The sequence below is a fragment of the Anaerofustis butyriciformans genome (assembly GCF_036289385.1).
Classification (GTDB): Bacteria; Bacillota; Clostridia; order Eubacteriales; family Anaerofustaceae; genus Anaerofustis; species Anaerofustis butyriciformans.
Genome location: NZ_JAYFFH010000004.1, coordinates 57,672 through 115,342, shown reverse-complemented (window position 1 = coordinate 115,342; position 57,671 = coordinate 57,672). Strand labels below are relative to the sequence as shown.

Annotated in this window: 51 protein-coding genes (2 of these 51 cut by a window edge); 31 read left to right on the top strand and 20 right to left on the bottom strand. The window is 28.7% G+C overall.

The annotated features are described in order from the left end of the window. Positions 1–336 carry the 5' end (the start) of an Hsp33 family molecular chaperone HslO gene (hslO, locus tag V2W16_RS06930; protein WP_329383537.1) on the bottom strand. It extends 540 nt beyond the left edge of the window, so only the first 336 of its 876 coding nucleotides appear in the window; the start codon lies at positions 334–336; its stop codon lies beyond the left edge, outside the window. Positions 337–498: 162 nt separating this feature from the next. On the opposite strand from hslO, the gene V2W16_RS06925 reads away from it, so the two are divergent. Beyond that, the gene (locus tag V2W16_RS06925) at positions 499–1,494 is read left to right on the top strand and encodes a dipeptidase (protein ID WP_329383534.1); all 996 of its coding nucleotides are present in this window, start codon (positions 499–501) and stop codon (positions 1,492–1,494) included. 28 nt (positions 1,495–1,522) lie between these two features. Here V2W16_RS06925 and V2W16_RS06920 read toward each other — a convergent pair whose 3' ends face one another. The 4 genes from V2W16_RS06920 to ftsE all read right to left on the bottom strand — a co-directional run bounded on the left by V2W16_RS06920 (position 1,523) and on the right by ftsE (position 5,590). After that, positions 1,523–2,761 carry a murein hydrolase activator EnvC family protein gene (locus tag V2W16_RS06920; protein WP_329383531.1) on the bottom strand — a complete coding sequence of 413 codons (1,239 nt, stop codon included), beginning with the start codon at positions 2,759–2,761 and terminating at the stop codon, positions 1,523–1,525. A 78-nt stretch (positions 2,762–2,839) separates the two neighbouring features. After that, positions 2,840–4,000 (bottom strand): murein hydrolase activator EnvC family protein, encoded by a 1,161-nt coding sequence (locus V2W16_RS06915; RefSeq protein ID WP_329383528.1) that lies wholly within the window; start codon positions 3,998–4,000, stop codon positions 2,840–2,842. A gap of 11 nt (positions 4,001–4,011) precedes the next feature. Further along, positions 4,012–4,941, bottom strand: coding sequence for a permease-like cell division protein FtsX (gene ftsX / locus V2W16_RS06910; protein WP_329383525.1), 930 nt, complete (start codon positions 4,939–4,941; stop codon positions 4,012–4,014). Then, entirely contained in the window at positions 4,910–5,590 is a 681-nt protein-coding gene (ftsE, locus tag V2W16_RS06905; protein WP_138268227.1) for a cell division ATP-binding protein FtsE, read from the bottom strand. Before ftsE ends, ftsX begins: the two co-directional genes overlap by 32 nt. Positions 5,591–5,907: 317 nt before the next feature. Between ftsE and V2W16_RS06900 the strand changes: the two genes are divergently transcribed. Continuing rightward, on the top strand, positions 5,908–6,609 hold the full coding sequence (locus V2W16_RS06900; protein ID WP_329383521.1) for a response regulator transcription factor: 702 nt from the start codon (positions 5,908–5,910) through the stop codon (positions 6,607–6,609). Then, positions 6,584–8,620 carry a sensor histidine kinase gene (locus V2W16_RS06895; RefSeq protein ID WP_329383518.1) on the top strand — a complete coding sequence of 679 codons (2,037 nt, stop codon included), beginning with the start codon at positions 6,584–6,586 and terminating at the stop codon, positions 8,618–8,620. The genes V2W16_RS06900 and V2W16_RS06895 overlap by 26 nt, the downstream gene beginning before the upstream one ends. A 27-nt stretch (positions 8,621–8,647) precedes the next feature. Here the strand turns inward: V2W16_RS06895 and V2W16_RS06890 are convergent, their stop codons facing one another. The 6 genes from V2W16_RS06890 to glmU form a co-directional block, all read right to left on the bottom strand. Next, positions 8,648–10,252, bottom strand: coding sequence for a CTP synthase (locus V2W16_RS06890; protein WP_329383515.1), 1,605 nt, complete (start codon positions 10,250–10,252; stop codon positions 8,648–8,650). Positions 10,253–10,262: 10 nt separating this feature from the next. Further along, positions 10,263–10,934 (bottom strand): TVP38/TMEM64 family protein, encoded by a 672-nt coding sequence (locus V2W16_RS06885; protein WP_329383513.1) that lies wholly within the window; start codon positions 10,932–10,934, stop codon positions 10,263–10,265. Continuing rightward, complete coding sequence (locus V2W16_RS06880; protein ID WP_253230191.1) at positions 10,934–11,869, bottom strand: transketolase family protein; 936 nt, start codon at positions 11,867–11,869, stop codon at positions 10,934–10,936. The genes V2W16_RS06885 and V2W16_RS06880 overlap by 1 nt, the downstream gene beginning before the upstream one ends. Further along, positions 11,869–12,690, bottom strand: a complete 822-nt coding sequence (locus tag V2W16_RS06875) for a transketolase (protein WP_425353956.1) — start codon at positions 12,688–12,690, stop codon at positions 11,869–11,871. Before V2W16_RS06875 ends, V2W16_RS06880 begins: the two co-directional genes overlap by 1 nt. Positions 12,691–12,710: 20 nt before the next feature. Beyond that, on the bottom strand, positions 12,711–13,664 hold the full coding sequence (locus tag V2W16_RS06870) for a ribose-phosphate diphosphokinase (RefSeq protein ID WP_329383508.1): 954 nt from the start codon (positions 13,662–13,664) through the stop codon (positions 12,711–12,713). Positions 13,665–13,768: 104 nt separating this feature from the next. Then, entirely contained in the window at positions 13,769–15,130 is a 1,362-nt protein-coding gene (gene glmU, locus V2W16_RS06865; RefSeq protein ID WP_329383505.1) for a bifunctional UDP-N-acetylglucosamine diphosphorylase/glucosamine-1-phosphate N-acetyltransferase GlmU, read from the bottom strand. A 122-nt stretch (positions 15,131–15,252) separates the two neighbouring features. On the opposite strand from glmU, the gene V2W16_RS06860 reads away from it, so the two are divergent. The 3 genes from V2W16_RS06860 (at position 15,253) to V2W16_RS06850 (ending at position 16,727) form a co-directional block, all read left to right on the top strand. Then, positions 15,253–15,735 (top strand): peptidylprolyl isomerase, encoded by a 483-nt coding sequence (locus V2W16_RS06860; protein WP_425353955.1) that lies wholly within the window; start codon positions 15,253–15,255, stop codon positions 15,733–15,735. 31 nt (positions 15,736–15,766) lie between these two features. Then, positions 15,767–16,456, top strand: a complete 690-nt coding sequence (locus V2W16_RS06855) for a formate/nitrite transporter family protein (RefSeq protein WP_329383499.1) — start codon at positions 15,767–15,769, stop codon at positions 16,454–16,456. A gap of 100 nt (positions 16,457–16,556) precedes the next feature. Further along, positions 16,557–16,727 carry a YjzC family protein gene (locus V2W16_RS06850; RefSeq protein WP_138268216.1) on the top strand — a complete coding sequence of 57 codons (171 nt, stop codon included), beginning with the start codon at positions 16,557–16,559 and terminating at the stop codon, positions 16,725–16,727. Positions 16,728–16,852: 125 nt separating this feature from the next. On the opposite strand, the gene prmC is transcribed toward V2W16_RS06850, so the two are convergent. Together prmC and V2W16_RS06840 are read right to left on the bottom strand one after the other, a co-directional pair. Then, on the bottom strand, positions 16,853–17,701 hold the full coding sequence (gene prmC, locus V2W16_RS06845) for a peptide chain release factor N(5)-glutamine methyltransferase (RefSeq protein WP_329383494.1): 849 nt from the start codon (positions 17,699–17,701) through the stop codon (positions 16,853–16,855). 1 nt (position 17,702) lies between these two features. Further along, the gene (locus V2W16_RS06840; RefSeq protein WP_329383491.1) at positions 17,703–18,836 is read right to left on the bottom strand and encodes a THUMP domain-containing class I SAM-dependent RNA methyltransferase; all 1,134 of its coding nucleotides are present in this window, start codon (positions 18,834–18,836) and stop codon (positions 17,703–17,705) included. Positions 18,837–19,020: 184 nt separating this feature from the next. On the opposite strand from V2W16_RS06840, the gene V2W16_RS06835 reads away from it, so the two are divergent. Genes V2W16_RS06835 through V2W16_RS06825 form a run of 3 tightly spaced genes read left to right on the top strand, consistent with a single transcriptional unit; the run spans position 19,021 to position 21,569 of the window. Beyond that, complete coding sequence (locus V2W16_RS06835) at positions 19,021–20,238, top strand: S41 family peptidase (RefSeq protein WP_329383488.1); 1,218 nt, start codon at positions 19,021–19,023, stop codon at positions 20,236–20,238. A gap of 16 nt (positions 20,239–20,254) precedes the next feature. Further along, positions 20,255–20,902: an HAD-IA family hydrolase gene (locus tag V2W16_RS06830; RefSeq protein ID WP_329383484.1), complete on the top strand. Its 648-nt coding sequence runs from the start codon at positions 20,255–20,257 to the stop codon at positions 20,900–20,902. Between the two features lie 19 nt (positions 20,903–20,921). After that, positions 20,922–21,569 (top strand): HAD-IA family hydrolase, encoded by a 648-nt coding sequence (locus tag V2W16_RS06825; RefSeq protein ID WP_329383481.1) that lies wholly within the window; start codon positions 20,922–20,924, stop codon positions 21,567–21,569. A gap of 100 nt (positions 21,570–21,669) precedes the next feature. Here V2W16_RS06825 and V2W16_RS06820 read toward each other — a convergent pair whose 3' ends face one another. From V2W16_RS06820 to lspA, 6 genes are all read right to left on the bottom strand, one after another. Further along, on the bottom strand, positions 21,670–22,446 hold the full coding sequence (locus V2W16_RS06820) for a TatD family hydrolase (protein ID WP_329383478.1): 777 nt from the start codon (positions 22,444–22,446) through the stop codon (positions 21,670–21,672). Next, on the bottom strand, positions 22,439–22,810 hold the full coding sequence (locus V2W16_RS06815; protein WP_329383475.1) for an FtsB family cell division protein: 372 nt from the start codon (positions 22,808–22,810) through the stop codon (positions 22,439–22,441). Before V2W16_RS06815 ends, V2W16_RS06820 begins: the two co-directional genes overlap by 8 nt. After that, positions 22,719–23,294, bottom strand: coding sequence for a spore cortex biosynthesis protein YabQ (gene yabQ / locus V2W16_RS06810; protein ID WP_329383472.1), 576 nt, complete (start codon positions 23,292–23,294; stop codon positions 22,719–22,721). Before yabQ ends, V2W16_RS06815 begins: the two co-directional genes overlap by 92 nt. Then, positions 23,294–23,575 carry a sporulation protein YabP gene (yabP, locus tag V2W16_RS06805; protein ID WP_138268206.1) on the bottom strand — a complete coding sequence of 94 codons (282 nt, stop codon included), beginning with the start codon at positions 23,573–23,575 and terminating at the stop codon, positions 23,294–23,296. The genes yabQ and yabP overlap by 1 nt, the downstream gene beginning before the upstream one ends. Positions 23,576–23,655: 80 nt before the next feature. After that, the gene (uvrB, locus tag V2W16_RS06800; protein ID WP_329383468.1) at positions 23,656–25,644 is read right to left on the bottom strand and encodes an excinuclease ABC subunit UvrB; all 1,989 of its coding nucleotides are present in this window, start codon (positions 25,642–25,644) and stop codon (positions 23,656–23,658) included. Positions 25,645–25,770: 126 nt separating this feature from the next. Next, positions 25,771–26,232: a signal peptidase II gene (gene lspA, locus V2W16_RS06795; RefSeq protein ID WP_329383465.1), complete on the bottom strand. Its 462-nt coding sequence runs from the start codon at positions 26,230–26,232 to the stop codon at positions 25,771–25,773. A gap of 133 nt (positions 26,233–26,365) precedes the next feature. Between lspA and V2W16_RS06790 the strand changes: the two genes are divergently transcribed. The 11 genes from V2W16_RS06790 to V2W16_RS06740 all read left to right on the top strand — a co-directional run bounded on the left by V2W16_RS06790 (position 26,366) and on the right by V2W16_RS06740 (position 43,619). Continuing rightward, positions 26,366–27,568 carry an AI-2E family transporter gene (locus V2W16_RS06790; RefSeq protein ID WP_329383462.1) on the top strand — a complete coding sequence of 401 codons (1,203 nt, stop codon included), beginning with the start codon at positions 26,366–26,368 and terminating at the stop codon, positions 27,566–27,568. A gap of 457 nt (positions 27,569–28,025) precedes the next feature. Further along, a complete protein-coding gene (locus V2W16_RS06785) occupies positions 28,026–28,754 on the top strand; it encodes a WecB/TagA/CpsF family glycosyltransferase (protein WP_329383459.1) in 729 nt (242 codons plus the stop codon). Positions 28,755–28,756: 2 nt separating this feature from the next. Beyond that, entirely contained in the window at positions 28,757–29,953 is a 1,197-nt protein-coding gene (locus V2W16_RS06780; protein ID WP_329383456.1) for a nucleotide sugar dehydrogenase, read from the top strand. A 2-nt stretch (positions 29,954–29,955) separates the two neighbouring features. Continuing rightward, the gene (locus V2W16_RS06775) at positions 29,956–32,517 is read left to right on the top strand and encodes a glycosyltransferase (RefSeq protein ID WP_329383453.1); all 2,562 of its coding nucleotides are present in this window, start codon (positions 29,956–29,958) and stop codon (positions 32,515–32,517) included. Next, on the top strand, positions 32,517–33,293 hold the full coding sequence (locus tag V2W16_RS06770) for an ABC transporter permease (RefSeq protein WP_329383450.1): 777 nt from the start codon (positions 32,517–32,519) through the stop codon (positions 33,291–33,293). The genes V2W16_RS06775 and V2W16_RS06770 overlap by 1 nt, the downstream gene beginning before the upstream one ends. Beyond that, the gene (locus V2W16_RS06765; RefSeq protein WP_329383449.1) at positions 33,294–34,058 is read left to right on the top strand and encodes an ABC transporter ATP-binding protein; all 765 of its coding nucleotides are present in this window, start codon (positions 33,294–33,296) and stop codon (positions 34,056–34,058) included. After that, complete coding sequence (gene wecB / locus V2W16_RS06760) at positions 34,055–35,152, top strand: non-hydrolyzing UDP-N-acetylglucosamine 2-epimerase (RefSeq protein WP_329383446.1); 1,098 nt, start codon at positions 34,055–34,057, stop codon at positions 35,150–35,152. The genes V2W16_RS06765 and wecB overlap by 4 nt, the downstream gene beginning before the upstream one ends. Before the next feature lie 5 nt (positions 35,153–35,157). After that, positions 35,158–38,580, top strand: coding sequence for a glycosyltransferase (locus tag V2W16_RS06755; protein WP_329383443.1), 3,423 nt, complete (start codon positions 35,158–35,160; stop codon positions 38,578–38,580). Between the two features lie 10 nt (positions 38,581–38,590). Then, positions 38,591–40,354: a hypothetical protein gene (locus V2W16_RS06750; RefSeq protein WP_329383441.1), complete on the top strand. Its 1,764-nt coding sequence runs from the start codon at positions 38,591–38,593 to the stop codon at positions 40,352–40,354. A 10-nt stretch (positions 40,355–40,364) separates the two neighbouring features. Beyond that, positions 40,365–42,749 carry a heparinase II/III family protein gene (locus V2W16_RS06745; RefSeq protein ID WP_329383438.1) on the top strand — a complete coding sequence of 795 codons (2,385 nt, stop codon included), beginning with the start codon at positions 40,365–40,367 and terminating at the stop codon, positions 42,747–42,749. Between the two features lie 42 nt (positions 42,750–42,791). Beyond that, a complete protein-coding gene (locus tag V2W16_RS06740; protein WP_329383435.1) occupies positions 42,792–43,619 on the top strand; it encodes a hypothetical protein in 828 nt (275 codons plus the stop codon). 24 nt (positions 43,620–43,643) lie between these two features. On the opposite strand, the gene V2W16_RS06735 is transcribed toward V2W16_RS06740, so the two are convergent. Then, positions 43,644–44,963 carry a CCA tRNA nucleotidyltransferase gene (locus V2W16_RS06735; protein ID WP_329383432.1) on the bottom strand — a complete coding sequence of 440 codons (1,320 nt, stop codon included), beginning with the start codon at positions 44,961–44,963 and terminating at the stop codon, positions 43,644–43,646. A gap of 157 nt (positions 44,964–45,120) precedes the next feature. On the opposite strand from V2W16_RS06735, the gene V2W16_RS06730 reads away from it, so the two are divergent. The 11 genes from V2W16_RS06730 to alr form a co-directional block, all read left to right on the top strand. Beyond that, positions 45,121–46,140 (top strand): alcohol dehydrogenase catalytic domain-containing protein, encoded by a 1,020-nt coding sequence (locus V2W16_RS06730; protein ID WP_329383732.1) that lies wholly within the window; start codon positions 45,121–45,123, stop codon positions 46,138–46,140. 165 nt (positions 46,141–46,305) lie between these two features. After that, entirely contained in the window at positions 46,306–46,614 is a 309-nt protein-coding gene (locus V2W16_RS06725) for a hypothetical protein (RefSeq protein WP_329383430.1), read from the top strand. Between the two features lie 45 nt (positions 46,615–46,659). After that, positions 46,660–47,445 (top strand): glutamate 5-kinase, encoded by a 786-nt coding sequence (gene proB / locus V2W16_RS06720; RefSeq protein ID WP_329383428.1) that lies wholly within the window; start codon positions 46,660–46,662, stop codon positions 47,443–47,445. A gap of 5 nt (positions 47,446–47,450) precedes the next feature. After that, complete coding sequence (locus V2W16_RS06715) at positions 47,451–48,704, top strand: glutamate-5-semialdehyde dehydrogenase (protein WP_329383425.1); 1,254 nt, start codon at positions 47,451–47,453, stop codon at positions 48,702–48,704. Positions 48,705–48,870: 166 nt separating this feature from the next. After that, the gene (locus V2W16_RS06710; protein WP_329383422.1) at positions 48,871–52,296 is read left to right on the top strand and encodes a pyruvate carboxylase; all 3,426 of its coding nucleotides are present in this window, start codon (positions 48,871–48,873) and stop codon (positions 52,294–52,296) included. A 124-nt stretch (positions 52,297–52,420) separates the two neighbouring features. Continuing rightward, entirely contained in the window at positions 52,421–52,888 is a 468-nt protein-coding gene (gene tsaE, locus V2W16_RS06705) for a tRNA (adenosine(37)-N6)-threonylcarbamoyltransferase complex ATPase subunit type 1 TsaE (RefSeq protein ID WP_329383417.1), read from the top strand. Then, entirely contained in the window at positions 52,881–53,591 is a 711-nt protein-coding gene (gene tsaB / locus V2W16_RS06700) for a tRNA (adenosine(37)-N6)-threonylcarbamoyltransferase complex dimerization subunit type 1 TsaB (RefSeq protein WP_329383414.1), read from the top strand. Before tsaE ends, tsaB begins: the two co-directional genes overlap by 8 nt. A gap of 2 nt (positions 53,592–53,593) precedes the next feature. Continuing rightward, positions 53,594–54,037, top strand: coding sequence for a ribosomal protein S18-alanine N-acetyltransferase (gene rimI, locus V2W16_RS06695; RefSeq protein ID WP_329383411.1), 444 nt, complete (start codon positions 53,594–53,596; stop codon positions 54,035–54,037). A gap of 15 nt (positions 54,038–54,052) precedes the next feature. Next, a complete protein-coding gene (locus V2W16_RS06690) occupies positions 54,053–55,453 on the top strand; it encodes a bactofilin family protein (protein WP_329383408.1) in 1,401 nt (466 codons plus the stop codon). Then, positions 55,446–56,450: a tRNA (adenosine(37)-N6)-threonylcarbamoyltransferase complex transferase subunit TsaD gene (tsaD, locus tag V2W16_RS06685; RefSeq protein ID WP_329383405.1), complete on the top strand. Its 1,005-nt coding sequence runs from the start codon at positions 55,446–55,448 to the stop codon at positions 56,448–56,450. The genes V2W16_RS06690 and tsaD overlap by 8 nt, the downstream gene beginning before the upstream one ends. A gap of 274 nt (positions 56,451–56,724) precedes the next feature. Then, positions 56,725–57,671, top strand: partial view of an alanine racemase gene (gene alr, locus V2W16_RS06680; RefSeq protein WP_329383402.1) — the 5' portion only. The gene runs 181 nt beyond the window's last position; only the first 947 of its 1,128 coding nucleotides appear in the window; the start codon lies at positions 56,725–56,727; the stop codon falls past the right edge of the window.

The following is a 57,671-nucleotide window of genomic DNA, read 5'->3' as shown; positions in this document are numbered from 1 at the left end:
ACCAACAACTTTTTTTACGTCTAATTTCCCAAGTTCGTTTAAATATATATTTGTTTTGGGATTTATTATGTCGCATTTAACTTGTCCTTTGTTGTTAGCTGTGCATGTTACTTTACCAATTTCTCCATCACAATTTAAAATTGTAGTAACTATGTCATCATCATTTTTCATTGTATATCCGATTAAAGCAGTTGCCATTAAACTTCTACCTGCGCAAGCGGAAGCATTAGGCATTGCCTCGTGTATTTGTCTCATTTTTTCGATTGTTTCTTTTGCGGAAATTACAAAAAATCTTATTGGTCTGTTTTTTAAATTTCCTCTTATCATGTAGTCCATATAATCACCTCGTTAAATTAGTATACTATTTTTAAGAATTTTTTTCAAATTATCTTATATTTTGATAATATAATTATTTGTGTTTTATATGAGATATAATGATATAATATATAGGTATATATTTCAATAAAAATATAAAATAGATTAAAAAAAGGTGGTTGTATGAAATTAATAGATTTACATTGTGATACTTTTTCTAAAATGTTTTATGAAAATATTTTGGATTTTGACAGTAATAATTTACATATTGATTTAAATAAGCTAAAAAAAGCGGATTCATTTATTCAAGTATTTGCATTATTTGATGAAAAAGATAAATCAGATTATAAAATTGATAATTATAAAAAGCTAATAAACTTTTCTCATAAAATGATAAAAGAAAATGAAGAAAAAATAAACTTTATAAAATCTATAAAAGATACAAAAGATAATAAGCAGAATATTATACTTTCAAATGAAGATATGGGAAGTGTGGATAATAGTTTTGATAATATTAAATATTATTATGACTGTGGGATTAGAATGGCTGCTCTTACTTGGAATTATGAAAACTGTATAGGTTATCCTAATACAATGGAGCAAAGCTTAGGGCTTAAAAAGTTTGGTAGGGAAGCAGTAGAATATATGAACGAACTAGGTATGATTGTAGATGTATCTCACTTAAATGACGGTGGATTTTATGATGTTTGTGATATAAGTAAATATCCTTTTATTGCTTCTCATTCTTGTGCCAGAAGTTTATGTAATAACTCACGAAATTTAACAGATGATATGATAAGAAAAATTGCAGATAAAGGGGGAATAATAGGAATAAATTTTTATAGTTTATTTTTAAGTGATATAGATGAAAATACTAAAAAAAGTTTATTTGCTCTTTTAAAGGCAAAAGATTATGATGCGTTGGATAAATTAATGTCAACTTTTGAAAGTAAAAACGAAGATATTGTAAGACATATTGAGTACATAAAAAATATCGGTGGAAGCGATGTTATTGCTCTTGGAAGTGATTTTGACGGTATAAGCTGTAAACTTGAAATGAAAGATTGTTCAGGAATGCCAATGCTTATTCCTATTCTTGAAAAAAGAGGTTTTAATATATATGAAATAGAAAAGTTATTTTATAGAAATGCACTTAGAGTTTTTAAAGATGTACTATAAAAAAAAAGAGGTTTTTTAAACCTCTTTTTTATAGCCAATTTCTTGGATTTTGCACAACACCATTTGCATGAACTTCAAAGTGACAATGTGGGCCTGTTGCCCATCCTGTTGCACCACCATATGCTACTACTTGTCCTTTCTTTACTGTTTGCCCAACAGATACCGCTGATCTTGAGTTGTGAGCCAATAAAATAGTAACATGTTTTCCGTTTATTTTACCGCAATCAATTGATATAGCGATGCCATATCCATCTCCATAATCAGAAGCTCTTGTTATTTTACCACTTGCCGGAGCAACTACTTTATCACCATAACTTAAACCTATATCCATTCCTGAATGATATTTTTCATATCCAAAAATTGGATGAATTCTCCAGCCTTGTTCACTTGTTACAGTATAATTCCCAGGTGTTGGCCATAAAAGCTTACTACTTGAGCCGCTTGATGAACCTCCTGAACTGCTTGAGCCTCCACTTGAAGAACCTCCTGATGAACTTGAACCATCATTTTTGTCGCTGTCATTTTCATCATAAACAGTATCTGTATCCTCAGCACTTTCTGCAGATAATTGGTTACTGTAAGATTCTTGTTTTGCTTCAAGGTTCTCAATTTCTTTTTTTAAACTGTTTATATCTCCATTTACATTTGTAAGTTCTGCATTTTTAGCAACTTTAACTATGTTCATTGTTTGTTTATTTTTTTCTAAATTTGAAACCAATGTATCAAGTTCTTCTTTATCAGATGCAACTTGCTTTGTCTTTGTATTGATTTCACTTTCAACTTTTTCAAGTTCAGAAATAATATTTTGGTCATAACTTACAAGAGATTGTACTGTTACAATTCTGCTAATTAAATCAGAAAAACTTGTTGAAGAAAATATTAATTCAAGATATCCTGTATTTCCGTACATATACATTGTTTCCATTCTTTCAGAAAACAAACCTTGATATTTTACTTTCTTTGCATTTGCTTCTTTTAAATCCTCTTGTAATGTTGCCAGTTGTTTTTCAAGACTTGTTTGTTTTTCTTCTTGTGCTTTGATTGTTGTTGTTAGTTCGCTTATAGCTGTTTCATAGTCGCTAATTTCTGTTATTAAGATATTTGCTGTATCTTCTTTTGAATTTAGCGTTCCTTTTTTGTCGTCGATTTGTTCTTCGACTTCATTTAGTTTTTCTTGTGTGGTTTTTGCACTTACATTATTTGGAAGAAATGTAACAGAAACCATCATTGATAAAATTAATACAAATGAAATAAATTTTTTTAACATTTTTCCCCTCCGCTTTTAAAAGGCGTTTTAAGGGGTAATGAATTTATTCAAAACCCCTTTTTATTTATATTTAAAATTTTAAATGTCTACGTAATTTAATGGATCAACTGCATAACCGTTGCAATATACTGCAAAATGTAGGTGTGGTCCTGTTGAAATTCCGGTACTGCCGCTGTATGCAACTACTTGTCCTCTTGATACTTTTTGACCTGTAGATACAGCAAGTGAGCTGTTATGGGCAAGCAGAACCGTAATATGATCTCCGCCTATATTACCACAGTCTATTGATACTGCATAACCATATCCGCCGTTCCATCCTGAGTATGTAACAACACCATTTCCAGGTGATAATACAGGAGTGCCTGTACTTACTCCAATATCAACTGCACCATGATTTGTACTGGCTCCGGCAGTAGGTTGATCTCTGTATCCAAAGTAACTTGTTATGTAATAATTTCCGGGAGTAGGCCATCCTAGAACTCCTTTTCCTGTTCCGGAGTTATAATTATTATTTGATGATGAACCGCTTTGTGCTGCTATTTTACTATCTAGTTCGGCTTTTTTTGCTTCAAGTTTTGCGATTTCAGCATTTAAATCATCAATATCTCCATTAACATTTGTAAGTTCTGCATTTTTTGCAACTCTTAATGTATCTAAGCTTTCTTTATTTTCTGTTAAGTCTGCAATAACTTTTTCTAATTCTTCTTTATTTTTTGCAATTTTTTCTGTTTTTGTGTTTATTTCATTTTCAACTTCTTGAAGTTCACTTACTATACTTTGATCATAGCTTACAAGTGATTTCACAGTTGATATTTTGCCTATTAAATCAGAAAAGCTCTTTGATGAAAATATTAAGTCAAGATAACCTGTATCTCCATACATATACATAACTTCCATTCTTTCTGAAAGTAAATCTTGATATTTCTTTCTTTTCTCTTTTGCTTCCCTAAGTTCTTTTTGTGATTTTTCTAATTCTTTTTCAATTTCTTCTTTGTTTTTTTCTTGTTCGTTAATTTTTTCTGTTAAATTAGAAATTTTTGTATCATAACTTTCAATTTGATTTTCCAAATCGCTTGCGGTATTTTCTTTGTCTTCTAAAGAATCTTTTTTTGTATCAAGTTGATCTTCAACTTCATTTAGTTGTTGCTTTGTAGTTTTTGCGTTTATTATATTGGGTGAAAATACAAAAGTAGTAATAAAAGCCATTACTAAAATTAAGGGGATTATCTTCTTTTTCATGTCTATCTCCTTTATACGTCTAAGAATTTTCTAATTGAGAATGCGCTTCCTGCAGCTCCGATGATAATTCCATATACTATGAAAAGAATTGTAACTTCCCCCATGATAAATCCAGGAGGTGCTATACTGCTTCCTATTGGAAGTCCTGTTCCTCCACCTTGAATAAATCCTACTACATAGTAATAAATATTTCTTATAATTAAAATTGATATACTTGAACCTAATAATCCAAGAATACTTCCTTCTATTAAGAATGGAAATCTTATAAACCAGTCTGTTGCACCAACATATTTCATAACGGTAATGTCATTTCTTCTTGCATAAACAGTTAATTTAATTGTGTTATAAATAATAAATATACTTACAATACTTAAAACTATAAAAATAACTATACATACAATACTCGCCATGTCATTGAATTTAAGTAAATTATCAACAACTTCTTCACCGTAAACAACGTCTTTTACACCTTCAATGTTTTTTGCATATTCATACATATCTTTTAGTCTTGTTGAATCTGTAACTTTAACTATATATGATGCAGGCAGAGGGTTGTTTTTTCCCTCATATCCATTTAACAGATATGATTTATCTCCAAAGTCTTGCTTGAAATTAGTTAGAGCATCATTTTTTGATTCATAAGTTACACTTTTGCAAAGTTTACTGCTTTCAAGCTGTGTTTTTATTTGACTTAATTGAGTATCATTTAAGTTGTCATTAAGATAAACTTTTATTTCAAGGTTATCTTCAATGCCTTGTGTCATATAATTTAAATTAAGTGCAAATACTAAAAATACACCGATTATTATAAGTGCGGCAACTACTGATAATATAGAAGCAACACTCATTAATGAATTTCTTTTTATATTTTGAAAGGAATCTCTTATAAAAACCTTTAAAGTTGATGGTTTAATGGCCGTATCCTCCTTTTCTGTCTCCAATTACTACTCCGTCTTTTAATGCTATAACTCTTCTTTGCATAGCATCAACGATGGTTTTATCATGTGTGGCAACAAGTAGAGTTGTACCTCTTTTATTAATATCATGAAGAAGTTTCATAATACCAATTGAGGTTTGTGGGTCTAAGTTCCCTGTAGGTTCATCACAAATAAGTATTTTAGGATTGTTTATAATACTTCTTGCAATTGCAACTCTTTGTTGCTCTCCACCTGATAATTGGTTGGGATATTTTCTAGCTTTATCTTTAAGTCCTACCATTCTAAGAACGTTTGGAACTCTTTTTTGTATTTTACTTTGTTTGTGTTGCATAACTTCCATTGCAAAAGCTACATTTTCATAAACTGTTCTGTTTTCAAGAAGTCTGTAATCTTGGAATACAACTCCAACATGACGTCTTAAAAATGGAACTTGTTTGCTTTTAAGTTTATTTAAATCGTAACCTGCAACTGTAATTTCACCTGTTGTAGGTGCAATTTCTTTTAAAATTAACTTTATTAATGAAGATTTTCCTGCACCACTCTTACCTATAACAAAAATAAATTCGCCTTTGTCAATGTTGATATTAACATCTTTAAGAGCAGGGTTCTCTCCGCCTTCATATATCAACGATACGTCTTTTAAAGTAATCATGTTTACTCCTGTCCTGTTTTTTTTGAATACCAAAAATACACATCTAATTTTTAAAGAAGTTTTATTAGACGTTTATTAAAATATTATAGCATAATTTGTTACATTATCAATTAAATTGTCGAATTTTAATAATTTTACAATGGTAATATATACCATAAATAATTCAAATTGAAATAAAGCTGAAAAGTAAAAAAAATTAAAGTGAATTAAAATTTAACTTAAAATTATAAAATATTAATAAAATATTAATATTTTCCATAATCAATATTAAAAATTTTGTTTTATAATCTTATTAAGATTTTATTAGGAGATAGAAAATGGACAGATATAATATTTTAGTTGTAGATGACGATAAAGAAATTGTAAAAGCAATAAACATATATCTTTCAAATGAAGGTTATAACATATTTGAAGCATATGATGGGTATTCTGCTTTGGAAATAGTAAAGAACGAAGAAATTCATTTGATTGTATTGGATATAATGATGCCAAAATTAGACGGAATATCAACACTTACTAAGATAAGAAAAGAAAAGAATGTTCCTGTTATTTTTCTTTCCGCAAAGTCAGAAGATACCGATAAAATAATTGGACTAAATATAGGTGCCGATGATTATGTTACAAAACCTTTTAATCCATTGGAGCTTATTGCAAGAGTTAAATCATTAATAAGAAGATATACTGTTTTAGGTAATATGACAAAAACTGAAACGAGCAATATTTTAACAACTGGTGGGTTAAGTTTAAATACAGAAACCGCACAGGTTTTTATTGATGGGGAAAAGGTTAAACTTACCAGTACAGAATATAAAATTTTAAAATTACTTATGAATAGACCTAATAAAGTTTTCTCAATTGAAGAAATTTATGAAAGTGTATGGGGTGAAATTTCTTATATGACAGACAATACCGTTGCAGTTCATATTAGGCATATAAGAGAAAAAATAGAAATAGATCCTAAAAATCCAAAATATTTAAAGGTGGTGTGGGGAATTGGATATAAAATTGAAAAATATTAGAAAAGATAAAACATTATTTAGCCAAGTTTCTATATGTTTATTAATGTTTTTATCGGTGCTGATAATGATTAATTCTTTTGCTGACATAATTAGTAATCGTTCTTATGAGGTTGTAAATTCAAATGGATATTTGAATTCTTCCGAATATGCTTCTCAGCTTGATAATCTTCATGCAAATTTAAATAATAGTATTTATTATCAGTATTATCAAGTATATGTTGATACTTCCGTTAAAGATAAAAATGCTGAAATAAAAAAATTATCTCCAACTCTAAGGTCTTCAATAAAGCTTAACACAATTGAAAACTATGGAGCAGAAGTTTTATATTTTATTGTAGATAATAATAACGGAGAAATTTATACAAATACTACTTTAGCATCACTTAAAACCTTTGAAAGTAATTATAAGAAAAAGGGATATACTTTCATAAATACTACCAATAATGCAACAGATGTTTATATAAATAATGTCCAAAAGTATATAAGTGTATCATATAATCTTTCAAATAATTTTGATATGAATAATGCAGATAATTATTTTCTAAGAGATGTTGTAAAACCTCCTACCGTTTATGTTGCCATAAGCCATGATTTTAGTGAAGACGGATACTTTGGTTCAAGTTTAAACGATTATAGAAAAAATGCCTATATGAACATATCTAATTTTATTTTCTTTTTGATACTTTCAATTGTTTTATTTAAAGTTATAAAAGATAAATTTGGGTTAAAGGAAACTTTTGAAGTTTTAGGTAAGTTATTTAATGATATATTTATTGAAATAAGAATATTAATTTTACTTTTTGTTTTAATGAATATAAATGCTTTTGAATTTAAAATAGTACTTATTATTTTTGCAATTCTTACACTTTGTGCTGTTAAATATGATTATACAAATATTATATCTTGTAGTTTATATAAATATATAACAAGTTCATATAAAACAACTAGGGTTAGAGCAAATTTCAGTAAAAAAGTACGTTCAAAAATGATAGGTTCTATAACACGATGTGTTATATCGGGAGGACTATCTTTTATAATATTAATTTTGCTTATTGCAGGAATGGGATATTATAGCGATTTAATGACAGGATTTTTCTTTGCCTGTTTAATATATTTATTATATTCCATTGTTAAGTTATATGTTTATTCTATAAAAAGCGTTAGAGATATAGATGAAGTTTATTATTATATAAAAAGCCTAGGGGATGGAAGTTTGTATAGTGATATACATTTGAATGATGAGAGTTATTATAAAGAAATTGAATATAGTTTAAATAGTCTTAAAGATCATATTAAAACTACTGTTGAGGAACAAGTTAAAAGCGAAAAAATGAAAAGTGAACTTGTTACAAATGTTTCTCATGATTTAAAAACTCCTTTAACATCTATAATAAACTATGTGGACTTAATGAAAAGAGAGGATATTAAGCCTGATAAAGCAAAAGAATATTTAGAAATTTTGGATAGTAAATCTCAAAAATTAAAAAAACTGGTAGAAGATATTTTTGAAATATCAAAAGCTTCCAGCGGAAACATTAAATTAAACAATAGTGATATAAATTTAAAAAGCATAATAAACCAAAGTATTGGAGAATTTAGTGATAAAATCGAAGAAAATGGATTAACAGTTAAAGTTGATTTTGAAGATGACTTTGTTGTTAATGCAGATGGTGAAAAACTTGGAAGAATTCTTGAAAATTTAATTCAAAATGCAGTTAAATATTCTCTAACAGGATCAAGAATATATATAGATCTTAAAAGGGAAGAGGATAAACCTTCTATAATCATAAGCAATATTTCAAATTATGAAATGAATTTTACAAGTGAAGAGATTTTAACAAGGTTTGCAAGAGCCGATAAAGCCAGAGATTTGGAAGGATTTGGACTTGGTTTATCAATCGTACAGAGCTTTACAGATTTAATGAATATTGATTTTTCTATATCCATTGATAAAGATTTATTTAAAGCAAAATTAGTATTTAATGATAAAAATATGAAAAAGACCGTTTAATGTTATATTAAACGGTCTTTGATTTTATTACTTTACACTATTGTTTAGTGCATGTTTGACAAATTCTCTGAATAAAGGATGAGGTCTGTTAGGTCTGCTTTTGAATTCAGGATGAGCTTGTGTTGCTACATACCAAGGATGATCTTTAAGTTCTACCATTTCAACTAATAGTCTGTTTGGTGATTGACCGGAAATAATCATTCCTGCTTCTTCCAATCTGTCTTTATATTCGTTATTTACTTCATATCTATGACGGTGTCTTTCTGAGATATGTTCTTCTCCATATGCTTCATAAGCTTTTGTACCTTCTTTTAAATCACAAGGATAAGAACCTAGTCTCATTGTGCCGCCTTTTTTATCAACATCTTTTTGTTCAGGCATTAAATCTATTACAGGATTTTTTGTGTTTTCATCAAATTCTGAACTTGTTGCATCTTCTATTCCAAGAACGTTTCTTGCAAATTCGATAACAGCAACTTGCATTCCAAGGCAAAGTCCAAGGAAAGGAACTTTATTTTCTCTTGCATATTTACATGCAAGCATTTTACCTTTTATTCCTCTTGTTCCAAATCCACCTGGAACGATAACTCCGTTTGCATCTTTAAGAATATCATTAACGTTTGATTCATTTATTTCTTCTGAATCTATCCAGTCTATTTCAACTTCTGTACCGTTTTCTATTCCACCATGGTATAAAGCTTCGGCAACAGATAAATAAGCATCTCTTAGGCTTACATATTTACCTACAAGAGCAATTTTAACTTTTTTATTCATAGATTTAACTTTATCTACTACTTTTTCCCATTCACTTAAATCAAGCTCTTTGGCAGGAATATTTAAACATTTTATAACATAATCTGCAAGACCTTCATCTTCAAGAGACATTGGTACTTCGTATAGAGTTTCTGCATCATAGTTAGGGATAACAGCTTCTTTTGGAACATCACAGAATAAAGCAATTTTTTCTTTAATTGATTCGCTTACAGGAAGTTCACTTCTTGGAACTATGATGTTTGGTTGAATACCTATACTTCTAAGCTCTTTTACAGAATGTTGTGTAGGCTTTGTTTTAAGTTCCATTGCTTTTCCAAGATATGGAAGAAGAGTAACATGAATATATAATACTCTTCCCGGGCAATCAATTTTCATTTGTCTGATTGCTTCAAGGAAAGGCTGGCTTTCTATATCTCCAACCGTACCACCGATTTCACTAATAACAACATCAGCACCTGATTCTTCACCTGCTGCTTTAATAAAATCTTTAATTTCATTTGTAATATGAGGTATAACTTGTACTGTTCCACCAAGGAAATCTCCTTTTCTTTCTTTAGAGATTATTGACCAGTATATTTTACCTGTAGTAATATTACTTTTATTTGAACAATTGATATCTATAAATCTTTCGTAATGTCCAAGGTCTAAGTCTGTTTCGGCACCATCTTCTGTTACAAATACTTCCCCATGTTGGAAAGGAGACATTGTACCAGGGTCAAAGTTCAAATATGGATCAAGTTTTTGAATAAAAACATTAATTCCCCTTGCTTTTAAAAGTCTTCCCAAACTTGCTGCTGTGATGCCTTTCCCTAGTGATGAAACTACTCCACCTGTTACAAAAATATAATACGGTTGCATACTTTACTCCTTACTCATCTTTTATATCATCTTTTATTATTTTGTTTCTAAAAATATATATTATAAATAATATAATACCATAAACAATACTTATTGCAACTAACAATTTATAATCTTTTCCCATTATTCCGGCTCCCAAGAATGAAGGATAGATTATTCCCGGAGTTCTGCCAAGAAATAAAAAAATAAGAAATTCTTTATATGTTAAATTACTGCTTCCGGCAATTAAACATAAAGCATCGTCTGGGAAAAAGGGTAATAAAAATGCAATAAATAATGTAAGTTTACCTTTTTTACCGGACACTATTTCCAAGTAGTGGTCATAGGTTTCTTGTTTTACAAACTTTAATGCAACTTTTTCACTAAAATGTTTTCCAAGCATAAACATTACAATGCTTCCCAAATAAATGGCACTTGAATTAAGTAAAAAGCTATTAAAATGACCAAACAACCCGCCTCCAACCACTCCAAGAACATTTCCCGGAATGAAGGCCATAATAACCTGTAAAAACTGCAAACTAAAAAAAACAAAAGGTGCCCATATGCCAAAGCCGGAAATGAACTCCTTTAGTTTTGTAGGGTCGGTAAAGAAACCGTACCCTACTTTGTCTATAACGAATATACATAAAGCGATAATAATCAAAGTTATTATGGATACTTTAGTAATCCGTTTTTTGTCCATTATTTTCTACCAACAGCTTTTTTAGCAGCTTCGATAATGTCTGGAGTATCGATGTGGTATTTAGCAAGTAATGCATCAGGTGTACCACTTTCTCCAAATGTATCTCTTACTGCAACGTATTCCATAGGAACTGGGCATTCACTACTTAAAGCTTGAGAAACAACGCTTCCAAGACCACCATAGATAGAGTGTTCTTCACATGTTACGATAGCACCTGTTTCTTTAGCAGCTTTAATTACAGCATCTTTATCAAGAGGTTTGATAGTAGCCATATTGATTACTCTTGCGTTGATTCCTTCTTTAGCAAGTTCATCAGCAGCTTCTAAAGCTTTTTGAACCATGATACCGCAAGCGATTAATGTAACATCGTTACCTTCTTTAATTGTTGCAGCTTTACCGATTTCAAATTTATAGTCATCGCCGAATACTACTGGAGTAGCAGCTCTTGCAAATCTCATGAATACAGGACCATTGATTTCAACAGCAGCTTTAACAACTTGTCTAGCTTCTGTATCATCAGCCGGAACGATAACTGTCATGTTTGGAAGAGCGTTCATTAAAGCGATATCTTCTAACATTTGGTGAGTAGCACCGTCTTCACCTACTGTTAAACCAGCATGAGTTAAAGCAAGTTTAACATTTAAGTTTGGATAACATACAGCGTTTCTTACAGCATCATAAGCTCTACCTGTACCGAATACAGCGAATGTAGAAACAAATGGGATTTTACCTGCAAGAGATAAACCTGCAGCTAAACAAACCATATCTGTTTCAGCAATACCAGCATTAAAATGTCTTTCTGGGAAAGCTTTTTTAAATACGCCTGATTTTGTAGCACCTGCTAAGTCAGCATCTAATACAACGATATTAGGATTTTCTTTACCAAGTTCTGTTACAGCGTTTCCGTAAGATTCTCTTGTAGCAATTTTACTCATTATTTCCAACCTCCTAATTCTTCAATAGCTTCTTTAGCTTGTTCTTCACTAGGAGCTTTTCCATGCCAACCTACTTGGTTTTCCATGAATGAAACACCTTTACCTTTTACTGTTTTACAAACAATTACGCTAGGTTTTCCTTTACAAGCTTTAGCTTTTTCGTTTGCTTCTCTAAGTTGATCAAAATCATGACCATCTTCTACATTGATTACATTGAAACCAAATGCAGCAAATTTTTCATCAATTGGGTATGGAGACATAACTTCTGTTATAGGTCCATCAATTTGTAAGTTGTTGTTATCTACATATAAGATTAAGTTATCTAATTTGTAGTGGCTTGCAGCCATAGCAGCTTCCCAAATTGAACCTTCTTGAATTTCACCATCACCGCATAAGCAGTAAACTGTTGAATCTTTTCCGTCAAGTTTGTTACCAAGAGCAAGACCAACAGCAACAGGGAAACCTAAACCTAAAGAACCTGCTGTCATATCAACGCCTGGGCATTTATGAATAGCTGGATGTCCTTGAAGTCTTGTGTTGATTTTTCTAAATGTTTTAAGTTCATCTCTTTCGATGATTCCTTTTTCTGCAAGAGCAGCATATAAAACAGGTGATGCATGTCCTTTACTTAAAATAAATTTGTCTCTGTTTGGATCGTCAAGATTATCTTTATTGATGTTCATAGCTTCAAAATAAAGATATGTAACGATGTCCGCACTTGATAAAGATCCACCCGGATGTCCACTTTGTGCAGCGGCTACTTCTGTAATAATGCCAACTCTGACATTACTAGCAATTGTTTTTAAATCCATAATTTTTATTTCCTTTCATTTTATATTTTTTATGAAAAAATTGAGCTAATAGATTTACCTGTATGTATAATCTTAATTGCTTTTGCTAGTAGCGGTGCAACAGATAATACGGTAATCTTGTCAATTTTCTTATCAGATGTTAATGGGATAGTATTTGTTGCTATTAATCTGTCAATAGCAGAATTTTCAATCCTTTCCACAGCTGGTCCTGATAAAACAGGATGTGTACAAGCACAAATTATTCTGCCTGCTCCAAGTTGTTCTAAAGCATTTGCAGCTCCAACTATAGTGCCTCCCGTATCTATCATGTCATCAATCATTATAACTTTTTTGCCTCTTACTTCACCGATAACATTCATTACTTCCGCAACATTGTCTTTAGGTCTTCTCTTATCGATGATTGCCAAAGGTACGTTTAAGTCTTCGGCTAATTTTCTTGAACGTTTTACGCTTCCTGCATCAGGAGATACAACAACTACATTTTCCATTGATTCATTTTGAGATTGAATGTAGTTTGCAATGATTGGTCTGCCGAATAATCTATCAAAAGGTATATTAAAGAATCCTTGAATTTGGTCGGCATGTAAATCAATTGAGATTACTCTGTCTGCTCCTGCTGTTGTAAGCATATCTGCAACAAGTCTTGCAGTAATAGGAACTCTTCCTTTTTCCTTTCTGTCTTGTCTTGCATAAGCATAGTATGGCATAACAACAGTTATTCTTCCTGCTGAAGCTCTTTTTAATGCATCAATGATAATTAATAATTCCATTAAATTATCATTTACCGGTGAACAAACCGATTGAATAACAAAAACGTCTCTTCCTCTTACAGATTCGTTAATTGTAACATTAATTTCTCCGTCAGAGAATTTTCCGATTTTTGCTGAACATAGAGGTAATGCTAAATTGTCTGCTATTTCTTGTGCTAAAGCCTTATTTGAATTACCTGCAAGTAAACAAATGTCTGAAAAAGATTCTATCATTTTCTACTCCCCATAAATTATATTTATTTAAAATAGTTTTAAACTATTTATAAACACATTATAACAAAATTTTATATGTTTTTAAATTGTAAATCTAAAATTTATTATTTTTTATAATCTTTTTTTATAGTCTGTCTGCTTCTTGCAATGGCAAGAGAGTTCTTTTCCACATCATCTGTTAAGGTAGAACCTGCAGCTATATATACATTATCTTCTATTGTTATAGGAGCAACAAGATTTACATTACATCCTACAAAACAGTTGTTTCCTACTTTTGTTTTATATTTATTTTTACCGTCATAATTTACAAATACGACACCGCATCCTACGTTAGTGTTTTCTCCGATTTCGCCATCTCCGACATAAGTTAAGTGGCTTACTTTTGTGCCATTTCCGATTGTTGAGTTTTTAACTTCGACAAAGTTGCCAAGTCTTGTACCGTCTTTTATATCGGCATTTGGTCTTAAATGTACATAAGGACCAATTTGGTTTTGGTTACTTACTTTTGCATCTGTTATTACACAGTTGTCTATTTTATTTTCGTCTCCAATACAGCTGTTTTCTATTCTTGAATCATATATTTCGTTTCTTTCACCGATGATACTTCCTTTTTTTATTATTGTATTTGGATAAATTACTGTATCAACACCGATTTTAACGTTTCTATCAATGTAAGTTGCTTTTGGATTTATAATTGTAACCCCTTCAAGCATATGTTGTTTATTTATTTCTTCTCTTAAAAGTTCCTCACATTTTGAAAGCTCATATCTGTTGTTTGCTGCTTCAACTATACTGCTTTCTTTTGCTGCAAATGCGTCAACGTTATAACCGTTATTTTTGAATATTTCAATCATATCTGTAATGTAATATTCTTTTTGAGCATTGTTTGTTGAAAGTTCATCCAAATGTTTTAATAGTTTTTCTACATCAAAAATGTAAGTACCTGAATTCACTTCCTTTATATTTGCTTGTTCTTCATTTGCATCTTTTAGTTCTACGATTTTTTCAAGTCTATCATCTTTTCTAACTATTCTTCCATAGCTTTTTGCATCATCTAATATTGCAGTTAGAACGCAAAGATCCAAGTTATTTTTATCTGTATAATTTATAAAATCGTTTATTACGTTTTTATTGATTAAAGGAGCATCCCCACAAAGAACAAGAATTTTCCCTTTCTTGTTTTTTAGGAATTCTTTTGCCATCATTACTGCATGACCTGTTCCAAGTTGTTCTTCTTGAAGATAATAACTGTATTTTTCTCCAGTAACTTCTTTAACCATATCGGCTTTGTATCCTACTACTACACCTATATCGTCAATATTTGCTTCTTCAACGTTTAAAATTACGTGTTTAAGTAAAGTTTCACCACATATTTCATGTAAAACTTTTGGTTTTTCTGATTTCATTCTTGTGCCTAATCCTCCTGCAAGGATTAAAGCAGATACATTATTATTTTTCTTTTCCATATAATCACCCAACCAACATTATAATAAAGAAGTTGAAAAAAGTACACAAAAATTTTAAATTTGTTTTATTTATTTAATATATATGGTAAAATACACCATACAATAAGAAAGGAATGATTATTATGACAAAAGCTAAAATAGAAATGGAAAACGGCGGAGTAATGGTTGTTGAATTATATGAAGATATTGCTCCTATAACATGCGAAAATTTTATTAATTTAGTAAAAGACGGATTTTATAATGGATTAATCTTTCATAGAGTAATTGAAGGCTTTATGATTCAAGGAGGATGTCCAAACGGTAATGGAATGGGTGGCCCTGGGCATACAATTAAAGGTGAATTTGCTTCAAACGGAGTTGAAAATAATTTAAAACATGAAAGAGGCGTTATATCTATGGCAAGAAGCATGGATAAAAACTCTGCAGGAAGTCAGTTCTTTATAATGCACCAAAATGCACCTCACTTAGATGGTGAATATGCTGCTTTTGGTAAACTTACTGAAGGTTTTGATGTTCTTGATGAAATTGCAAAAACTCCTACAGATTATATGGATAAACCTCTTGAAGAAAGAAAAATAAAGAAAATAGAAATAATAGAAGAATAATTAACAAAGTTCAGTGATATTTCACTGAACTTTGTTTTGCAAAAATAAAGAGGTAAAAATGAGTAAAAGTAGATTAGTTGTATTTATATATGCAGTTTTAGCAGGAATTATGATAGGAATTGGTGGATGTGCTTATTTATCTATGGAAAACCATGTAATAGGTGCGTTTCTCTTTTCCGTTGGACTTTTTAGTGTTTGTACTTTTGAGCTTAACTTATTTACTGGAAAAGTTTTGTATTTATTTGAAAATGATAAAAAGTATGCTTTTAATTTAATAATTGTTTGGATTGGCAATTTTATTGGAGCATTCTTGCTTGCTAATATGATTAAACTTACAAGATTTTTTAATACTCCTGGCTCAACTGTCAATCTTTATGAGAGTGCCGTAAATCTTTGTAATACAAAGTTAAGCGGGAATTTGCTTAGCTTATTTATTCTTGCAGTACTTTGTAATATTCTTATTTACATAGCAGTTGACGGTTATAAAAGTAATAAAACGGAAATAGGTAAATATTTAGGGCTTATATTTGGAGTTATGGGTTTTATACTATGTGGTTTTGAACATAGTATTGCCGATATGTTCTATTTTTCTGTTGCCGGAATATGGAATATTAATACTTTTATTTCAATTTTAGTAATAACTTTGGGTAACAGTATTGGCGGACTTATTTTTCCCGTTTGTAAAATAATAAAAGAAAAAAGTGAAAGGAAGATATCTTAAGGATATCTTTTTTTTGTAAATTTTAACATCATATTTTTTGAATAATTAACAAAAATTGATGAAAAATAATACCGAGAATAAATTATGAAAGGAAAAGATTATGAGTAATTTATATAAACCCGGTACTGATGATTTACCCGCAGGTGAATACAGAGAAGTAGAAAAAGACGGTTCTTATATTGAAAATGGAAGAATAGTTAATATTGAACAAGGGGATAGACTTCCACCGACAGGCAAAAAAGGCAGACGTTGGATGAAAGAAGAAAATTAATAATGTGTTTGTTTTATTATTTATATTTTTCTGAAAAGAATAAGATTAAAAATATCACTATAAATTTAAGAAAGTTTTTTATTAATATAAGTGTTATGTTTTGTGATATTTTAAAAAGACAGCGTTTAGCTGTCTTTTATTTTTTTTGCAATTATTGTTCTGTCAAAACCTGCAAGGTCTTTGATTATTTCTATTTCTTTGAATTGTTTTTTTTCTAAAAGTGTTTTTACATCTTCACCTTGGTCGTAACCTATTTCAAAAATAATGTATGAATTATCTTTTAAAAATTTATCTGCATCATTTATTATTTTTTTATAAAAGTAAAGCCCGTCGTTTCCTCCATCCAAAGCTAAAATCGGTTCGTATTTTTTTACGTCATCTTCAAGGGTTTCAATAACATCGCTTTTGATGTAAGGTGGATTTGAAATTATTATATCGAATTTTCCTTTTACATTTTCATATAAGTCGCTTTTTATAAAATTAACTTTATTTTCTACATTATTATATTTAATATTTTTGTTGGCAACTTCAATTGCTTTTTCATTTATATCTACGCCTAAAATATTTACATTACTTAAATATTTGGCTATGGATATGCTTATGCATCCGCTTCCAACACCAATTTCCAAAATATCAAGTTTTTTATCTTTAAAATTATTTATAACATATTCTGTTATAATTTCTGTTTCTGGACGAGGTATTAAAGTTTGATTATTTACAAAAAATTCAAGTCCCATGAATTCCTTTACTCCTGTAATATAGCTGAAAGGAACATGTTTACATCTTTTGTTAACCAGTTCTTTATATTTTTTTACCTCATCGTCATTTAAAGATTTATCTAAATTTGTAATAAAGTATATATCATCTTTTTTTAGTAGAAACTTTAAAAGATATTTTGCTTCGTTTAATGGATTTGGAATATTATTTTCTTCAAGATTTTTACTTGCTTTCATAAGAGCTTCTTTTATTATCATTTTATTTATTTCCTTTATTTGGATAATATTGATATAGGTAACAAAGCATGTTGCCATTAAACAGTTTTCTGTTTTTATCTGCTTTTTTACCAAAGTGCTTTTGGAAAAGAGGATGTGCACAAAGTACAAATAATTTCCAATCTTCCAAGTTTTCATATACTTTGCCGAAATCTTTATATAATTTTATTACTTCTTTTTCTTCTCCAATTCTTTCTGCATAAGGCGGATTTACAATCATTGTTCCGTTTTTCTTCTTTGATCTAAATTCTCTCATGTCCATTTTTTGAAATGCCACGGCATCATCAACACCTGCTTTTTTTGCATTTTCGTTTGCTACTTTTATTGCTTTGTAATCTATGTCGTTCCCAAGTAGCCTTATAGGCGCAGGGATAATATTTTCTTTTGCCTGTGTTTTAATTAAATCAAATTCTTTTTTATTAAATTCTTTCCAATTTTCAAATGCAAAATGTCTGTTAAGTCCCGGAGCAAGGTTTTTCGCTTTCATTGCTGCTTCTATTATTATTGTTCCGCTTCCACACATTATATCGCTAAATGGTCTGTCTCCTCTATATCCGCTTAGTTCTATTATTCCGCTTGCCAATGTTTCTTTTAATGGAGCCTTTAGTGCGTTTTCTCTGTATCCTCTTTTATGAAGACCTTCTCCGGAAGTATTTAAAAATAAACTTACTTTATCTTTTTTTATGTTTACGATTATTTGATAATATGCTCCTTCTTCGCTTAGTCTTTTTGTATGATATTTATTTTTCAGTCTTTCTACTATTGCTTTTTTTATTATTTTTTGTATGTCTCTTTTTGAATAAAGTTTTGATTTTACCGTTGTTATTTTTGTAGGATTAAATCCTGCATTTTTATCAAAAATGTTTTCCCAAGGGTAATCTTTTGTTTTGTCAAAAAGTTCATCAAAAGAAAAAGCATCAAAGCTTGTAAGGAAAATAAGAACTCTGTCGGCACATCTAAGATGAAGATTTGCTTTCATCATATCATTGTAGTTTCCTTTAAAATATATTTTCCCATCTTCAACTTTATCTATATCATATCCTAAATCTATAATTTCTCTTTTTAATGCTCTTTCAAGACCAAATGTACAGGTAGCAACTATATTTAATTTATTCATTTGAAATTTCCTTTTTTATAAATTATCAAAATAAAGTTTATCAGAAAAGAATTAATTTTTAAAGTGATAAAATGATTATTGTATATTTCAAAAATTAAAAATCAGGTTTTTATTTTTAAATATTGATATTAAAAAAGTGATGACATATAATATAGTAGTTAAATAGACATAAAGGAAAGTAAATATGGAAAACAAAAAAAATAAAGGTAAAATAATTGTAATAGCCGTTGTTGCGGGTTTGCTTATTATAACAAATCTTTTAACATTTCTTGTAACGGCGTCATGTAATATGGCAATTGGTAATAAGGTGCTTATAAATACTCCAAGTTCTACAAGTGCAAAAAATATCACAAAGTTGATTGCACTGGAAGAATTAATACAGGAAGATTATTATAAAGAATTAGACGAACAAGATTTATGGGATTATGCATTTAAAGGTCTTGCAAAGGGTACAGGAGACTTGTATACAAATTATTATACTGAAGAAGAGTTTGAAGAATATACTTCAGAACTTGACAGTGAGTTTTATGGTATTGGCGTACAAATTATGAACAATGAAGATGGCGCTGTTTTAGTTGATTCCGTATTCCAAGGTTCTCCTGCTGAAGAAGCCGGAATGAAAGCAGGAGATATTATTATAAAAATTGATGACTTTGATTCATCAAACGTAAGTGTATCAGAAGCCTCAAACAAACTAAGAGGGAAAAAGGGAACAGAAGTAGATGTTGTTGTTTTAAGAAATAATAAAGAAGTAAAAATGACAATAACAAGAGATAAAGTTAAAGCAACATATGTTACGGGCAAAATGATGGATGATGAAATAGGTTATATAAGAATAAGTGAATTTGCAAGTGATGTTGCCAGTGACTTTGAAAAATATTATGATGAATTTAGTAATAAAAATATGAAAGGTCTTGTTATAGACTTAAGGGATAATCCTGGCGGACTTGTAAACGAGGCAACAGATATAGCAAATTTACTATTAAAAAAAGATATGACAATAATTTCAACAACCAATAAAACAGGTGAAACACAAACAGAAAAAGATGTTACGGATGAATATGCAAAAGTTCCTATTGTTGTTCTTGTAAACGGGAATTCTGCATCTGCTTCTGAAATATTATCTTGTTCTTTACAAGATAATGAAATGGCAACCATTATAGGTGAAAAATCCTATGGTAAAGGTATTATACAAGAGGTAAAAACTCTTAATGACGGTTCGGGCATTACAATAACAATTGATGAATACTTAAGCCCAAAAGGACATCAAATTCATCAAAAAGGCATTACTCCTGATGTTACTGTTAAGGCTGAGAGCGACAAAGCAATAAGTAAATTAACGCTTGATGAAGACAATCAGTTGCAAAAAGCGTTATCATATTTAAAACAAAAAATCAAGTAGTAAAAGGAGAAGTAAAATGGGGTACAAATATGTAATATTTGATCTTGACGGAACAATCGTTGATTCACAGCTTGGAAGCTGTAAGGGGTTTCAAGGTGCTTTAAAAGCTTATGGAGTTGAAGAAAGTTTGGAAAATATAAAAAAACTTCTTGGACCTCCTTTATCTAAAACAATTATTACAAAATATGGTTTTAGTGAAGAAGACGGCAAAGCTGCTATGAAACTTCATATGAATTATCTTAAAACAAAAGGTATTTATGATGCACAGTATTATGATGGAATGTTTGAAATGCTTGATAAATTAAAAGAAAACGGAATTAAAATTGCAATAGCAACAAACAAACCTGAAGAAATTTCAATAAAACAACTTGAACATTTAAAATTAAAAGATTATTTTGATTTTATTGTTGGAAACAATGAAGAACAAACAAGAGGAACAAAAGCAGAATTTATTAAATGGGCAATGGAAGCTATTGGTGTCGAAGATAAAAAAGATGCTGTAATGGTAGGGGATAGATATAATGACCTTGAAGGCGGTGTAGAAAACGGTCTTGATACAATCGGTGTAACATATGGTTATGGTTCTGAAGAAGAAATTGTAAATTGCAAACCTACTTATATTGCAAAAACACCTCTTGAAATAGCTGATATTGTACTTAAATAATAAATTATGAGGTAATAATATGAAATATAAATATGTGGTATTCGATTTAGACGGTACAATTTTAGATTCTCATGAAGGTATTTGCAAATGCTTTCAAAAAGCACTTAAAGCATATGGGGTTGAAGAAAGCGTTGATAATATAAGAAAACTTCTTGGGCCTCCTTTATCTAAAACAATTATTACAAAATATGGTTTTAGCAAAGAAGACGGTGCAGCAGCCATGAAAATACATATGAAACGACTTAAAGAAAAAGGGATTTATGAATGTAAAATATATGAAGAAATTCCTGAAATGTTAAAGACTTTATTTGATAATGGCGTTAAAATGGCTATTGCTACAAATAAACCGGAAGAGGCTTCTGTTTTGCAATTAAAACATTTAGATCTTGCAAAATATTTTGATATTATTGTTGGAAACAACTGGACTCAAACCAGAGGTTCAAAAGGTGATTTTATAAGAATGGCTATGGAACATATGGGTGTAGAGGATAAAAGTGAGGTTTGTATGGTAGGAGACAGATACAATGACCTTGAAGGCGGCGTTGAAAATGGTCTTGATACAATCGGTGTAACTTATGGTTATGGAGAAAGAGAAGAAATCGAAAATTGCAAACCAACTCATATTGCAGATAAACCATCTGATATTGCTAAAATAGTATTACAATAATATAAAATAAAGTTCAAATTTTTAGTATTTGATTAAACTGAATAATTTGTGTTTATTAAAAAAATTTTATATAAAAAAAGGAATGTTTTGCATTCCTTTTTTATTTTATTCCAAATATTTCTTTTGCATTATTATTTGTAATTTCAACTAATTCTTCATAACTTATATTATTAAGATCTGCAAGCTGTTTTGCAGTGTGTTTTACATAGGAAGGGTCGTTTCTCTTTCCTCTATGAGGTACAGGGGTTAAGTAAGGACAGTCTGTTTCAATAAGAAGTCTGTTTAAAGGCACAGCTCTTGCCGCATTTCTTACATTTTCAGCATTTTTAAATGTAACACTTCCTGAAAAAGATATATAAAGTCCAAGTTTTAAATATTCTTTTACCATTTCCGCAGAAGCCGAACAAGAATGAATTATTCCTGTATTACTACCTAAATATTCTTTTAAAATATCATATGTATCTTTTACGGCATCTCTTGAATGTACTATGATAGGTTTGTTCAACTCATTTGCAACTTTGATTTGTTTTATAAATACTTCTTTTTGTATGTTCCTTGGAGAATTATCATAATAATAATCAAGTCCTATTTCTCCGTAGGCGACTACTTTATCATTTTCTTTTGTAAGTTTAATAAATTCATTTTCAAGGATTTTGTTATAGTCTTTGCTGTCATGAGGATGAAGTCCTACCGATGCATAACAAAAGTCATATTGTTTACTAAGTTCAATGGCTTTTATTGAGGACTCAAGATCGTAACCAACATTTACAACCCCTTCTATATTTTCACTTTGTAATTTTTTTATTACATCTGTTAAGTCTTCATCAAAAGCTTCATCGTTAAGATGTGCATGTGTGTCAAATAAAAAACTACTCACTTTTATTGTCCCCTTCGTTTGTTACGTATACTTTTTCATCAGGATAAATAAGTCCCAAATATTTTTTTGCAAGGTATTCTATATATGATTTGCTGTTTGAATTCTCAAGTTCTTCGCTTAATTCTTTTGACTTTAAATTTTCTTCTTCTATTTGCTGAGAAAGTTCTTCTTTTGTTTTGTTTAAAGTATAATATTTATATTCAAGTGTAAGCATTCTGCCCGCAAAAAGAACAAAGGTAATAATTAGAATTAAAGTAATAACTCTTTTTTTCTTACCCGCACGTCTTTTTTTCCTTTTTCCTATTCTTCTTTTTGCATCTATACTGCTGTTGGTATTTTGTAAAGAATAATTTTCTCTTCTCATTAATACCTATTCCTTCTTTTTTATATATTCTAAAATTATTATAACTTATTTTTATTTTTATTGGAATAGATAAAATATGTTTTAATAAAGTTTTAATTTTTAGTATAGGCCCTTTGTATTTCTTTTTTATTTTATTTTTTTTGATGTTTATTTTTCTTTTTATTTTTTTATTTGTAAGACCTATTTTTGATGTGATAAAAAACAGAAGCTTTTTATAGATGGGGGATATTATAAAGTAATAAGCGATAAATCCCATGATAAAACTTAAAATGCTATAATATCTTAAATCAAAATATGTGGTCTTAAAGAATAAATCAATGGTAAATACTGCACCTACAAGACAAAAACATAAATCCGATAAATTTATTTTTTTTGTTATGGCATAAACTATTATAGTTATTGTGTGATACATAACTCCCAAAATGAAACCTCCGTAAAAGGTTTCAAAAAGGATTAGGTATTGTGAATAAATTGTATCAGTCATTATTTAAATATCTTTGAAAATAATCCTGAGGATTTTTCCATAAATGTTATATCATCGTCATAATTTAGGGCATAAATATTTCCGTTTAAGGCAATTTCTCCTTCTTCTAAATTTAGTTTTTCAATTTTTAATTCTTCCCCGTTTATGGTAAGAATTCCAAGAGATGTTTCAAGAACCACCGTTTCGTCATTAAAGTTATGAACATCAAGACAATCATTTATTTTTAAATTGCCTCTGTTGTATAATTCAAGTCTTTGATCTGTTATATTTTTGTTGTCCATAGTTTTTCTCCTAAAAATATTATTTATTAATATATATTGGCTTTATAAAAAAATAGAACAAAAAAACTCCCTTATGGAGTTTATTTTGTTTTTAATTTTTTTAATTGTTCAATTTCATCTCTGACTTTTGCAGCAAGTTCAAATTCAAGATTTTTAGCATATAATTTCATTTGTTTTGTAAGAAGTTCAATTTCTTCATCAATATCTTTGTTAAAGTCTTTTTTATTTCTCTTTTGGATTTTAGCTGATTTTTTATCTTCGATATCTTCCATTGACAGTGCAGACATAGCATTATCCGTAGATTTTACTATTCCTTTAGGTGTAATGTTATGGTCTTTGTTATATTTTGTTTGTATTTTTCTTCTTCTTTCTGTTTCTTTTATGGCTTTATCCATGGAAGCTGTTATTGTGTCTGCATACATTACAACTTCGCCGTCTAAATGTCTTGCGGCTCTTCCTATTGTTTGAATAAGTGATGTTTCACTTCTTAAAAATCCTTCTTTATCGGCATCTAAAATAGCAACTAAGGATACTTCCGGTATATCAAGTCCTTCTCTTAAAAGGTTTATACCTACCAAAACATCAAAAACATCATCTCTTAAGTCTTTAATAAGCTTCATTCTTTCTATTGTGTCTACATCAGAGTGAAGATACTCAACTCTTATTCCCACTTCACTTAAATATGTTGTTAAATCTTCTGCCATTCTTTTTGTAAGAGTTGTTACCAGAACTTTTTCTTTTTTTGCAGTTTTTTCTTTTATTCTACCTATTAAATCTTCAATTTGCCCTTTTGTTTCCTTAACGGTAATTTTAGGGTCAATAAGACCTGTTGGACGAACAATACATTCTGCTATTGTTGTTGATAAGTCTTTTTCATAATCATTAGGAGTTGCTGAAACATAGACTAATTGATTCATTCTTTCTTCAAATTCTTCAAAGTTTAAAGGTCTGTTATCTAAAGCTGAAGGAAGTCTGAATCCATAATCAACAAGATTCATTTTTCTTGCTCTATCTCCTGCATACATTCCTCTTATTTGAGGGACGGTAACATGGGATTCGTCTATGAAAGTTACATAATTTTTAGGGAAGTAGTCTAAAAGAGTATAAGGAGGTGCTCCCGCAGGAAGATTGTTTATATGTCTTGAATAGTTTTCTATTCCTTTGCAAGAACCGATTTCTCTTAGCATTTCAATATCATAATTAGTTCTTTCCCTTATTCTTTGTGCTTCAAGTAATTTCCCATTATCTTCAAATTCTTTTGCCCTTACTTTTAACTCTTCGCTTATTGATTTTATTGCTCTGTTTATATTTTCTTCGTTTGTAACATAGTGGCTTGCAGGGTAAATAAAAGCATGTTTTAAACTTCTTAAAATTTCTCCGGTAATGGAGTTTATTTCAACGATTCTGTCTATTTCATCATCAAAGAATTCAACTCTTATTGCTTCTTCACTGCTATTTGCAGGGAATATTTCTACGCTATCTCCTCTTACTCTGAAAGTTCCTCTGTGAAAATCAATATCATTTCTTGTATATTGTATATCAATTAACTTTCTTATTACATCATCTCGTTCTTTTATCATTCCGGGTCTTAATGATAAAACCATTTCCTTATAATCAATTGGACTACCAAGTCCGTATATACAGCTTACAGATGCAATGATTATTACGTCATCTCTTTCAAATAATGCAGATGTTGCTGAGTGACGAAGTTTATCTATGTCATCGTTTATGCTTGAGTCTTTTGCTATATATAAATCTCTACCGGGAACATATGCTTCCGGTTGATAATAATCGTAGTAGCTTACAAAATATTCTACCGCATTTTCAGGAAAGAAACTTCTAAACTCATTTGCAAGTTGAGCTGCTAATGTTTTGTTATGTGCCATTATGAGAGCAGGACGCTGAACTTTTTCTATTATTTTTGCCATAATATAAGTTTTCCCGCAGCCAGTAACACCAAGAAGTGTTTGATCTCTTTCATTGTTTAATATGCTGTTTGATAGTTTTTCTATTACTTCAGGTTGTCCTCCTGAAGGTTCAAAAGGTGAATGTACTTTAAATTTTGGCATTTTTTCTCCTTTTTAAAAATATTTTATTAACATATTTTATCATATAGTGTTTATAAAGTATATAACAAAATGAACATTTGTTCTTTTATTCTTAAAATAAAAAGAATAAACTTTTGTCTATTCTTTTTAAAATATTTTTTCGTCTTTTGTAAAAATAACATATATACAAAATAGTATTGCCCCGATTGTAATAAATATATCTGCTACATTAAAAATAGCAAAATTTATAAGTCTAAAATCAAAGAAGTCTGTAACAAAACCATGGAAGAATCTATCTATAAAATTTCCAATTGCTCCTCCTAATATAAAAGCAAGACCGAAAGACATGATTTTTGATGTTTTTCCCTTTTTGATGCTTTTTAATAAAAAGAAAAATACTAGAAAAATAAATACTAAACTTACTGCTGTTAACACTGCTGTGTTTTTTGAAAACATACTAAAAGCAGCGCCAGTGTTTTCACAGTAAGTAAGATGAAAAACATTTTTTATTATAGGTATGCTTCCAATAGGTTTTAAATTATTTATAACGATATATTTACTTATTTGATCTATAATTATACACAAAATTACAATTAAATAATAAATCATTTCAACCTCTTTTTAATTTATTAAAACTTTTTTAATTATATCATAAATTATATTTAAAAATAGGATTTTTAAATATTTTAATTGATAAGTATGGTATAATGTTATTGTTAAATATGAAAAAGTGAGTAGTTCAATGAGAAAAATTAAAGACATAGACAAAAAATATAAAGAATATGCAATTCTGTTTACTCTTTCAGCTTGTTTCATTATAGCTTTTTATTTTGGAATTCAAAACATATCTTCTTTTCTTGAAGAATTAAAAGGTATATGGAATATATTTTATATTCCGTTAAAGCCCGTTTTAATAGGTTTTATTATTGCCTTTTTCTTATATCAGCCGGTTGATAAATTACATGATATCTTAGAAAAAAGGACAAACATAAAAAAAGATGGAGCAAAAAGAGTTTTATCTTCTCTTATTGTAATGATTATAGCTCTTTTGATAATTACTTTAATTGTTTATATAGTTTTACCAAGTACAATCGCAAGTATAAGTTCTCTTATAGCTTCTGTTCAGGAAAACATGGGGCAGATTGAAAGTTTTATAACAAGACTTGCAAATCATCCTGTGTTTGTTAGTATTTGTAATATATTCAATATAGACATATCTACCTCAAATGGAATGAATGCTACAATACTCGATACTTTAAGTTTCTTTAAGACTTGGGTTGAAGGACTTGGTACAAATTTATTTAATGCGACAATGAGTCTTGGAAAAACAATATATAATGTATTTATTGCTATTTTTATAGCTTTATATATGCTTATAGACAAAGAGGTCTTATTAAGTCAATTAAAGCGTTTTTCTCAAGCTATTTTATCGGAAAGAATGTATGGGACAACATCCTATGTTTTAGGGCTTATGGATTATATGTTCTTTAAATTTTTATCAGGGAAAGCTATTTGTTCTTTAATAGTTGGGGCATTAGGTCTTGCCCTTGCAACATTGTTTAAAATTAAATATGCAACATTAATTGCTTTTATAATAACCATAACAAATATGATTCCATTATTTGGTCCAATTTTCAGCGTAATACCTTGTTCTATTTTTGCAATGATTTCCGGTGGACCTGTTCAGGGAATTATAATGGTATTTATTATTATATTTATACAACAAATAGACCAAAATGTTCTTGCTCCAAATATTCTTGGTGATGTAGTTGGACTTAACGGTTTCTGGGTTATTGTATCCATTATTTTCTGTGGAAGTCTGTTTGGCGTTGTGGGTATGGTTATAGGTATTCCTATATTTGCGGTTCTTAAGATTTTGATTTCTCAGTGGCTTAGTGACAGAAAAGATGAAAACAAACCGCCGTTATTAGAAAATAGAAAGTAAGTAAATATATTAATTATTTATCGTAATTATTAATTAATGATAAAATTGTAAAATATTAGTAAAAATCGGCATAAATTAGATAATTTATGCCTTTTTTTTGCTTAATTAACTTTATTTTTTTTATGATTAATGTTAGTATTAACTAAGTAGTATTTTTTATATAATATAAAATTCAAGAAATTTTTTACTTTATTTCTTGTTTTTTTCATGTTATATCAAATAATATTAAAAAGTTTGTCAGAAAATAAATATAAAAAATAAAAGTTTTATATTTCTATTACTATTTTTTTCCAAAAAGTATACTTAATGGAACAAATGAAATATATTACATAAAAAATTTTTTTTAAATTAGAAAAAGACAAAAAAATAAATAATAATACATTGAATAATTCAAATGTATTATTATTTACATGTTACAATTAATATAAGATATAAAAATAATTGAAAGATAATGGGAATGATAACTTATAGGGATTTTTTAGATTATAAAATATGTGATGAATCATATGAAAATGTTGTAGAAGAAATAAAGGGAAATATAGATTTAGATAACCAAAAAGTTGTTTTGGCATTTAATCCCAAAAAGTTTGTATTGGCTCAAAAAGATGATAACGTAAAAAAGGCTTTGTTAGATGCTGATATTTTAATTCCGGATGGATATGGAATAATAATGGGATCAAAGATTTTAGGTAACAATATTCATAATAGAATTACAGGAACAGATCTTGCAAATAGACTTTTTGTTGACGAAGAAGTAAAAAAAACAGGGTTTTTTATATATGGAGCAACAGAGGAAAGTGTAAGTAAAGCTGTTGAAATTATGAAAAAAAGGAATATAAATGTTGTAGGTTATGCAAATGGATACGATTATGATGATTCATTTATTATAAAGAAAATAAACGAATCTAAATCTAAAATTTTATTGGTTGCACTTGGTAGTCCAAAGCAGGAACTGTTTATTTATAAATATAAAAAAGATTTGAAATATTTAAATTTAATAATGGGAGTTGGTGGGACTGTTGATGTGATTTCAGGGTATGCCAAAAGAGCTCCTGTATTTTTTCAAAAATTAGGCTTAGAGTGGTTATTTAGAATGGTATGTAATCCAAATAGATTTGATGAAAATAAAGAAAACATAATAACATATATTAAAGAAATTATAGCAATAAAAAGGGGTAAGAAATAATAATGAAAGTAGATAAAATTAGTGTATTAGGAATGGGCTATATTGGACTTCCCACAGCAATAGCTTTTGCAGAAAATGGATATCAAGTTCAAGGATTTGATGTAAATGAAAATGTAATAGAAACTCTTAATAAGGGAAAATTACATATTGTTGAAAACAGTTTGCAAGCAGAGCTTGAAAAAGTTGTTAAAAATGGGACTTTTAAAGCATATAAAGATTTACAAGTGGCAGATGTTTATATAATATGTGTTCCAACTCCATTTTTAAAAGAAGAAGAAAAGAAGCTTGCTGATTTATCATATGTACATTCAGCTGCTGAAAATGTTGGTAAAATTCTTAAAAAAGGTGATCTTGTAATTTTAGAATCCACTGTTCCACCTGGAACTACAAAAGAAATGACAGATATTTTGTGTAAAGTAAGTGGTCTTTCAAAAGATGATTTTTTAACTGCACATTGTCCTGAAAGAGTTCTTCCTGGTAGAATTTTATTTGAACTAAAAAATAATGATAGAATAATTGGTTCAGAAAATAAACAAGCTGCAGAACTTGCAAAGGAAATATACAGTTCGTTCCTAGTAAATGGAAATGTTTATATTACTGATGATATTACTGCAGAAATGTGTAAACTTGTTGAAAATTCTTTTAGAGATGTAAATATAGCATTTGCAAATGAGCTATCTATATTATGTGATAAAATTAATATTGATGTAAATGAACTTATCACTCTTGCAAATAAACATCCAAGAGTAAATATTTTAAGCCCAGGCGTTGGTGTTGGAGGACACTGCATATCTGTTGATCCATGGTTTTTAATTGAAAAATTTGGTGAAGATGCAAAAATTATTACTTCTGCAAGAAAAACAAATGACTATAAACCTTATTATGTAGCACATAAAATAGAAAAATTATTGTCTTTTGACACATCAAAAACAATAGCAATTTTGGGTCTTAGTTTTAAAGCTAATATTGATGACCTACGAGAATCTCCATCTATAATATTGGCCAATGTTTTAAGAGACAAAGGTTATAATGTTATTGGATGTGAACCAAATGTAGATTTAAAAGAAAAAGATGGAATAGAATTATTTGACTTGCAATCAGCTTTAGATAATTCTGATTTAGCTGTTGTAACAGTAAAACATGATGTCTTTATGGAAAATATGGAGTTAATAAAAAAATATAATAATTTGATTGTGTAGATATGAATAAATATATTGTGAAAATAAAAAATTTAACGTTTAGAAGAGCTCTTAATAAAGTTATTAGTTTAATAAGGGAGATTCCGTTAAGGGTTAGTATTAGTACTATAGAGAAAACAAATGAACATATATATGAAGATTTGGATGGATTTTTAAATGATTTTCCATATTCAAATCAATGTGATTATTATAAAAAAAGTGATATGTATATTGGTATAATCACAGATGAATTTATGTTTAATTATTATAAGGATGCTGTTAATTTAATGGCTATAACACCTGATAACTATAAAGAATTAATAGATCAGAAAAAAGTAGATTGTTTACTGTATGTTAGTTGTTGGCATGGAATGGTTGATGATGAATGGTATGGAGAGGAAAGGCACAAAAAAATATGTGATGTTTTTGATTATGCTAATAAACAAGGAATTCCTACCATATTTCAAACTATAGAAGATCCTATAAGTTATGATAGATTTTTACCTATAGCAAAAAATAGTAAGTATATTTTTACTTCTTGTGCTGAGGTAGTTGAAAAATATAAAAGTGATACAAAAAATGAAAATGTATATACTCTTGAATATGGTATTAATCCATTATTTCATAATCCTGTAGGTTTAAGAAGGAAAGAGAAGTTTTCTGGTAAGCTTCCTAAAACAATGTTTGCAGGGAGTTGGATGGATGTTTATAAGCAACGTTGTCGTGATATGCGTATGATTTTTGATGGTATATTAGATAGTGGAGAAAGCTTATTAATAGCTGATAGAAATATAAATGTTAAACTTCCAGGATACAAATATCCAAGAAAATATTATGGACTTACTGTACCTGCAATAGAACATGAAAAGTTACAAAAAGTACATAAGCTTTTTGATTTTAATATTAATGTTAATACTGTAAAAGATAGTAAAAGCATGTGTGCAATGAGAGTATATGAGCTTCAAGCCTTAGGTTGTATTATGTTATCTAATTATGCACTTGCTGTCTCGGAAAATTTTCCGGGACTTTTCATCGTTAATAATAAAGAAGAAGTTAAATATATTTTAAATGGATATTCTAAAAAAGAACTATACAGAATGCAAGTTGATAATTTAAGAAATGTTATGACTGATTGCACTGTATACGATAGATTAAATTATATTTTTGAAAAATGTAACATTAACGAATTTTTTGAAAAAAGAAAAGTTGCTGTTGTTTGCTTTAAAGAAAGTGAACAAATTAAGACTATGTTTGATAGTCAAACTTATAAAAATACGACATTAATATGCCTTAAAGATTATATTGAAAATAAACAAGCATTAGATGACTTGAAAAAAACATTTGAATCTTACGATTATATTGTACCTTTTTGTGAAAAATATAATTATGGAAGATATTATATAACAGATCTTATAAATGCATTTAAGTATGTAGATACACCTGTTATTACTAAAAATGATTCATTAGACTTTGAACAATATAATTTCGCTAATTGCACTACTTCAATTTATTTATCTGCATTAAAAAAATATGTGTTTGTAGAATATATTTTAAGTGTTATTGAAGAGAATAAACTTGAAGATATTGATAACTTGAATATACAAAAACAAATGTTTTTATTAGACGGTTTTGGTGTTGAAACCAGTGATGATACATCTATAAAAAAAGAAGATCAAGAAAAAGAACTAGCTGTAATTGTGCCTGTTTATAATAACGGTAAATATTTAATAGGTAGATGTTTTAGAAGCTTACTAAGAAGTAGTATATTTGATAAAATGCAAATATATTTAGTTGATGATGGTTCTACTGATACAAAAACATATGATATAATTGATGAACTTTCTAAAAGATATTCTAATGTGACAACATATTATTTTAATGATGGAGGCAGTGGTAGTGCCTCTAGACCAAGGAATAAAGGTGTTGAAATATCAAATGAACCTTATATTACTTATCTTGATCCTGATAATGAAGCTATTAGTGATGGATATGCAAAACTATTAGAAAAAATAAAAGAATATAACTGTGATATGACATTTGGAAGTATTCTCACGGTTAAAAAAGATGTGGAAAAGATGGGTTTTTTATTTAAAGATAGCTATATAAAAAATCCAAAACAAACCTTAATAAAAGAAAAATTTAGACCTCAAAGTGTACAAGCTTGTGTTATAAAAAGAGAGTTAATAGAAAAAAATGAAATAGAAAATGTAGTAGGCTCATATGGTGAGGATACTTTGTTTTTTTATGAATTAATACTTTGTTCTAAAAATATTTTTTATCTTGATTGTCCAATTCACATATATTATGCAGAAAGAACAGACTCTTCAGTGAATAAAATTAACAAGAGATTTTTTGAGAAATCTTTTATACTTGAAAAAGAACAAGTAAAGAAATTGGAAAAATATAATGTATTAGATGAGTACAAAAAAAAGAGATTAGATTATTTTTTTATTAACTGGTATTTAGAAAAGTTAAAAATTGTAAATTGTGAAGAAAGGAAGCAATCTTATATTATCTTAAAAAATATAATAGAGTTATATGGAAAAGATATGAAAGATTATATTAAGCAAGGAGAAGATTTTTAATGAGAGCAATAAGAGAGTTTAAACAGTATTTTAATTACGCAAAATATTCTGCTATTGCAGAATTGAAAACTCAAGTGGCAGATTCGTATCTTGGATGGGTATGGTGGATACTTGATCCATTATTATTTATGTTAGTATATAGTTTTATGACTATTTATATTTTTAAAAGCAATATAGAACATGTATGGTTATTTGTATTTTCAGGCATAACTATTTGGAACTTTTTTAATAGTACAGTTGCAAGTTCTATAGGCGCTATTAGGTCTTATTCCTCTGTAATACTTAAAACATATGTGCCTAAAATAACAATTATTTTTATGATTGCAACAGTTAACTTAATAAAAATGTTTATTTCTTTAGGTATTTGTATTGTAAGTTCATTTATAGTGGGGGTTGATAATCCTCTATTTATGCTGAATATTATACCTTTGCTTATTACGTTCTGTATTTTTACATATGGAGTATCTCTTATATGTGCATTTATAGGTATATATATAGCAGATTTTAGCAATGTTATGCTTGTTATTTTAAGATTTTTATTTTATTTGTCAGGGGTATTTTATAACGCTGATGTGTTTTCTGGGGTATTACAGAAAGTTTACAACATGCTTTGTCCAACAGGTTTTATTATTTCACAGTTTAGAAGAGCATTAATGCTTTCTCAACCTATGGATTATTTAGGAATGCTTTATTGGGCAATTATAGGAATAATTTTTATAGTTATAGGAACTAGTTTATTGTATAAAAAAGAAAATGAATTTATGAAGGTGATATAGATGGATACAAGAACACCAATTATTACTTTAAAAGATGTTGTTATAAAATATAGGAATACAAAACCTATGGGATATAGATCTTTTGTAAAAAAATTTATCAAAAAAGAAAAAGATATAACTTCTAATAATAATCTTTTTACAGCTGTAAATGAAGTTTCTTTCAAAATGTATAAAGGTGAAACTATAGGTATTGTAGGCGCAAACGGATCTGGTAAAAGTACTTTGCTTAGGGCTATTGCTGGTATATATGGTATTGATGGAGGAATTCTAAGAATAAATTGTGAGAGACTTTCTTTACTTGCTTTAGGGGTAGGCTTTCAAAGCAGGCTTTCAGGAAGAACAAATATTTATCTCTCTGGCTATGCTATGGGTTTTAGCAAGAAAGAAATTGATGAAAAGCTTGATGAAATTATTGAGTTTTCTGAGCTTGAAGAATTTATAGATCAACCTGTAAAAACATATTCAAGTGGTATGTATTCAAAACTGGCTTTTTCAATAAGTGCTATGTTATCAACAGATGTAATGCTTATTGATGAGGTTTTAAGTGTTGGAGATATTAGATTTCAAAAGAAAAGTTCAAGAAAAATTTTAAGTATGATAAATGATTCTGAAAGAAGTGTTATTATCGTTTCGCAAAGTGTTACTAGACTCAAAGAAATATGTAATAAAGTTTTATGGTTAAATAACAGTAGGCAAATGATGTTTGGAGATGCTGCTGAAGTTTTGGATGAATATGATAAGTTTATGAACGGAGGAAATGAATGAAAAAGGTAATGGTTGTATTTGGGACAAGACCTGAGGCTATAAAGATGTGTCCCGTTGTAAAAGCTTTAAATAAATCTAATAAATTAGAAACAATTGTATGTGTTACAGGGCAACATAGAAGTATGTTAGATATGGTTCTTGACACTTTTAATGTTACTCCTGATTATGATTTATCTATAATGAAACAAAATCAAACTTTATATGATATTACTTCTGCTGTAATGATAAAAATGAAAGATGTTTTAGAAAAGGAACATCCTGATGTTGTATTGGTTCATGGAGATACAACAACGACATTTGCAGCAGCTCTTGCATGTTTTTATATGCAAATACCTGTAGGTCACGTAGAAGCAGGACTTAGAACTAATAATATATATTCTCCTTTCCCTGAAGAATTTAATAGACAAGCAGCTGGTATTATTGCAAAATATCACTTTGCTCCAACACAAGCTGCAAAGCAAAATTTATTAAATGAAGGAAAAAATGAAAAAGATATTTATGTTACGGGTAATACAGGGATAGATGCTTTAAATACAACCGTAAATAAAGATTATCAACATGAGCTTTTTGATTGGGTAGGAGATAGTAAGTTAATAATGCTTACTGCTCATAGAAGAGAAAATATAGGTGAAAATCTACATTCAATGTTTAAAGCTGTAAAAAGAATTGTAGATGAATTTGAAGATGTAAAAGTAATATATCCTGTACATTTAAATCCAAAAGTTCAAGATACGGCAAAAGAGGTACTTGGAAGTAGCGAAAGAATAAAATTAGTTAATCCTATGGATGTTATTGATTTCCATAACTTCTTGAATAGAGCATATATGATTCTTACTGATAGTGGCGGAATTCAAGAAGAAGCTCCTTCTTTAGGTAAACCTGTTCTTGTTATGAGAGATACAACAGAAAGACCTGAAGGCGTGGAAGCCGGAACACTTAGATTAGTTGGTACAAAAGAACAAGATATTTATGATAATTTTAAACAGCTTTTAACAGATAAAAGTGAATATGAAAAAATGAGCATGGCTAAAAATCCTTATGGAGATGGAAGGGCAAGTGAACGTATAGTAAGTATACTTGAGAAGGAGTTATAGTAAATATGGATGAAAAATTGTTAGATAGAATAAGTCAAGCATATAAAGGTGAGCTTGGAGAGTCATCAATGGATGATGCAAGAAAAAGAATAGACTGGATGTGCAGTAAAGTAAAAGGTGAATCAGTTTTAGATGTAGGATGTTCCCAAGGAATAACATCTATATTGCTTGCTAAACAAGGAAAAAATGTAACGGGAATTGATCCTCAACCTTCAAGAATAGACTATGCAAATAAGGAAAAGGAAAATGAAAAATTAAGTGATAATTTAACATTTATTTGTGATGATTTTTTAGCTCATGATTTTGAATCAAAGTTTGATTGTATTGTTATGGGAGAAATTCTTGAACATTTATTTAATCCAATTCTTTTTTTAGATAAAGCAAAAGATTTATTAAGTGAAAAAGGTAGGCTTATTGTTACTGTTCCTTTTGGAATAAATCCTTTCCCTGATCATAAAAGAACATATTATTTTACAGAATTATTTAAACAAATAAATGAAAGAGTATGTATAGTTGATGTTGTATTTTTTGGAAGTTGGATAGGCTTTATCGCTGAAGCTGACAAAAAAGAGTGTGATATTGAGATAGATACGAATTTAGTTGAAAAAATTGAAAATGCTTTTTTTATTGTTGATGAAAAAAATCATCAACATATAAATATGTTAAAAGATAAAATAAATTATTTCCAAAATAAAATTGAAGATATGAAAGTAGATTTGCTGGATTGTAAAGGAAAAAATAAAGATTTAAATTCTGCAAATGCTCTTTTAAGTAAAGAAAAAGATATTTTAGAAAATAAATTTAAAGATATGAATGATCTTGCATATTCTCAAAAAGTTGAAATTAAAACTTTAAAAATAAGAATTAACGAATTAGAGCAAGGTTATATTGGATGTAAAAATGCATATGATGGATTGCTACAATTAAAAGGAATAAAAATATGGAGAAAGTTAAGAGCTTTACTTAGAAAACCTTATAATCCATATGTATCAAATGTAAGAATAAGCAATAAAAATTTAAATTCTTTAAATAACACTGCAAATAAAAAAAAAGTAATTAGCTCTTTTGAAAAAAAGCAAAAATACGAGCAAGAAAGTATTAATAAAGACTTTTTTAATTCTATAGAGGATTTAACATCAAATATTAAAGAAAGTAATGGAAGTAGTTATTATAATAAATCAAATATGAAAGTAGGTATTATTACCGATGAGTTCATGTTTAATTATTATAAGGATGCACTTGATTTGGTATATATTTCGCCTGATAACTATGAACAAGTTATTGAAAATGAAAATTTAGACTTTGTTCTATTTGTAAGTTGTTGGCATGGAATGTATGGAAGAGAAGATTATTACGGTGCTGATAAGAGAAATAACGTTTGTAAAATAATGCAATTTGCAAAACAAAAAGGGGTAAAGACCGTATTTCAAACGATAGAAGACCCTACAAACTATGATTTCTTTATAAAGATTGCTAAAGAGACAGATTATATTTTTACATCAGATATGAATATGATAGAAAAATATAAAGAAGATACAAAAAACGAAAATGTATTTTATTTAGGATACGGGATTAATCCTCAGTTTCATAATCCAATAAGTACATTTAATAAAAGAAAAGAAAATAAATTTAAAAATAGTGTTTTCTTCGCTGGTAGCTGGGCTGAGAGATATCCTGATAGATGTCAAAATATGCAAATGCTATTTGATGGTGTAATAAAAAATGAAAATTCAAATTTAATTATTGCTGACAGAAATATGAATATTGATGGGTATGCATATCCAGAAAAATATTCAAAATATATTATTCCACCAATTAAACATGATATTTTACAAAAAGTTCATAAACTATTTGATTACACTCTTAATTTAAATACTATTACCAATAGTCCAACAATGTGTGCAATGAGAGTTTATGAAGTTCAGGCTATGGGAAGCTTACTAATATCAAATTACTCTTTAGCTTCTAGTAATACATTCCCTGCAATTTTTAATATTACAGATTCAAATGAAGTACCTGAAATATTAAAAGGATATTCTACTGAACAAATTATTTCAATGGAATTAGAAGGCATTAGAAATGTATTTAGCGAATACACTGTATTTGATAGATTAAATTATATTTTTGAAAAAATAAATATTGATTACAAATACGAAGAAAAAACTGTTTATGTTCTTTATGATAAATTAACAGAAAATATTCAAAAATCTTTTGATCAACAAAAATATAATAATAAACAGTTGATTAGTATTGAAGATGCTTGTAATAAAAATATTAGTACAGGTTATTTTATAGTATTTAACGATAAGGAATATAATGAAAATTATATATTGGATTTAATAAACGCTACAAAATATACCAATACAGAATATGTAAAATACTGTGATTATACAGATTATGATAGAGCTTTTGAATATTGTAGTGATGATAATAGTAAAGAAGAAACTATGTATGATTGTTCAAAAGTTAATATAAATGAAATATTAAAATTCGATAAAAAACTTCAAAGTGGATTTAGTATTCCTTATCATTCACTACATGAAGATAATACTGATACTGAAAAAGAGCTTTCTGTAATTATTCCGGTATATAATAATGGTGTTTATTTGAGAAATAGAGCTTTTAGAAGTTTAAGAAGAAGTAGTATATTTAACAAAATGCAAGTTTATCTTGTAGATGATGGTTCTGATAAAGAGACAATAGACCAAATTAAGCAATTAGAGAAAGAATACAGTAATGTTACAACATACTTCTTTAATGATGGAGGAAGTGGAAGTGCTTCAAGACCTCGTAATAAAGGTTTTGAAATTGCAAAAGAGCCTTATGTAACATATCTTGATCCAGATAATGAAGCTATAAATGACGGGTATACTAAGTTGCTTGAAAAACTAAAAAGTGAAGATGTTGATTTTGCATTTGGTAGTATAAGTAAAATTGATGATTCTGTTAAAGAATTAGCTTTTAGATATGAAGATATGAAAATAAAAAATCCTAGAAAAGAGCTAATCAATAATAAATTCAAGACTAATAGTATTCAAGCTTGTGTTATAAAAAGAGAGTTAATTGAAAACAACAAGATAGAATCTCCTGTTGGTGCAATTGGACAAGATACAATGTTTTTCTATGAGCTTATGTTGAATGCTAAGAGTGTATACCATATGTATATTCCTATTCATATATATTATGCACAAAGAGCTGCTTCTGTTGTAAATACAATAAATAAATCATTCTTTGAAAAAAGTTTAATAATGGAAACTTATCAAGTAGAAGCATTGAAAAAATATGATATCTTAGATAAATATAAACAAATAAAATATAATCAGTTCTTTAAAGGTTGGTATTTAGAAAAACTTAAACATGTTAGAGAAGATCAGAAAGAATACTGTGAAGAAATACTAAATAAGATAGCATTATTATACGGACTATAGGAGGGGGATAATGTATTATATATTTGCATCTTCAAAAAAAGTTGATTTAACACCTATAAAAAATATGAATAAAGAATCAATTTCTTGGTGTGTACCTAAAGATTTTGAAATAAGTGAAGAGTATCATTATAACTTAAAAGGGAATAGAATTTTCGATTGTTATAGTTTTACAGAAGGAATTAAAAAAAATGTGGATGAAAATCATGACCAATTACATTTCTTTCATGGATATTTATTACGCAAAGAAGGTATAGATGATATTTTAAGAATTGACCCTGAAAAAAATTATTATGGCGTTTATTCACATGGGAAAATAACACATGAAAGTTGCTATTTCGCTACTGATGAAATTGGTCTTTCTCCTTTATATTACTCAAGTGAAAATGGAATAGTGTTTGTTTCAAATAATCCTCATTTAATAGCAATATATAAAAGAAAATTAGGTTTTGAAATAAAAGTTGAACCAACACTTGCAGTATGGCATACCATTGGAATTACAAATGAATCAAATAATACAGGGTATGCAGGTATATATAGAGTAAAACCTTGGAGATATATTTTTGTTGATGTTGAAGATAATATTTTATTTCCAACAAAAGAAAGACTTGGTAAGGATAATTCTTATGAAGATTTGGTATATGAAAGTATAAAAGAACTTAGAAATGGAATGGAAACAATTAATGAAATTTTTGAGAATAAACATTCTCAATTAACGGGAGGTTTTGATTCCAGACTTGTTATGGCGTATATAATAGATAATGGTAATTGTTCTGATTGGGATTTTACTACTAAAGGTACTATGAAAAATCCAGATTGTATTGTGGCTGATATGCTTGGTAAACAATTTGGTTTAAATTATAAAATAGAGCCGAGAAAACATTTTAAGGAAAAAGTTGATGATATTGACGGTTATGTAAAAGATATTTGTATGGCTAATGCAATGGAATCTAGTTTAGTTCGTTTAAATAACTTCCAAGGAATGCGAACTAATGAGGTTTGTTTAAACGGAATGGGTGCAGTTTTTGCAAAATCACTAGACTTTGCATCGTCTTTTAAAATTTTTATGCAAAGAAAATTTAGAGGGCAAAATATAGATTTTGATAATTTAACTGATGAACAATATAACCAAGGTTATGATTGTTTTGGTCATGCTGATGTGGATAGATTCTTTCTAAAAGAAAGCGGACTTGATGTTGTAAAGGAATTTAGAAAATATTTATTTAAATTTAATTATAATAGATTTCAAGATAATATGAATTATGCTGATGCAATGAGTGCATATAGATGGAGAATTCATAACTGTAATTTAGCAACAATGGAAAATAATCTTATATTTTTATATTCACCTATAGTATTAGAGGCAAGTAGAAAGTTAGATTATCATTTAAGAAATGAAGGTAAATTATATTTTGATATGATGTGGAGATTGAATCCTGAGCTTTGCTTTATTCCTTTTGAAAACAGAGTGTATAATCCGGATTTATATAAAGAATTCCCTAATGAAATTAAGAATATATTTAAAAATATACCTCCAGTTACAGGTGATATAACTTCAGAAAGTCAAATTACATTTTTTGATACAATCTTACCAATTATGAAAGATACATTGGTTGATTCATTGCCTAGTGAAATATTTGATTATATTAATAAAGACTCTGTAATAGAGAGACTAAATAATAATGATGGTTTTGGTAAACCTGTTTTTGCATTAATGGGGTTATATGGAATATCAAAATGGTATGAAATCGTAAAAGATTTAAATGAAAAAATATAAGAGGATATTTATGAAATATGTATTAAAAAGTAAAGATATTATAGGGTTTCCTAAAAATTATACTAAAGATGCTTGTAAAAATTTATTAAGTGGGAAGTTGTTTGTTGATGCAGGTTTTGATGAACATATGGATTATGATATTGATTCATTAGACTGGAATGTTAATTATTCAAAAGCACCTACTACTCATCAATTGTATTTACAAAGTTTAATGCCTGTGATCTATCTTGCAGGTGGTTATATCGAAGAACATAAAAAAAAGTATTTAGCATTAGCAAATAAATTTATTAATAGTTGGTATGAATTCAGCTTAAGTGCAGAAAGTGAACATAATGAATATATATGGGATGAACATGCTACTGCATTAAGAGCAGAAAGTATATTAAGTTTTCTTCTTGTTTGCAGGGAAAATCGTTATAAAGTAAACTTTGAATTTCTTGAGAAAATTTTAATAGATCATGCAACATGGTTGAGTAATATAGATAATTATCAAGCTGGTACTAATCACGGTGTTTTTGAAAATAGAGCATTAATGTATTTAGGTTTTGCTTTTGATAATAAAGAGTATATTAATATTTCAAAAGAAAGAACTTTATCTGAAGTAAAGCATCTTTTTACAAGTGAAGCTATAACAACAGAAAATTCATTTACGTATCAACGAATAAATAAAGATTTATTTCTTGATATTGCACTAGTTTTACAGTCTAAAGAAGACGATATGGGTAAAAAATTAATGCAGTTAATATATGATGCAGAAGACTTTATGGGATATACAATAAAACCAGATGGTTTTAGTTCTTCTTTTGGAGATACAATAATGTCTTCTTTCATTGGAAATAAATACTTAAATGAAGATAGTGTTTTCGCATTGGCTTGTAGCGGTGGTGAAAAGGGTAGTGTTGAACCTGATAACATTAAATTTTATCCTAAGTCTGGATATTTCATTGGTAGAGAGTTTTGGAATAATAAAGGTCATGGAGAATTAAAATACAGCGATGCAACATGGTTGCTTTTTAAAAGTGGGTTTAATAATATTACACATAAACAAGCTGATGACAATTCCTTTGAACTATATTCTAGAGGATATGATATTTTTGTAGATTGTGGTATGTATAATTACATGTATAGAAATCCTATTAGAAATTATGTAAGAAAATCAAATGCTCATAATACTGTTGTAGTGGATGACCAATCTTATAATTTTTTAAGAACAGACTTAATGCATAGATGTGGCATGATTTATAATGAAGAAAATAATGGTGCAGGTTATGTTGTTGGATTTAATTATATGTATCATGGTGTATATATGATTAGACATTTAATTTATTTTAAAACAACAATATTTATCCTTGATGAAATAAAGAGTAAGCAACCTCATAAGTATTCTCAGCTGTTTCACTTAGGAAAAGATTTAAAAATCCTAAATTTATCTTATGATAAAATGTGTGCTAAGATAGGTGATACAAATTATTATGTATCAATTAATCAACATAACAAACAAAATATTTATTCAGAATTATTTAATGGAGAAATGAATGAAATAACAGATGATGTAAACTGCATACAATACGGGATAATGTCACAACAATTTAATGAATATGATAATATTAACACTTTAATATTCAATTCATATAAGGATAATTATCAATTTATTACAGAAATAAATATTGACAATAAAAAAGATGTTGTAAATAATGTTGATTATGATGCAAAAAAAAGAGTAGCTAAGATTATTAAAGATGGTATAAATATAGAATTTCAATTAAAAACAGAAGAGCAATTAAAGGGTAAATTAGCAAATAAACTACTTCTTGATAATTTTCATATAGATATATCAAATAATATTTTGACAATAAAAGATATGGAACAATATAAAGAAGATTATAAATATGCTTGGTATGTTTTTGATGAAACAACAAGAACATATATTTTAAAACATATGTATGATGAGAGCTCTAGTAGTCTATTATTAGATTTATCTACAATTGAAGCTAAATGTTTCAGTGTAAGTGTATTTATTTTTAATGAAAATAATGGGGATAAATGTTCTCAAAAAATAGGACGTTTTATCAGAAATGATAATAATAAATGGCAATATGAAAGAAATTATGAAACTGATGAACCTTTATTTGAAAAAAATAAACAGTTATACATTAAGGAGATATTAGTTCAGCAAAAAGGTAAAATATTTAATCTTGAAGTTGTAGGAAATAATATTGAGCAAGTTGCATGGTATATATTTAAAGATGGTGAAAAAATAGATGAAATATGGTATGAAAATAATTTAACATATAGTTATAAAGCTACTGAAAAAGGGAAATATTACTTTAAAGCTTTTGCAGTTCATGGTGATAAAAAAATAGTAAAAGCAAGTTCTTATTTTGAAGTAAAATAATATAATATTTTTATATATAAAAAACGAAAGAGAATAATCAAAATGAAAAAAAATAATAATAATGATAAACAACTACAAAATACTTTTTCTACTGTAATATTTTTAGATTATATGACTAATTTTGAAACATCGCATCATTTTTTGCAGCCAACTTATTTTAAAGATGAGCTTGGAATAACAGATATGAGAGATTTTCAAAAAAAATTATTAAAGAATGGTTTAATCAAGTTAAAGGATACTGATACATTTTGCCTAACAGAAAGTGGGAAAAAAATGTTAGATGAAAATATTGATTATGTAAGACTATTCAATATGGCAATCCCTTATATAAGTGTATTTGATTATGAAATAGAAAAAGAAAATATGCAGGATAAATCTTTTGAAGATATTTTATTAGTAACATTAGAAAATAAAATTAATCAGAAGAAATCTGATGAAGAATTTAATATTGTAGTAAAATTACATTTTGAGATAGCTCAAATAAGTAAGAGTTTAGAAAAAAATAAAAGAGCTTTATATAATTATATAACCGTTTTGTATTATCAGATTAGCGGAAAGGAATATTATAATTATATTGAAAAATGTTTTTCAAATGAATTGGGTGTACAACAAACAAGAGATATGTGGAAAGGTTTGTACATACAAAATGAAGTTGTTAGAGCTGTTAAAGAATTGAAAGATGAATTTGAAGAATGTTTTATCGATGAGATTTATGAAAATAATGAATTGAAAATTCATTTATTTACAAAAGAAAAATTTAAGTTATTTATAAATAGTATTTTAGAAGATGAATTTGAAGATTCATACTGGCAAGGAGAACTTCATAAAGCTTATTATCATATATTTGATGAAATTAGTAATCGTAAATAAAAATCTGTGCTTAGCACAGATTTTTTATTTTTTTATTTTATTTAATAATGAAAGTAATTCTATTTTATTATTCAAACTCTCATTTTCAATTACTTTATCAAGCATAAAATTAAGAATTTCTCCAATTTCTTTGCCTTCATATCCAAGTTCCATAAGGTCTTTGCCTGAAATATCAAGGTCTTTAATACTATAAGGTTGTTTTTCTTTTATGATTTTTTTTGTAAGAGTTAAAGTTTCATTGAAAATCTTTATATTGTTTTTAACCAATTCTTGATTTTTTGCACTATCATCGGCAATTCTTACTTTAATTAAATCAAAAAACAAATCTTCGCCTATTTTGTTTAACATTTTTTTTATATATTTAGGTTCAGGTGCCATATACTTATCATGATTTTCTATTAATGTAAGTATTTTATGTTTTGTGTTATTGTCGAATTTAAATTCATTTAGAATTATTTTTGACTTTTCCCGGGAAATATCGGCATGATTGTAGAAATGGTCAACATTGTTTTGATCTGTTGTCTTAGTATATACTTTGCCTATATCATGTAGAAGCATTGTCATTTTTAAATGAAATACATTATCTATATTGTTAAATGTATTGTAAATATGTTCTCCAACACTTCTCATATGATATTTATTATTTTGATATGTATTAAAACAATCTTTTATTACAGGGAATAAAGTTGTAATAAATTCCATTTTGTTAATATCCATACCGCTTTCAAATATTTCTTTAAGCTCAGGTATGATTCTTTCTTTTGCAATGTTATTAAGTAAATTCATGTTTTTTAACATTGCATTTTTTGTTTCTTCTTCTATTTTCCAATCATATCTTCCTGCGAATCTATATGCTCTTAAAATTCTAATTGCATCTTCTTCAAATTTTTTATCCTTGTTTCCAATTGCTCTTATAATACCTTTTTGTATATCATTTACGCCACCGTATAAATCTATTAGTTTTTTATCATTATTATAAGCCATGGAATTTATTGTAAAATCTCTTCTGTATAAGTCTTCTTCTATTGAAGATAAAAATATAACACCTTTTGGTTTTCTGTTATTTATATACTCTTGCTCTTTTCTATATGTGGTTATTTCAAAAGGTATCTTATCTATTAAAACAGTAACGGTTCCGTATTTTATTCCCGTTAATATTGTTTTGTGGTCCTTGAATGTTTCTATTATTTTCTCTGGCTTTGCATTTGTTGTTATGTCATAATCTTTTGGCGTTTTTCCTAAAATTAAATCTCTGACACATCCGCCGACAATAAAGCCTTCAAATCCGTTTTCTTTTAATTTATTTAAAATATATTCTGCTTTTGTATCTATCCTTAAATTCATAATATCCACCTAAGTGTATTTTAACATTTAGCCTAAACATTTTAACAGTAGTTTTGTAAAAATTAATAAATTTATTTCTTGATGAATGATACCGTTTAATGATAAACTATGAATAGCATATTAATTTAAAGAGAGGTACGTTGAATTGAGAAAAGTAATGTTGTATGAACCGGGGGATTTAAGAATTATCGAATGTGAAAAGCCAAAACCTGGAAAGGGCGAAGTTTTAATTAAAAACGAAGTTTCTCTTACTTGTGGTTCTGATGTAAAAAGTTATTTAAGAGGATATGCAAAACATACACCTCCTTATAATATTGGACATGAAGCAAGCGGTATTGTTGATAGTGTAGGGGAAGGGGTTACTAAGTTTAAAGTTGGAGATAGAGTTGTTGCTCATAATTCTGCACCATGTAATGAATGTTATTATTGCAAAAAAGGTATTCATTGTATGTGTGAAGATTTCCTTGCAAATCAGTTGAAAAATGGTGCTTTTAGTGAATATCAACTTATTCCTGAAAGAATTGTTAAACAAAATATGTTCCATATTCCAGATGATATGAGTTTTAAACAAGCAGCTTTATTAGAACCTTTTGCATGTAGCGTATATGGAGTTTCTCAAGTTCCTGTTGAACAAGGAGATTATGTTGCAGTTAACGGATGTGGACCTTCAGGACTTATGTTTATAAGACTTCTATATTTAAAAGGTGCGAGAGTTATAGCTTGTGATAGAAGTAAAGTTAGACTTGAAACAGCAAAAAAACTTGGTGCTTATGATGTGATTAATATAGATGAAGTTGAAGATCAAGTTAAAGCAGTAAAAGATCTTACACCTGAAGGAAGAGGTGTTGATGCAACAATTGAAGCGGCAGGAAGCGTAAAAGTTTGGGAAATGTCAATTAATATGGTTCGTCCCGGAGGTTTTGTTTTATTATACGGCGGAACAAAAGCAGGAGAAGTTTTGACTGTTGACACAAAACTTCTTCATTATTCACAAGTTACAATAAAAGGTCTTTACCATACTACTCCTTTATACGTAAATCAAGCATTTGAACTTTTGAAAATGAAAGTAATAGATGAAAAAGATTTTGTATATAATGAATATAAGCTTGAAGATGTAAAAGAAGCTTTAATGAATCATCATGAAGGAAACGTAATAAAAAATTACATAACATATTAAAAACTTGGCTTTGCCAAGTTTTTATTTTATTTTTTCTTGCTTTACTTTATTAGGGAATTTTTATATAATAAATAAAAATCTGTATGACTATATTTAAACCGTATTTGTTTTAAAGTTTATAATAAATAACATATTAATTTTTGATTTTTAGTAAAGGGAAAAGCAATGGAAAAATTTATTACATTTATTCTTATTGGTATTATTCTTTTAGTATGCGGTATATTAAATATAAGGGGAAATATTTCCACTATTCATAGTTATAACAGGAGAAAAGTTGTAAAAGCTGATATTCCTAAATATGGTAAATGTATGGGGGTTGGAAGTTTAATAATAGGGTTCTCTTTTGTCGTTTGTGCTGTTTTTGAACTTGTTTTTAAAACTGACATAATTGAGCACTTAGTTGTATTAGGGATAATAATTGGGCTAGTTATCATGCTTTACGGACAGTTTAAATACAATAAAGGTATTTTCTAGTTTATCAATAATAAAATTAATATAAAATAAAAATAAGGACATAATATGGAAAACGTAGTAAAAGCAAAAAAAATCGTAATTAAAATTGGAACATCCACTTTGACTCACAAAACTGGGAACATAAACATAAGAAGAGTGGAACATTTGGTAAAGATTATTTCTGACCTTAAAAATTCGGGAAAAGAAATTGTATTGGTTTCTTCAGGTGCTGTTGGGGTTGGAATGGGAAAACTTGGTCTTGATAAAAAGCCCAAAACAATATCAAAAAGACAGGCGCTTGCGGCAATCGGACAATGTGAATTGATGTATCTTTATGATAAGTTGTTTGGTGAATATAACCACAATGTAGCGCAGGTTCTTTTGACAAATGACGTTGTTGGTGAAAATGCTGATATTTCAAATATATATAATACTTTTGAACAGCTTCTAAAATATAATGTAATTCCAATAGTAAACGAAAATGATACTGTAAGTACAGAAGAGTTGGAATTTGGTGATAATGATACTTTATCTGCCGTTGTAAGTTCAATAATAGGAGCAGATCTTCTTGTTATTCTTACGGATATTGATGGGCTTTATACTGATAACCCAAAGAAAAATAAAAATGCAAAACGAATTGAAGTTGTTGAAGAAATAACTGATGAGATTATAGATTGCTGTGGTGGGGCTGTAAATAACCTTGGTACAGGAGGAATGATTACAAAGATAAAAGCAGGGCAAATTGCTTTTGAAAATAATTTTGATATGGTTATTCTTTCATCTAAAAATCCAGATGATTTATACAGTTTATTCGATGGTGAAAATAAAGGAACATTATTTAAGGTGAGGTGATTGTAATGTTTAATATGGCAAGCTTGGGAAAGAAAGCAAAAATTGCAAGCAGAAGTCTTATGGATTTGAATACTGATAAAAAGAACGAGGCTTTAAGAAGCATTAAAGAAGAACTTATTCTTCACATGAAAGAAATAATAAAAGCTAATACAGAAGATATTTCTGCTGCGAAAATCAACGGAATAAAGGAGTCTATGGTGGATAGACTTATGCTTAACGAAGACAGAATAAAAGCAATTGCAGGCTCTATTGATAAAGTTATAAATTTAAGCGACCCTGTGGGAATAGTTTCGGGAGGCTCAAAAAGACCTAATGGGATGGAAATCGTAATAAAGAGAGTTCCTTATGGAGTAGTTGGAATTATTTTTGAGTCTCGTCCTAATGTTACGGTTGATGCCGGATGTTTATGCTTAAAATCGGGTAATGCTTGTATTTTAAGAGGTGGCAAAGAAGCTATAAACACAAATACAAAGCTTGTGGAAATTATGAGAGGAGCAATAAGAAAAGCAGGGCTTAATCATGACATTATACAGCTTGTTACAGATACGGACAGAAAATATGTTTCACAAATGGCGAAATTAACAGATTATATAGATGTTTTAATTCCAAGAGGAAGTGCAGGACTTATAAAATCAATAAAAGACATTGCAACAGTTCCTTTTATTGAAACAGGAGCAGGAAACTGTCATATATATATAGATGAGTTTGCCGATAATGAAATGGCTGTGAACTTAACAGATAACGGGAAAACGCAACGCCCAAGTGTATGCAATGCTCTTGAAACATTACTTGTTCATGAAAAGAAAGCAGGAGAAGTTCTTCCTTTGATATATAATAGATTAAAAGAACATAATGTAGAATTCAGGGGAGATGAAAAGACAATAAAAATCCTTGGAAGCAAGGCTGTTAAAAAAGCAACTGAAGATGATTATAAAACAGAATACAATGATTATATCATTGCTGTAAAAGTTGTTGAAAGTATTGAAGAAGCAATAAATCATATAAATAAATATTCTACAAAACATTCAGAATGTATAGTTACAAATGATATTTCAAGAATGAATATGTTCACATCAAAAATAGACAGTGCTTGTGTTTATGTAAATGTGTCTACAAGATTCACTGACGGAGAAGAGTTTGGCTTTGGAAGTGAAATTGGAATAGCAACACAAAGAACTCTTCCAAGAGGTCCTATGGGACTAAATGAACTTACAACAATTAAGTATATTATTACCGGTAATGGACAAATTAGAAAATAAAAGAGCAGCTTTAAGCTGCTTTTTTTATATAATTTAGATAATTTATGCATAAATATTACAAAAAATTAATAAATATATATTTTTTTATAATAATGGTATAAAAAGTCTTTTAAAAATTAAGAAAATTTAGTATAATATTTAGAATATATGGAAAGAGGAGGGCATGATGAAAAATTTTAAAAGAGTTTTAATCGCAAACCGTGGTGAAATTGCAATTAGAATCATAAGAGCGGTACAAGAACTTGGAATGAAAGCTATTTGTATTTACTGCGAAGAAGACAAATTATCACTTTTTAGAAGTAAAGCAGATGAGGCTTATCTAATTAAAGGTACCAATTCACCAACGGACGCCTATTTAAACATAGAAGCAATAATTGAACTTGCAAAGGCTAAAAATATTGATGCAATACATCCAGGATATGGGTTTTTATCAGAAAATCCTGAATTTGCGGCAGAATGTGAAAAGGCCGGTATTAAATTTATCGGTCCAAATTCAAAAGTTATCGAACTTCTTGGAAATAAAGTTAATGCCAAAAATGCAGCGATAGAAGCCGGAGTTAGTGTTCTTGATGGTATAAAAGTAGATACGGTTGAAGAAGCAAAAGACATTAGTGCAAAAATCGGATACCCTGTTATAATAAAAGCCAGTGCCGGCGGCGGTGGAAGAGGTATGAGAGTTTGTGAAAGGGAAGAAGATTTAAAAGGTCAATTTGAATCTGCCGTAAGAGAAGCAAAAAAAGCTTTTAACAATGGAGAAGTTTTTATTGAAAAATATGTTCGTTCTCCAAGACATGTTGAAGCTCAAATCTTAGCCGATGAATACGGTCATATCGTTCATCTTTTTGAAAGGGATTGTTCTATTCAAAGAAGACATCAAAAAATTATTGAATTTTCACCTTCACAATCAATCAGTGAAGAGACAAGAAGAGCAATTTGTGAAGAATCAGTAAACCTTGCAAAACACGTTGGATATACAAATGCAGGTACAGTTGAATTCTTGGTTGATGAAAATGAAAAACATTACTTTATGGAAGTTAACCCAAGAATCCAAGTTGAACATACTGTTACAGAACTTGTAACAAACGTAGACTTGGTTCAAGCTCAAATTTTAATTGCCGAAGGATATAAACTTACAGATGAAGAAATAAACATTCAATCTCAAGATGATATAAAAATGAGTGGTGCGGCAATTGAATGTAGGGTTACAACAGAAAATGTATTAAATAACTTTATGCCTGATACAGGTAAAATCACAATATACAAAACAGGTGCAGGTCCAGGGGTAAGACTTGACGGTGGTAATGGTTTTGCCGGTTCTGAAATAACACCTTACTTTGACAGTCTTCTTGTTAAAACAACAACATATGCAAGAGACTTTGACAAAGCAAGAAAGAAAATGATAAGAACTTTAAAGGAACACGAAATCGAAGGTGTTTCAACAAACAAAGACTTCCTTATCAATGTTTTAAAACATCCTGACTTTAAAAAAGGAATATGTAATACAAACTTTATTGAAGATCATCCTGAACTTTTCAATATCGAAAAATTTGATGATCAACTTGCAAAAGTTCTTACATATTTATCTGAAACAACATTAAAACATGATAATCAAAATAAAGAAATTATACCAAAAATAGAAGTTCCTAGATTTAAAGACATGCCTGCTCTTAGAGGAACAAAACAAATTCTTGATGAACAAGGTCCTGACGGACTTGTAAAATGGATAAAAGATCAAAAACAACTTTTATTCATGGATACAACTATGCGTGATGCGCAACAATCTTTATTTGCAACAAGAATGAGAACCGTTGATTTCTTGAAAATAGCAGAAAGCGTAAGCCGCTATGAAAAAGATGTTTATGCTCTTGAAGTATGGGGTGGAGCAACATTTGATACATCTTATCGTTTCTTAAAAGAATCTCCATGGGCAAGATTGGAACTATTAAGAGAAATGATACCAAATATCTTATTCCAAATGCTTCTTAGAGGTTCAAACGCCGTAGGATATAAAAACTACCCTGATAATGTAATTAAAGAATTTATCAAACAAAGTGCAAAAAGCGGTGTTGATGTATTTAGAGTGTTTGATGCTCTTAACTGGTTAGATCAAATTAAACCTTCTGTTGAAGAAGTATTAAAACTTGGAAAAGTTGCAGAAGTTGCGATTTGTTATTCTGGGGATATATTAGATAAAAATAAAACTAAATATACATTGGATTACTACATTAAAAAAGCAAAAGAAGTTGAAGCAATGGGTGCGCATATTCTTGCAATTAAGGATATGTCAGGCTTATTAAAACCTGCTGCAGCAATGAAACTTGCGAAAGCATTAAAAGATGAAGTAAATATTCCAATTCATTTCCATACTCATGATACAGCAGGAAACGGTGTTTCAAGTATGTTAATGGCAAGTGCCGCAGGAGTAGATATTGTAGAAGGTGCTCTTTCTTCAATGAGTGGAACTACATCACAACCTTCTCTTGAAGCAATAGTTGCAGGTCTTGAATATACTCCAAGACAAAGTAATATTAATTTAGATGAAATTCAAATCGTAAGTGACTACTATGAAAAAGCAAGAAAATACTATACAGGATTTGAATCAGGCTTAAAAACAGGAACAACTCAAATTTATAAATATGAAGTTCCCGGAGGACAATACAGTAACCTTAAATCTCAAGTTGAAAGTTTCGGACTTGGACATAGATTTACAGATGTTCTTGAAAAATATAAACAAGCAAATGAACTTCTTGGTGATATAATCAAAGTAACTCCAACATCAAAAGTTGTAGGTGACTTTGCAATCTTTATGCTACAAAATGATTTAGATAAAGAAAATATCTATGAAAAAGGAAAAGACTTAGCATTCCCAGACAGTGTTGTAGATTTCTTTAAAGGAATGATTGGTCAACCTGAATGGGGCTTTGATGAAAAATTAAGAGAAGTTGTTCTTAAAGGTGCAGAATATATTACAAAACGTCCAGGTGAACTTCTTCCTGATGAAGACTTCGATAAGATAAGAGAAGAATTTAGAGAAGAATTCGGTATGGAATTAAATGAAAAACAAGTTCTTTCTGCAGCGCTTTATAAGAAAGTTTATAAAGATTATCTAAAATTCAAAGAAGATTATGGTGATTTAACTTATATGCCTTCAGATGCTTTCTTTACAGGGCTAGCACTAGGCGAAGAAACAGAAATATTCTTTGGAGAAGGTAAGAGCCATGTAATTAAACTTGTAAGAATCGGTAATACTCATCCTGACGGAACAAAAAGAATGGTTTATGAAGTTGACGGCTTCAGAAGAGTTTTATATGTAAATGATCCAAACTTTGTGGTTAATCAAACAACTGATAAAATAATTGAAATGGCTGATCCTAAAAATGAAAAACACATAGGTTCTCCAATTCCTGGTTCTGTAATTAAAGTAAATGTTGGAATCGGTGAAGAAGTTAAGAAAAACCAATCTGTATGTGTTGTTGAAGCAATGAAGATGGAAACTGAAGTTGTTGCTCCATGTGACGGAGTAATAAAAGACGTATTGGTTCAAGAACTTGACAATGTAAAAGCCGGTCAATTATTAATAGAATTTGAATAAAATATCAATTTAAAGAAGCGGTTAACCGCTTCTTTTTTATTTATGAAATATACGTTATATATTTATTAATATATTATTTTTTGATATAATATACTTTAAGTTTAAAATAGAATAGGAAAAGTTTATGAATTTAGTAACAAAAAATGATATTGAAACTACGAAACTTGGAGAAAATATAGGGAAACTTTTAAAGGATAATACGACTGTTTATTTGATTGGAGAAATGGCAAGCGGTAAAACTCAGCTTAGTAAAGGTATTGCTAATAGTCTTGGATTAATATCAGAATTTTCTTCTCCAACTTATACCATAATAAACGAATATAAAGATGTAAATAATGTTCTTTATCATATGGATGCTTATAGAATTGAAGATATAAGCGAACTTGATTATATAGGATTTTATGATATTTATAAAAAAAATAAAATGATAATTGAGTGGGCAGACATGATAATGGATGAACTTGATAACAGCGGTATTATTGTAAATATAGAAAAATCAACAAATGATTTTAATGAAAGAAATATAAATATAAAAGCTTTAGATGAAGAGTCTAAAGATATTATATATAAATTGGAGGAAATGTATGTGTAGAATACTTGCAATAGATACTTCAACGGTTGCGGCAAGCGTTGCCGTTTGGGAAGATGATAGAATACTTGGAGAAGAATATACTGCGTATAAACTTAAACATTCTGAAAAACTTCTTCCTATGATAAAACATCTTCTTGAAGACGTAAGACTTACTATTGATGATATTGATTATTTTGCTGTAGGCAATGGTCCTGGGTCTTTTACGGGACTTAGAATAGCGGCAGCTACAGTTAAGGCATTTTCTCAAACAAAAAATAAGCCTATTATTTCTGTTTCTTCTTTGGAAGCTTGTGCAAACAATGTAAAAGGACTAAATGAGGTTATTTTTGTTATTTTTGATGCACAAAGAAATGATACTTATTTTAATATGTTTATTGAAAAAGATTCTAAATTATCAGCTCAATATGAAGATGGAATAAAAAATATTGAAGAGGTTATTTCAAAGGCAGAAGAATTTGATAGGGTTTTATTTGCTGGAGACGGAATACTAAAATATAAAGATAAAATTAAGGAAAAACTTAAAGATAAAGCTATATTTGCCACTACTTATAATTATCTTCCAAAGGCAAGCGGGGTTGCGATAGTAGCAAAAGAACATTTAAAGGAAAATAAGAATATTTACCGTTATGACAATTTCTTGCCGAATTATATAAGACCTTCTGCAGCTGAAGAACAAAGATTAGAAAAGAATAAAAGAGTGTAAATATGAGTATTTTGGTAAGAGAAGCGGTGATTACCGATATTGAAGATATAATTGAATTTGAAAAAGGATGTTTTGCAAATCCATGGTCTGATAATTCTATTTTTTCAGAGCTAATAAACTATAAAAGTTATTATATAGTTTTTTATGATAAAGATGAGCTTATAGCTTTTGGAGGTTATCAGGATATTGTCGGGCAAGGGCATATTACGACAATGGGCATAAAGGAAAATAGAAGAGGAAAAGGGTATGGGAAGGACCTTTTGCTTATCCTTATAAAGCACGCATTAAAAAAAGGTATTAAAGAAATGACTTTGGAAGTTAGGGAGTCTAATGATCCTGCAATAAATTTATATGAAAGTGTTGGATTTAAAATTTACGGAAAAAGAAAAAATTATTATGCGGATAATCATGAAGATGCTTATATAATGTGGCGATTTGAAGAATAATTTTGGGGAGATATAATGACAAAAAAATTTAAGAATAAGATAAATATTTTTATATTAATTATATTGGTGCTTTGTATGGTGCCTTCATTTATTCTTGCTGCATCAAAAACTGATGAGGCAGAAGAAATAAAAACAAATACAACAGGAACCTTTTTTTCATTAAATAAAAAAGATACATATGATAAATCCATTTTTATGGGAGTTTATACAAATATAGTAAATGAAGGAAAGATAAACGGCAATGTAATAGCACTTACAAGCAATATGGAAAATAAGGGATACATTGATGGAAGTGTTATATCATTTTCACCTGAATTTAATTCTACAGGTACAATCAATAAAGATTTAATAGGTTTTTATAATAATTTATATCTAAATAATGCTACAATAAACGGTGATTTAATTGTATATGGAGATAAATTAATTACAAACGAAAAAACATCTATAAAAGAAGATGTAAATGTATTTGTGGATGATGTTCTTTTAAAAGGAACTGTTAACGGAGATGTTTTTATTGTCGGGGATAGCGTAACAATTAACAGTAAAATAAATGGTGATGTTAAGGTTGGATGTAATGAACTTGTAATAGGAAAAGAAGCTGAGATAGAAGGTAAACTTATATATGAAAGTGAAAATCCTATAGTTAAGACAAAAGAAAGCAAGATAAAAGGAGGAGTAGAAAAAAAAGATTTAGGTCTTAATATTCCTCAAAGCATTACGACTTCTGATAGCAGTGTGTTTGCAGATTTTCTTGGATATTATAATAATTTAAGCAAGATAACAATTTTAATCATAGGCTTAATTCTTATAAAATTATTCCCTATAAGTGCTTTAAAAGTAGAGATATTTGCAAGAAGAAATATTTTAAAATGTTTAAGCATGGGAGCTCTTACAATGCTTGTAATAACTCCTCTTATGTTTATATTGATAATGACAGTTGTCGGCATTCCTGTTGCGCTTCATTTGTTAAGTTTATATTTTAACTTAACTTATATTGCAACTATTCCAACTGCTCTTGTTATTGGCGGACTTTTTGTAAAAGGTCAAAAATTATCTAGTAAAATGCTTACTGGTGTATTTATTCTGCTTGCATTGGAATTTTTGTCTATAGGTATATTAAGTTCACTTATTATATTTGTATTTAATTTAATAGGAATAGGAAGCATTGTAATGCTTGTTTCACTATATTTGCGTTTCCAAATGAAAAGGGAAAAAACAGAATATATAACACTAATGAGTATTAATGACAGCAGAGAAGATATAATCAGAACAAAACAAAAATTTGAACAAATGAAAAGCAGAAAATTTGAAGAAGCAATGAGAAAAAGAGAAGAAACTCTAAAAGAAAATGATGATAATGAAAAACAAGAAGAAACTGAAGATATAAATAAAAAAGAGGATAAAGAAGATGAGTAGTATTTTAACTTTAGCGATTGAAACTTCCTGTGACGAAACAAGTGTTGCAGTTGTTGAAGACGGTATAAAAGTTAGGTCAAACGTAATTCATACACAAATTGATATTCATAAAGTTTACGGAGGGGTTGTTCCGGAAATTGCATCTAGAAATCATTTAATGAAGATTTCAAGTGTTGTAGATAAAGCACTATCAGATGCAGATGTAACTTTTGATGATATTGATTTTATAAGCGTTACCACAGGACCAGGGCTTGTTGGAGCTTTACTTATAGGTTTATCTTATGCAAAAGCTCTTGCTTTTAGTTTAAATAAAGACTTAGTTGGTGTAAACCATATGGCAGGGCATATAAGCGCAAGTTTTCTTATGGGAGCAAAACCTCCTTTTGTATGTTTAACGGCAAGCGGAGGACATACAAATATAACAAAGGTTAATAGCTATACTGATTTTGAACTTCTTGGTTCTACTAAAGATGATGCTGCAGGAGAAGCATTTGATAAGGTCGCAAGAAGTCTTGGACTTTCTTATCCGGGAGGAGTTCAAATAGATAAGCATGCAAAAGAAGGGGATGAACACAGCATTGATTTTCCTATTGTTATGATGGGTAAGGATAATCTTGATTTTAGTTTTAGTGGGCTAAAGAGTGCTGTGCTTAACTATTTAAATAGTAAGAAAATGAAAAACGAAGAGATTAACATAGATAATGTTTGTGCAAGTTTTAACAGATGTGTTGTAGATACAATAGTAAATAAAACAATGTTAGCACTGAAAAAAGAAAACATGAAGACTCTTTGTGTCGGTGGAGGTGTTCTTTGTAACGATATGCTAAGAAATGAACTAAAAAAACGTTGTGAAGAAGAGGGGATAAAATTATTTATTCCTGATAAAGTTTATTGTACGGACAATGCTGCAATGATTGGATGTAGTGGATATTTTAATTATATAAATAACAAAAAAGACAGTCTGATTTTAAATGCAAATCCTGACTTAAAATTGTAATATACAATTAATAAGTTAATAAAAATGTAATAAAAATTATCAACATTTTTTGTGGATTTTTAAACATCATCAATGTAAAATATAATAAAATTGTTGATAATTCATGTGTATAAAATAGACAAAATCCCTTAAAATAAGTACTTTTAAATGTGAATAATTGTGGAAAACTGTGGATAAGTCTGTTGATATGTGTATAAATTTGTAGAAAAGATAACAAATTCATTATATTTTGTAAAATTTTATCAAAAAATGAATATTATGGAGTAATTTGAAAATGGAAAGATTTCAAACGGGTGTAAAGATAAATTTAGATAATTTAATTAATAATTACAGAGTAATAAAAAATAAAGTTGGAGATAAAAAAGTAATACCTGTAATTAAAGCTGATGCATACGGACACGGTGCAGAAATATGTGCAAAAGTTCTAATGGAAGAAGGAGCTGATTTATTTGCTGTTTCCAGTGTGTATGAAGCTATGTGTCTAAGAGAATATGGTATTGACAGTGATATATTAATCCTTGGTTATGTTCCGGATAGAAAGATTAATAAAATTTTAGAAAATAATATTATTCCTGCAATATACAATATTGATTTTGCAAAGAAATTAAATGAAGAAGCTTTAAAAAACAATACAAAAGCAAGAGTACATATTAAAATTAATACAGGTATGAACAGACTTGGATTTAAAAAACATGAAATTGACAGTGCTTTTGCCGCTTTAAAGGAGCTTAAAAATCTTGAATTTGAAGGAATTTTTTCTCATTTTGCAACAAGTGACGAAGTTGATAAAACTTATAGCAAAATGCAATATGAAATATTTGAATATGCAATAAATAAAGCTAAAGAATACGGTTTTGACATAAAGATAAAACACATAGCAAATTCTGCCGCAATAACAGATTTAGATGAATATTATCTTGATGGTGTAAGAGCTGGTATTGTTCTTTATGGAATTTATCCTTCAGAGATTAAACCCGAGGTTAATCCATATAAACCTGTTATGTCTTTCCACACAAGCATAAGCAATATTTTTACAGTGGAAAAAGGAGAAACCATAGGTTATGGAAGAACTTTTACAGCTGATAAAAAAACAAGAGTTGCCGTAATGTGTGTAGGGTATGCAGACGGATATAACAGAAAGCTTTCCAATAAAGGAAAGGTTCTTGTTAATGGCAAATATGAATGTAATGTAATAGGAAATGTTTGTATGGATATGACAAT

Coding starts and splice junctions, on each gene's coding strand:
- V2W16_RS06815 (WP_329383475.1), bottom strand. CDS start 22,810: ATGAGAAGAGAAAATTATTCTTTACAAAATACCAACAGCAGTATAGAT.
- V2W16_RS06755 (WP_329383443.1), top strand. CDS start 35,158: ATGGATGAAAAATTGTTAGATAGAATAAGTCAAGCATATAAAGGTGAG.
- uvrB (WP_329383468.1), bottom strand. CDS start 25,644: ATGCCAAAATTTAAAGTACATTCACCTTTTGAACCTTCAGGAGGACAA.
- V2W16_RS06890 (WP_329383515.1), bottom strand. CDS start 10,252: ATGCAACCGTATTATATTTTTGTAACAGGTGGAGTAGTTTCATCACTA.
- prmC (WP_329383494.1), bottom strand. CDS start 17,701: ATGATAATAAAAGAAGCTCTTATGAAAGCAAGTAAAAATCTTGAAGAA.
- V2W16_RS06915 (WP_329383528.1), bottom strand. CDS start 4,000: ATGAAAAAGAAGATAATCCCCTTAATTTTAGTAATGGCTTTTATTACT.
- V2W16_RS06780 (WP_329383456.1), top strand. CDS start 28,757: ATGAAAGTAGATAAAATTAGTGTATTAGGAATGGGCTATATTGGACTT.
- lspA (WP_329383465.1), bottom strand. CDS start 26,232: ATGATTTATTATTTAATTGTAATTTTGTGTATAATTATAGATCAAATA.
- V2W16_RS06870 (WP_329383508.1), bottom strand. CDS start 13,664: ATGATAGAATCTTTTTCAGACATTTGTTTACTTGCAGGTAATTCAAAT.
- yabP (WP_138268206.1), bottom strand. CDS start 23,575: ATGGACAACAAAAATATAACAGATCAAAGACTTGAATTATACAACAGA.
- V2W16_RS06735 (WP_329383432.1), bottom strand. CDS start 44,963: ATGAATTTAAGGATAGATACAAAAGCAGAATATATTTTAAATAAATTA.
- rimI (WP_329383411.1), top strand. CDS start 53,594: ATGAGTATTTTGGTAAGAGAAGCGGTGATTACCGATATTGAAGATATA.
- V2W16_RS06925 (WP_329383534.1), top strand. CDS start 499: ATGAAATTAATAGATTTACATTGTGATACTTTTTCTAAAATGTTTTAT.
- tsaB (WP_329383414.1), top strand. CDS start 52,881: ATGTGTAGAATACTTGCAATAGATACTTCAACGGTTGCGGCAAGCGTT.
- V2W16_RS06690 (WP_329383408.1), top strand. CDS start 54,053: ATGACAAAAAAATTTAAGAATAAGATAAATATTTTTATATTAATTATA.
- V2W16_RS06840 (WP_329383491.1), bottom strand. CDS start 18,836: ATGAATAAATTAAATATAGTTGCTACCTGTACATTTGGTCTTGAAAGA.
- V2W16_RS06770 (WP_329383450.1), top strand. CDS start 32,517: ATGAGAGCAATAAGAGAGTTTAAACAGTATTTTAATTACGCAAAATAT.
- wecB (WP_329383446.1), top strand. CDS start 34,055: ATGAAAAAGGTAATGGTTGTATTTGGGACAAGACCTGAGGCTATAAAG.
- V2W16_RS06900 (WP_329383521.1), top strand. CDS start 5,908: ATGGACAGATATAATATTTTAGTTGTAGATGACGATAAAGAAATTGTA.
- V2W16_RS06730 (WP_329383732.1), top strand. CDS start 45,121: ATGTTGTATGAACCGGGGGATTTAAGAATTATCGAATGTGAAAAGCCA.
- yabQ (WP_329383472.1), bottom strand. CDS start 23,294: ATGACTGATACAATTTATTCACAATACCTAATCCTTTTTGAAACCTTT.
- V2W16_RS06725 (WP_329383430.1), top strand. CDS start 46,306: ATGGAAAAATTTATTACATTTATTCTTATTGGTATTATTCTTTTAGTA.
- V2W16_RS06885 (WP_329383513.1), bottom strand. CDS start 10,934: ATGGACAAAAAACGGATTACTAAAGTATCCATAATAACTTTGATTATT.
- V2W16_RS06775 (WP_329383453.1), top strand. CDS start 29,956: ATGAATAAATATATTGTGAAAATAAAAAATTTAACGTTTAGAAGAGCT.
- ftsE (WP_138268227.1), bottom strand. CDS start 5,590: ATGATTACTTTAAAAGACGTATCGTTGATATATGAAGGCGGAGAGAAC.
- V2W16_RS06715 (WP_329383425.1), top strand. CDS start 47,451: ATGTTTAATATGGCAAGCTTGGGAAAGAAAGCAAAAATTGCAAGCAGA.
- V2W16_RS06790 (WP_329383462.1), top strand. CDS start 26,366: ATGAGAAAAATTAAAGACATAGACAAAAAATATAAAGAATATGCAATT.
- glmU (WP_329383505.1), bottom strand. CDS start 15,130: ATGGAAAAGAAAAATAATAATGTATCTGCTTTAATCCTTGCAGGAGGA.
- V2W16_RS06785 (WP_329383459.1), top strand. CDS start 28,026: ATGATAACTTATAGGGATTTTTTAGATTATAAAATATGTGATGAATCA.
- V2W16_RS06745 (WP_329383438.1), top strand. CDS start 40,365: ATGAAATATGTATTAAAAAGTAAAGATATTATAGGGTTTCCTAAAAAT.
- V2W16_RS06825 (WP_329383481.1), top strand. CDS start 20,922: ATGAAATATAAATATGTGGTATTCGATTTAGACGGTACAATTTTAGAT.
- V2W16_RS06740 (WP_329383435.1), top strand. CDS start 42,792: ATGAAAAAAAATAATAATAATGATAAACAACTACAAAATACTTTTTCT.
- V2W16_RS06830 (WP_329383484.1), top strand. CDS start 20,255: ATGGGGTACAAATATGTAATATTTGATCTTGACGGAACAATCGTTGAT.
- V2W16_RS06710 (WP_329383422.1), top strand. CDS start 48,871: ATGAAAAATTTTAAAAGAGTTTTAATCGCAAACCGTGGTGAAATTGCA.
- V2W16_RS06920 (WP_329383531.1), bottom strand. CDS start 2,761: ATGTTAAAAAAATTTATTTCATTTGTATTAATTTTATCAATGATGGTT.
- V2W16_RS06860 (WP_425353955.1), top strand. CDS start 15,253: ATGACAAAAGCTAAAATAGAAATGGAAAACGGCGGAGTAATGGTTGTT.
- V2W16_RS06835 (WP_329383488.1), top strand. CDS start 19,021: ATGGAAAACAAAAAAAATAAAGGTAAAATAATTGTAATAGCCGTTGTT.
- V2W16_RS06880 (WP_253230191.1), bottom strand. CDS start 11,869: ATGAGTAAAATTGCTACAAGAGAATCTTACGGAAACGCTGTAACAGAA.
- V2W16_RS06765 (WP_329383449.1), top strand. CDS start 33,294: ATGGATACAAGAACACCAATTATTACTTTAAAAGATGTTGTTATAAAA.
- V2W16_RS06850 (WP_138268216.1), top strand. CDS start 16,557: ATGAGTAATTTATATAAACCCGGTACTGATGATTTACCCGCAGGTGAA.
- tsaE (WP_329383417.1), top strand. CDS start 52,421: ATGAATTTAGTAACAAAAAATGATATTGAAACTACGAAACTTGGAGAA.
- V2W16_RS06750 (WP_329383441.1), top strand. CDS start 38,591: ATGTATTATATATTTGCATCTTCAAAAAAAGTTGATTTAACACCTATA.
- proB (WP_329383428.1), top strand. CDS start 46,660: ATGGAAAACGTAGTAAAAGCAAAAAAAATCGTAATTAAAATTGGAACA.
- tsaD (WP_329383405.1), top strand. CDS start 55,446: ATGAGTAGTATTTTAACTTTAGCGATTGAAACTTCCTGTGACGAAACA.